At 68.4% G+C, this 57671-nt stretch carries 55 protein-coding genes (1 of these 55 running past the window's edge); 38 read left to right on the top strand and 17 right to left on the bottom strand.

The features are described from left to right. From VFW04_18290 to VFW04_18275, 4 genes are all read right to left on the bottom strand, one after another. On the bottom strand, positions 1-947 hold the 5' portion of the coding sequence (locus tag VFW04_18290; GenBank protein HEX5181286.1) for a histidinol-phosphate transaminase. 130 nt of this gene lie to the left of the window's left edge; 947 of the gene's 1077 nt are visible here — the first part of the coding sequence; its start codon is at positions 945-947; its stop codon lies off the left edge, out of view. After that, the gene (gene hisD / locus VFW04_18285; protein HEX5181285.1) at positions 944-2254 is read right to left on the bottom strand and encodes a histidinol dehydrogenase; all 1311 of its coding nucleotides are present in this window, start codon (positions 2252-2254) and stop codon (positions 944-946) included. Before hisD ends, VFW04_18290 begins: the two co-directional genes overlap by 4 nt. After that, positions 2251-3111 carry an ATP phosphoribosyltransferase gene (hisG, locus tag VFW04_18280; protein ID HEX5181284.1) on the bottom strand — a complete coding sequence of 287 codons (861 nt, stop codon included), beginning with the start codon at positions 3109-3111 and terminating at the stop codon, positions 2251-2253. The genes hisD and hisG overlap by 4 nt, the downstream gene beginning before the upstream one ends. Before the next feature lie 238 nt (positions 3112-3349). Continuing rightward, positions 3350-3799, bottom strand: a complete 450-nt coding sequence (locus tag VFW04_18275; GenBank protein ID HEX5181283.1) for a VOC family protein — start codon at positions 3797-3799, stop codon at positions 3350-3352. Between the two features lie 204 nt (positions 3800-4003). Here VFW04_18275 and VFW04_18270 point away from each other — a divergent pair, with 204 nt between their 5' ends. Next, positions 4004-4756 carry a hypothetical protein gene (locus VFW04_18270; GenBank protein HEX5181282.1) on the top strand — a complete coding sequence of 251 codons (753 nt, stop codon included), beginning with the start codon at positions 4004-4006 and terminating at the stop codon, positions 4754-4756. A gap of 9 nt (positions 4757-4765) precedes the next feature. Here VFW04_18270 and VFW04_18265 read toward each other — a convergent pair whose 3' ends face one another. Then, on the bottom strand, positions 4766-7495 hold the full coding sequence (locus tag VFW04_18265; GenBank protein ID HEX5181281.1) for an ABC transporter permease: 2730 nt from the start codon (positions 7493-7495) through the stop codon (positions 4766-4768). Continuing rightward, the gene (locus tag VFW04_18260; protein ID HEX5181280.1) at positions 7492-7830 is read right to left on the bottom strand and encodes a PadR family transcriptional regulator; all 339 of its coding nucleotides are present in this window, start codon (positions 7828-7830) and stop codon (positions 7492-7494) included. Before VFW04_18260 ends, VFW04_18265 begins: the two co-directional genes overlap by 4 nt. A 297-nt stretch (positions 7831-8127) precedes the next feature. Between VFW04_18260 and VFW04_18255 the strand changes: the two genes are divergently transcribed. Beyond that, positions 8128-9504, top strand: coding sequence for a retropepsin-like aspartic protease (locus tag VFW04_18255; protein ID HEX5181279.1), 1377 nt, complete (start codon positions 8128-8130; stop codon positions 9502-9504). Between the two features lie 184 nt (positions 9505-9688). Here the strand turns inward: VFW04_18255 and VFW04_18250 are convergent, their stop codons facing one another. Further along, positions 9689-10063, bottom strand: coding sequence for a hypothetical protein (locus VFW04_18250; protein HEX5181278.1), 375 nt, complete (start codon positions 10061-10063; stop codon positions 9689-9691). Positions 10064-10314: 251 nt separating this feature from the next. Between VFW04_18250 and VFW04_18245 the strand changes: the two genes are divergently transcribed. The 3 genes from VFW04_18245 to VFW04_18235 all read left to right on the top strand — a co-directional run bounded on the left by VFW04_18245 (position 10315) and on the right by VFW04_18235 (position 16184). Beyond that, entirely contained in the window at positions 10315-10650 is a 336-nt protein-coding gene (locus VFW04_18245) for a PadR family transcriptional regulator (protein HEX5181277.1), read from the top strand. Between the two features lie 3 nt (positions 10651-10653). Next, a complete protein-coding gene (locus tag VFW04_18240; GenBank protein ID HEX5181276.1) occupies positions 10654-13314 on the top strand; it encodes an ABC transporter permease in 2661 nt (886 codons plus the stop codon). 182 nt (positions 13315-13496) lie between these two features. Continuing rightward, positions 13497-16184 carry a TonB-dependent receptor plug domain-containing protein gene (locus VFW04_18235; GenBank protein HEX5181275.1) on the top strand — a complete coding sequence of 896 codons (2688 nt, stop codon included), beginning with the start codon at positions 13497-13499 and terminating at the stop codon, positions 16182-16184. An 80-nt stretch (positions 16185-16264) separates the two neighbouring features. On the opposite strand, the gene VFW04_18230 is transcribed toward VFW04_18235, so the two are convergent. Next, positions 16265-16837, bottom strand: a complete 573-nt coding sequence (locus VFW04_18230) for an outer membrane beta-barrel protein (protein HEX5181274.1) — start codon at positions 16835-16837, stop codon at positions 16265-16267. 300 nt (positions 16838-17137) lie between these two features. Here VFW04_18230 and VFW04_18225 point away from each other — a divergent pair, with 300 nt between their 5' ends. Beyond that, positions 17138-17398: a GlsB/YeaQ/YmgE family stress response membrane protein gene (locus tag VFW04_18225; protein HEX5181273.1), complete on the top strand. Its 261-nt coding sequence runs from the start codon at positions 17138-17140 to the stop codon at positions 17396-17398. Positions 17399-17522: 124 nt separating this feature from the next. On the opposite strand, the gene VFW04_18220 is transcribed toward VFW04_18225, so the two are convergent. Continuing rightward, positions 17523-17885 (bottom strand): hypothetical protein, encoded by a 363-nt coding sequence (locus VFW04_18220; protein ID HEX5181272.1) that lies wholly within the window; start codon positions 17883-17885, stop codon positions 17523-17525. A gap of 482 nt (positions 17886-18367) precedes the next feature. Here VFW04_18220 and VFW04_18215 point away from each other — a divergent pair, with 482 nt between their 5' ends. After that, complete coding sequence (locus VFW04_18215) at positions 18368-19180, top strand: class I SAM-dependent methyltransferase (GenBank protein HEX5181271.1); 813 nt, start codon at positions 18368-18370, stop codon at positions 19178-19180. Positions 19181-19257: 77 nt separating this feature from the next. Here the strand turns inward: VFW04_18215 and VFW04_18210 are convergent, their stop codons facing one another. Further along, entirely contained in the window at positions 19258-19758 is a 501-nt protein-coding gene (locus VFW04_18210) for a hypothetical protein (protein HEX5181270.1), read from the bottom strand. Positions 19759-20417: 659 nt separating this feature from the next. Between VFW04_18210 and pyrR the strand changes: the two genes are divergently transcribed. From pyrR to VFW04_18185, 5 genes are read left to right on the top strand one after another with little or no spacing between them, the layout of a single operon-like run. Next, entirely contained in the window at positions 20418-20966 is a 549-nt protein-coding gene (gene pyrR / locus VFW04_18205) for a bifunctional pyr operon transcriptional regulator/uracil phosphoribosyltransferase PyrR (protein ID HEX5181269.1), read from the top strand. Further along, the gene (locus VFW04_18200; GenBank protein ID HEX5181268.1) at positions 20963-21919 is read left to right on the top strand and encodes an aspartate carbamoyltransferase catalytic subunit; all 957 of its coding nucleotides are present in this window, start codon (positions 20963-20965) and stop codon (positions 21917-21919) included. Before pyrR ends, VFW04_18200 begins: the two co-directional genes overlap by 4 nt. After that, positions 21920-23209: a dihydroorotase gene (locus tag VFW04_18195; protein ID HEX5181267.1), complete on the top strand. Its 1290-nt coding sequence runs from the start codon at positions 21920-21922 to the stop codon at positions 23207-23209. Beyond that, complete coding sequence (locus VFW04_18190; protein HEX5181266.1) at positions 23206-23649, top strand: class II aldolase/adducin family protein; 444 nt, start codon at positions 23206-23208, stop codon at positions 23647-23649. Before VFW04_18195 ends, VFW04_18190 begins: the two co-directional genes overlap by 4 nt. Beyond that, positions 23646-24647, top strand: coding sequence for a hypothetical protein (locus VFW04_18185; GenBank protein ID HEX5181265.1), 1002 nt, complete (start codon positions 23646-23648; stop codon positions 24645-24647). Before VFW04_18190 ends, VFW04_18185 begins: the two co-directional genes overlap by 4 nt. 156 nt (positions 24648-24803) lie before the next feature. On the opposite strand, the gene rpsT is transcribed toward VFW04_18185, so the two are convergent. Beyond that, complete coding sequence (gene rpsT / locus VFW04_18180) at positions 24804-25043, bottom strand: 30S ribosomal protein S20 (protein ID HEX5181264.1); 240 nt, start codon at positions 25041-25043, stop codon at positions 24804-24806. 216 nt (positions 25044-25259) lie between these two features. Here rpsT and VFW04_18175 point away from each other — a divergent pair, with 216 nt between their 5' ends. The 20 genes from VFW04_18175 (at position 25260) to groL (ending at position 46633) form a co-directional block, all read left to right on the top strand. Beyond that, entirely contained in the window at positions 25260-25901 is a 642-nt protein-coding gene (locus VFW04_18175; protein HEX5181263.1) for a site-2 protease family protein, read from the top strand. After that, complete coding sequence (locus VFW04_18170; GenBank protein ID HEX5181262.1) at positions 25898-26674, top strand: segregation/condensation protein A; 777 nt, start codon at positions 25898-25900, stop codon at positions 26672-26674. The genes VFW04_18175 and VFW04_18170 overlap by 4 nt, the downstream gene beginning before the upstream one ends. Further along, the gene (gene scpB / locus VFW04_18165; GenBank protein HEX5181261.1) at positions 26649-27191 is read left to right on the top strand and encodes an SMC-Scp complex subunit ScpB; all 543 of its coding nucleotides are present in this window, start codon (positions 26649-26651) and stop codon (positions 27189-27191) included. The genes VFW04_18170 and scpB overlap by 26 nt, the downstream gene beginning before the upstream one ends. 5 nt (positions 27192-27196) lie before the next feature. Next, positions 27197-27916, top strand: coding sequence for a pseudouridine synthase (locus VFW04_18160; protein HEX5181260.1), 720 nt, complete (start codon positions 27197-27199; stop codon positions 27914-27916). 5 nt (positions 27917-27921) lie between these two features. Then, entirely contained in the window at positions 27922-29553 is a 1632-nt protein-coding gene (locus VFW04_18155) for a hypothetical protein (protein HEX5181259.1), read from the top strand. 216 nt (positions 29554-29769) lie between these two features. After that, positions 29770-30744, top strand: a complete 975-nt coding sequence (locus VFW04_18150) for a MoxR family ATPase (GenBank protein ID HEX5181258.1) — start codon at positions 29770-29772, stop codon at positions 30742-30744. Further along, positions 30744-31643 carry a DUF58 domain-containing protein gene (locus tag VFW04_18145; GenBank protein HEX5181257.1) on the top strand — a complete coding sequence of 300 codons (900 nt, stop codon included), beginning with the start codon at positions 30744-30746 and terminating at the stop codon, positions 31641-31643. Before VFW04_18150 ends, VFW04_18145 begins: the two co-directional genes overlap by 1 nt. Then, complete coding sequence (locus VFW04_18140; GenBank protein ID HEX5181256.1) at positions 31640-32590, top strand: hypothetical protein; 951 nt, start codon at positions 31640-31642, stop codon at positions 32588-32590. The genes VFW04_18145 and VFW04_18140 overlap by 4 nt, the downstream gene beginning before the upstream one ends. Continuing rightward, on the top strand, positions 32590-33582 hold the full coding sequence (locus VFW04_18135; protein HEX5181255.1) for a VWA domain-containing protein: 993 nt from the start codon (positions 32590-32592) through the stop codon (positions 33580-33582). Before VFW04_18140 ends, VFW04_18135 begins: the two co-directional genes overlap by 1 nt. Beyond that, positions 33579-35285 carry a VWA domain-containing protein gene (locus VFW04_18130; protein HEX5181254.1) on the top strand — a complete coding sequence of 569 codons (1707 nt, stop codon included), beginning with the start codon at positions 33579-33581 and terminating at the stop codon, positions 35283-35285. Before VFW04_18135 ends, VFW04_18130 begins: the two co-directional genes overlap by 4 nt. Continuing rightward, entirely contained in the window at positions 35285-37405 is a 2121-nt protein-coding gene (locus VFW04_18125; GenBank protein ID HEX5181253.1) for an SH3 domain-containing protein, read from the top strand. Before VFW04_18130 ends, VFW04_18125 begins: the two co-directional genes overlap by 1 nt. A gap of 31 nt (positions 37406-37436) precedes the next feature. Beyond that, positions 37437-39170, top strand: coding sequence for a DNA mismatch repair endonuclease MutL (gene mutL / locus VFW04_18120; protein ID HEX5181252.1), 1734 nt, complete (start codon positions 37437-37439; stop codon positions 39168-39170). Then, a complete protein-coding gene (miaA, locus tag VFW04_18115) occupies positions 39157-40080 on the top strand; it encodes a tRNA (adenosine(37)-N6)-dimethylallyltransferase MiaA (protein ID HEX5181251.1) in 924 nt (307 codons plus the stop codon). The genes mutL and miaA overlap by 14 nt, the downstream gene beginning before the upstream one ends. Next, positions 40077-41210 (top strand): N-acetyl-alpha-D-glucosaminyl L-malate synthase BshA, encoded by a 1134-nt coding sequence (bshA, locus tag VFW04_18110; protein HEX5181250.1) that lies wholly within the window; start codon positions 40077-40079, stop codon positions 41208-41210. The genes miaA and bshA overlap by 4 nt, the downstream gene beginning before the upstream one ends. After that, positions 41191-42000 carry a UbiA family prenyltransferase gene (locus VFW04_18105; GenBank protein ID HEX5181249.1) on the top strand — a complete coding sequence of 270 codons (810 nt, stop codon included), beginning with the start codon at positions 41191-41193 and terminating at the stop codon, positions 41998-42000. Before bshA ends, VFW04_18105 begins: the two co-directional genes overlap by 20 nt. Before the next feature lie 24 nt (positions 42001-42024). Then, on the top strand, positions 42025-42828 hold the full coding sequence (locus VFW04_18100) for an undecaprenyl-diphosphate phosphatase (GenBank protein HEX5181248.1): 804 nt from the start codon (positions 42025-42027) through the stop codon (positions 42826-42828). Continuing rightward, a complete protein-coding gene (locus tag VFW04_18095; protein HEX5181247.1) occupies positions 42821-43567 on the top strand; it encodes a biotin--[acetyl-CoA-carboxylase] ligase in 747 nt (248 codons plus the stop codon). The genes VFW04_18100 and VFW04_18095 overlap by 8 nt, the downstream gene beginning before the upstream one ends. Beyond that, positions 43564-44349, top strand: coding sequence for a type III pantothenate kinase (locus VFW04_18090; protein ID HEX5181246.1), 786 nt, complete (start codon positions 43564-43566; stop codon positions 44347-44349). Before VFW04_18095 ends, VFW04_18090 begins: the two co-directional genes overlap by 4 nt. A 296-nt stretch (positions 44350-44645) precedes the next feature. Continuing rightward, on the top strand, positions 44646-44930 hold the full coding sequence (gene groES, locus VFW04_18085; protein ID HEX5181245.1) for a co-chaperone GroES: 285 nt from the start codon (positions 44646-44648) through the stop codon (positions 44928-44930). Positions 44931-45001: 71 nt separating this feature from the next. Further along, positions 45002-46633: a chaperonin GroEL gene (groL, locus tag VFW04_18080; GenBank protein ID HEX5181244.1), complete on the top strand. Its 1632-nt coding sequence runs from the start codon at positions 45002-45004 to the stop codon at positions 46631-46633. 85 nt (positions 46634-46718) lie between these two features. On the opposite strand, the gene VFW04_18075 is transcribed toward groL, so the two are convergent. After that, on the bottom strand, positions 46719-47081 hold the full coding sequence (locus VFW04_18075; GenBank protein ID HEX5181243.1) for a hypothetical protein: 363 nt from the start codon (positions 47079-47081) through the stop codon (positions 46719-46721). Positions 47082-47317: 236 nt separating this feature from the next. Here VFW04_18075 and VFW04_18070 point away from each other — a divergent pair, with 236 nt between their 5' ends. Together VFW04_18070 and VFW04_18065 are read left to right on the top strand one after the other, a co-directional pair. Then, on the top strand, positions 47318-48517 hold the full coding sequence (locus tag VFW04_18070; protein ID HEX5181242.1) for a hypothetical protein: 1200 nt from the start codon (positions 47318-47320) through the stop codon (positions 48515-48517). After that, on the top strand, positions 48504-49367 hold the full coding sequence (locus VFW04_18065; protein ID HEX5181241.1) for a transglycosylase SLT domain-containing protein: 864 nt from the start codon (positions 48504-48506) through the stop codon (positions 49365-49367). The genes VFW04_18070 and VFW04_18065 overlap by 14 nt, the downstream gene beginning before the upstream one ends. 226 nt (positions 49368-49593) lie before the next feature. On the opposite strand, the gene VFW04_18060 is transcribed toward VFW04_18065, so the two are convergent. From VFW04_18060 to VFW04_18040, 5 genes are read right to left on the bottom strand one after another with little or no spacing between them, the layout of a single operon-like run. Further along, positions 49594-50391 carry an MBL fold metallo-hydrolase gene (locus VFW04_18060; GenBank protein HEX5181240.1) on the bottom strand — a complete coding sequence of 266 codons (798 nt, stop codon included), beginning with the start codon at positions 50389-50391 and terminating at the stop codon, positions 49594-49596. After that, the gene (locus tag VFW04_18055) at positions 50388-51593 is read right to left on the bottom strand and encodes a putative sugar nucleotidyl transferase (protein HEX5181239.1); all 1206 of its coding nucleotides are present in this window, start codon (positions 51591-51593) and stop codon (positions 50388-50390) included. The genes VFW04_18060 and VFW04_18055 overlap by 4 nt, the downstream gene beginning before the upstream one ends. Next, positions 51590-52624: a sugar phosphate nucleotidyltransferase gene (locus VFW04_18050; GenBank protein ID HEX5181238.1), complete on the bottom strand. Its 1035-nt coding sequence runs from the start codon at positions 52622-52624 to the stop codon at positions 51590-51592. The genes VFW04_18055 and VFW04_18050 overlap by 4 nt, the downstream gene beginning before the upstream one ends. Continuing rightward, on the bottom strand, positions 52621-53052 hold the full coding sequence (locus VFW04_18045; GenBank protein HEX5181237.1) for a response regulator transcription factor: 432 nt from the start codon (positions 53050-53052) through the stop codon (positions 52621-52623). Before VFW04_18045 ends, VFW04_18050 begins: the two co-directional genes overlap by 4 nt. 1 nt (position 53053) lies before the next feature. Further along, complete coding sequence (locus tag VFW04_18040; protein HEX5181236.1) at positions 53054-53407, bottom strand: roadblock/LC7 domain-containing protein; 354 nt, start codon at positions 53405-53407, stop codon at positions 53054-53056. Positions 53408-53547: 140 nt separating this feature from the next. Here VFW04_18040 and VFW04_18035 point away from each other — a divergent pair, with 140 nt between their 5' ends. From VFW04_18035 to VFW04_18020, 4 genes are all read left to right on the top strand, one after another. Beyond that, the gene (locus tag VFW04_18035) at positions 53548-54156 is read left to right on the top strand and encodes a hypothetical protein (GenBank protein HEX5181235.1); all 609 of its coding nucleotides are present in this window, start codon (positions 53548-53550) and stop codon (positions 54154-54156) included. A 1-nt stretch (position 54157) separates the two neighbouring features. Beyond that, complete coding sequence (gene serS, locus VFW04_18030) at positions 54158-55429, top strand: serine--tRNA ligase (protein HEX5181234.1); 1272 nt, start codon at positions 54158-54160, stop codon at positions 55427-55429. 5 nt (positions 55430-55434) lie between these two features. Next, positions 55435-56580, top strand: coding sequence for a HAMP domain-containing sensor histidine kinase (locus VFW04_18025; protein ID HEX5181233.1), 1146 nt, complete (start codon positions 55435-55437; stop codon positions 56578-56580). Further along, positions 56577-57671: UvrD-helicase domain-containing protein (locus tag VFW04_18020; protein HEX5181232.1), on the top strand; the 1095-nt coding region annotated here is incomplete at its 3' end. The genes VFW04_18025 and VFW04_18020, both read left to right, overlap by 4 nt.

Genomic DNA, 57671 nt, shown 5'->3' with positions numbered 1-57671 from the left:
GGACGCACGGCAATCCCTCGCGCGCGGAGCGCGGCGGCGACGGAGGCCGCGTGCGCGACCGGCACGAGCACGAAGTTGGCGTGCGAGGGCAGGGGGCTGCGCCCGAGGTCTTGCAACGCACGAACGAGCGCGCCGCGCATTTCGATGGCCGCGTGGACGCGGGTCTGGACCCAGTCGAGGTCCGTGCCTAACACAGCCAGCGCCGCCCGCTCGGCGAGCGCGTTCGTCTTGTATGGACCGCGGGACTTCTCCACTTCGGCGACGAGCCCGGGATGGCCGATCGCGTACCCGATGCGGAGCCCGGCGAGCCCGAACGCCTTCGACATCGTCCGTACGATGAGGACACGACCGCTGCCCATCGCCAGGTCGACCATGCTGCAGCCCGCGAACTCGGCGTAGGCTTCGTCGATGATCACGACGCCGCGTGCGCGCGCCGCGATGCGCTCGATCGCCGAGCGCGAGAGCGCCGTGCCGGTGGGATTGTTAGGCGAACACAGGTAGACGATGGCCGCATTGGTTGCGGTCATGGCGTCCGCGTCGACGTCGTAGTCGCCGGTCAGGGGCACGAGCACCGGCGCCAGCGCGTTCATGCGCGCGAACGCCGGCATCATGGCGAATGACGGATCCGGAATCGCGATGCGGTCGCCGGGTTCGGCGAAGGCTCGGATCGCGGAATCGAGCACATCGTCCGAGCCGCAGCCGGTCACGATCGACGCAGGCTCCACGCCGGCGTAGCCGGCGAGCGCGCACTTGAGCGACTGCGCATAGACCTCCGGATATCGGGTCACGGTCGACGAGGCAGCGTCGCGAATCGCGCGCTCCGCGGCTGGCGGCATGCCCCACAGGTTGGTATTGTCGCTCAGGTCGATGGCACACGGGCGGCGATCGGGCGTGTAGAGCGCGAGGTCCGCGTAGCTCGTGCGCGTGCGCAGCGGCGGCGGGGTCACGTTAGGCCTCCGGCGGACCGGGCGGCGATCGCGTGTCCCGGCAGGCCTTCGCCTACCGCGAACGCCGCCACGTCCGGCGCGAGCGCCGCGGCGGCGCGCGCGCTGACGCGCTGATACGTCGTCCAACGGACGAAGTCGAGCGGCGACAGGCCGGAGTAGGACCGGGCAAGACCGCCTGTCGGCAGGACGTGATTGGCGCCCGTCATGTAGTCGCCGAACGCCACGGACGCCGTGGCGCCGACGAACACGGTGCCGGCGTTGCGGACCCGGTCGAGTGCGCTGTCGGCGTCCGCGACGGCGAGCAGCAAGTGCTCGGGCGCGTAGTCGGCGGCAAAGGCGATCGCCTCGCCAAGCGACTCGGCCACGAGCACGCCGCCGTTGTTCGCGAACGCCCGGGCGATCACATCGCGCCGCGGTTGGGCGGCGAGCGCGGCGCCGATGGCGGCCGTTAGGCTCCGCGCCGTGCCGTCGCCGATCACGACGGCGACGACGCACGCGCGCGCATCGTGCTCGGCCTGCGCCAGCATCTCCAGCGCGACGTGCCGAGGGTCGCACGACTCGTCGGCGATCACGAGCAACTCGCTCGGCCCCGCCGGCGAGTCGATCGCGACCGCTCCCGTCACCTGGAGCTTCGCTTCGGCGACGTATGCGTTGCCGGGCCCAACGATGCGATCCACGGGCGGAATGGTGTCCGTGCCATACGCCATTGCCGCGATGGCGCCGGCGCCGCCGACGGCGAACACCCGATCGACGTTCGCGATCGCCGCGGCCGCCAGGACGAGTGGTGAGGGCTCGCACCCGCGAGGCGGCGAACACAACACCACCTCGCCGACGCCGGCGGCGCGCGCCGGTATGGCACCCATGAGGACGCTGCTCGGGTAGGCGGCGTCGCCGCCCGGCGCGTAGACGCCGACTCGCGCGAGCGGGTCCGGCCTTCGCCCAACGACGATGCCGGGCTCCGTCTCGCAGAGGAACGTCTGCGGGCGCATGGCATCGTGCGCATGGAAGATGTTGCGCGCCGCACGGTGGATGGCGCGGCGCAGCCCCGCGTCCAGCGCATCCAGCGCCCGGTTCCACTGCGTTCGCGGCACCTCGAGCGACTCGAGCGACACGCCATCGTAGCGTTGGGCGAGCTCGCGCAGCGCCGTGTCACCCCGGGCGCGCACGTCGGCGATCAGCGATGCCACGCTCGCGCGGACGCCGGGATCGCTGGACGTGGAGCGATCGCACAACCATCGGTACACGGCCGGCGTGAGATCGCGAACGCGTCCGGTGTACCGCGTGGGGACCGCGACGGCGACACTCATGGCATGAGCCTCTCGATGCGCGTGACGAGAATGCCCTCGGCGTCCAGGGCCTTGAGCTCGGCGACGATGCGGTAGACGCCCGACGCCGGCACAACGGCGTGCACCGCGACGTGTTCGCCGCTGTTCATGATGTCGACCACCGTTGGGCCGTTGAGCCCCGGGAGCACGCGCTTGACTTGCGTTAGGCGGGCGCGCGGCACGTTGGCCATGAGGTAGCGCTGGCCGCGCGCCCGCAGCACGGACTCGAGGGCGCCGACGAGGTCGTCGAGCACGCGCCCGCAGTCCGGGCGTCGCGGGGCGCTCGCCGTCACCATGCGCGCCGACGATTCGAGAATCGTGGCGACTTCGTGCAGTCCGTTCACGCGCAGCGTGGAGCCGGTGGCAACGAGATCGACGATCACGTCCGCGATGCCAATGTGGGGCGCGATCTCGGATGCGCCGGACACCGGTACGATTTCCACCGTGCGGCGCGCGGCCGCGAAGAAGCGCGCGGCGACACGCGGGAAGCTGGTCGCGACACGCGCTCCGTGCGGAATCGCTTCGACCGCGCGAATGTCGCTGGCGTCGGTGGCCGCCACGACGAGGCGGCAGCGACCGAACTCGAGATCGGCGAGCGTGTTCAGAGCGCGATCGGACTCGGCGATGAGGTCGGCTCCGGTGACGCCGGCATCCGCGGCGCCATCGGCGACGAACTCGGGAATGTCCTGGGCGCGGACGAAGATGGCCTCGAACAGGTCGCCGAGGGTGGAGGTGAGTGCGCGTTCATCGCGCGCGCGCACGTCGACGCCGGCGTCGCGGAACAGCTCGCGGGCGTCGTCGGCCAGTCGGCCTTTGTTGGGCAGGGCGATTCGTAGCACGGTCGTTGGGCAAACAGAAAAGGCCCGTCCAGAAGTGGACGGGCCTCGAGCGGAGCGTGAATGGTGGATGCTTACCGAGTCATCCGCATGCGCGCTCCGCCGCGACCCGTCGGGCCGTGGTGGTGAAGCGCGTGATGGTGGGTGACGCGGTGAGCGTGCATGGCAACAACATATGCGATGGACGTGCGGGTGTCAAAGTGCGGAGACAAAGAACAAAGACTCGTTGGCCGTAATCCATTCAATCCGTTCTCGCGGCCCTTGCCTGCACCTCTTGCGGCGAGAGATCCTCGATCCAGGCGAGCACCACCCACACGTGCCCGAACGGATCGCGCACACTCGCCGAGCGCGCGCCGTAGAACATGGGCGTCGGCGGCTGAATCAGCTCGCAGCCGGCGCGCACCGCGCGCTCGATCAGCGCGGCGTCGTCATCAGTCATGATGTGCAGGCCCGCGGTACATGCGCCAAGCGTCCGAGGTTCCTCGTACAGCCGATGATCCGGATCGCCGAGCATGATCACCGATCCCGCGATGTCGAGCTCGGCGTGAACGATCTTGCCGTTAGGCGCGGCGATGCGGAAGAGCTCGACGGCGCCGAACGCGCGCACGTAGAAGGCGATGGCCCGGTCGGCGCCATCGATGTAGATGTGCGGGACGATCGCGTTTCGGTAGCGCTCGGGGCGGCGGGTCATGGCGTCTGATGGCTCCTGCGATGAGACGACGGTCAGATGAGTGGGGGCGGCGAAAAGCGGGCACAGCTGTTCCTACTATTATTATAGCGCACCCGCCGTATATTTGTCCGGACATTTCGCCGGCCGGCCCCAGCGGTCCGGACAACCTGCCATCCGCCGTCGCGCACGCGCCTTTGCCGCCGACCGCACCGAGGGAGATCCACCATGGATGAGAAACTCCGCAAGGAAGTGCGCATCCTGAAGGCGTACGCCATCCTCTCGTCGCTCTTGTTCGCCGTGCTGCTCTTCACCGCGTTCCGCTCGCCGAAAACCGTGGACTTCGACCAGATCAACGCGCACCGCATCAACATCCGCGAGACCAACGGCACGATCCGCCTCGCCATTTCCAACACCGACGAATTTCCCGGCGGCACCATCGGCGGCGTCGAGCTCAAGTATCGCAACGGACACCGCGGGGCAGGACTGCTCTTCTTCAACGACGATGGCGACGAGAACGGCGGCCTTACGTACGAGACGCACATGGTGAACGGCGTGCCCGAGGCGAGCAGCACCATTCGCTTCGACCACTTCCGCCAGCAGGAAGCCGTGGGCCTCGACTACGAGCAGCATGGGACGACGAAACAATCCGGTCTGCTGGTGTGGGATCAGCCGAACGAACCGCTCACCGGCGACATGGCGCGCGCGCTCAACGACATTCAGGCCATGAAGGACACCGCGGCCCAGCGCGCGGCGTTCAAGTCGTTCCAGCAGAAGTACGACAAGGCGTTCGGCCACTTCACGCAGCGCGTGTTCGTTGGGCGGACGAAGAACGATGACGCCGCGGTGCTGCTCATGGACAAGAAGGGGAAGGCGCGCGTCAAGCTGGCGGTGGACAGCGCGAACAACGCGTCCCTCGAGTTCCTGGACGACAGCGGGAAGGTCGTGTACCGCTTGCCTAACGACTCGACCGGAAAGTAGCTGCTGCCGTCAGTCGGCGGACAGGGCACGGGCGGGGTCCGCGTGCGCGGCTCGGCGCGCGGGCACCCAGCTCGCACAGGTCGTGATGCAGATCAGCGCGATCGGCGCGGCGACGATCGTCGCCACCGCGGGGCCCGTGAGGCCGGACTGCATGGACTCGATGTCGCGCGCCAGCACGAGAAACGCCGCGGCGCCGATCACCACGCCAATGCCCGCCATCGCCATGCCCTGCCGCGTCACGAACGCGGCCACCGTCGATGGCAGCGCACCCATCGCCATGCGAATGCTCATCTCTTTCGCCCTCGCGTTGACGAGATACGAGAGCACGCCGTACAGCCCGATCGCCGCGAGCAGCAGGGCAATGGTTCCCGTCGTGGCGAGAATGGTGACCATGAACCAGAGTCGCGCCGTCGACTCGCGCAGCACGTCCGTCATCGGCTTCACGCGGAACGGCGGCACGGACCCATCGACATCCGTGATCGCGCGCTCGACGAGGGTACGCATCGCGTGCGGATCGCCGGATGATTTGACGGCGAGCGCCAGCACGCGCATCACCACCGAGCGGTTGGTGTCCGGCGAGACGACGTTGGGCAGATAGACGACGCCGACGCGAGGGCCGGCGAGCGACGTGTCGGCCACCGACCCGACGACGCCGACGACCGTGTACCACGAATCGCTCCTCGGATCTTGCGTAAGGCGGATGCGGCGCCCGATGGCGCGCGCACCCGTCGAGTCGCCCCAGTAGCGATGGGCGAGCGAGCGGTCGATGATCGCCTCGTACGGCGACTGCCTGCCGCCGGGATAGAAATCCCGACCGGCAACGATCGGGATGCCGAGCGCCGGGAAGAATCCGTCGCCGGCCGTGAGCGCGAGATCGGAGGGGGGCAGCGTCGTCGACGTTCCCGGATCCGCGTCGCTCCACACGGGGGTGTACGTCGAGCCTAACTGGAACATCGGAAGTTTGGAGCTCACGCCGGCGGCGCTGACGCCCGGCAGCTTGCGAACCCGCGTCACGAGCCGCTGCGCATAGCGCACCGCGTCGCTGTCGTGTGGATACGCCACGAGCGGCAGCGAGATCCACGCGGTGAGCGTGTGACTGGCATCGAAGCCGGGATCCGCGCGCCGCAGGCGATATGCGTTCTGCAGGAGAAACGCGGCGCCCGTCACGAGCAGCGTTGCGAACGCGACTTGCGTCACGACTAACGTGCGGCGCGCGCGCTGGCGATCGCGTCCCGTCGTCCCGCCGCGCGATCCATCGCGCAGACGGTTGCCCAGGTTCCGCACGTCGAGGCGCAGCCACGCGATCGAGCTGCAGGCGAAGGCCATGGCGATGGTGATGCCGACGGCGAATCCGATGACCGCCGGATGCAAAGCAATTTCCGACAACCGCGGAATGCCCTGCGGCGCGGCATCCACGAGCGCGCGGATGCCGATGCGCGCGATGGCCACACCGGCCACGCCGCCCAACGCGCCTAACAGCAGCGACTCGGCCACGAACTGCGCCAGCACGCGCCGAGTGCCGGCGCCCAACACCACCCGCAGCGCCAGCTCGCGCTGCCGGCCTTCGGCGCGCGTGAGCAGCAGGCTCGCCGCATTCGCAAGGGCAATCGCGAACAGCAGCACACCGGCCGCCGCCGCGATGATCGCGACGGTGCCGAATCCGCCGACCACGTCGTCCCGCATCGGGTGCACGACGACGCCCGCGTGGGCCTGCCGCAGAAACTCGGCCAACGCCATCGACGGCGCGATGTCGGGATAGAGCTCGCCCATGCGCGGCATCAACCGCGCGATTTCGCGCCGAGCGTCATCGATCGTGACGCCCGGACGCAGGCGCGCGAATGCCTGGTGCGCGAACGGACCGCCGTACGCCGTCGCGGAATCCAGCTCGATCGGCGTCCAGAGCTGCGTCCCCTCGTCGGGAAAATGGAACCCGGAGGCAGTGACCCCGACGATGGTGCGCGATTGTCCATCGACGATCAGCTGCTTGCCGATGACGGTGCGGTCGCCGCCGTAATGCCGTCGCCAGAAGCCTTCGCTGATGACCACCACGGGTGTTGCGTTAGGCACGTCCTCGGCGGCCGTGTACGGGCGCCCGGCGATGAACCGGGGGCCCAGCAGCGAAAAGAGGTTCGCGCTGGCCGCGGCGCCGTTGAGACGCTCGGCGTGTTCGTCGCCGGCGCGCGTGACCACGTTCACCGCCGTCCGATCGACCACGCCGATGCCATCGAAGGACGTCGCAAGACGCTTGATGGCGAAGTACGTGCTCACGGACTGCGGCGCCAGCGGGAAGCCCATGCCGGGCAGGGACCACCAGACGCCTACCAGACGGTTAGCATTCGGATAGGGCAGAGGACGGAGAACGACCGAGTCCAGCACCGCGAATATGGCGGTGGTCCCGCCGATGCCAATTGCGAGCGTCGCGGCAATGCTCGCCGTGAACGCCGGCGTCCGGCGAAGTTGGCGAAACGCAAAGCGGATGTCCCGCACGAGATTGTCGATGATGCTGAACCCGCGGGCATCGCCCACCTGCTCACGCACGGTCTCCACGCCGCCGATCGCGATCCTGGCCGCGCGGGCCGCGTCTGCGGGCGGCATGCCGCGGGTCATGTTGTAGGCCGTTTCCATCTCGAGATGCGTGCGCAGCTCGTCATCGAGATCCATCATGATCCGGTGGCGGTGCAGCGACTCGCGCCCACGAGTCAGGAACATCTTCATGCGGTCCCACACCGTGACCCTCACGTAGCCTCCACGACGAGCGTGACTGCGGCGACGAATCGCTTCCAGCTTGCGAGCTCCTGCCCCATGGCGCGCCGGCCGGCAACGGTAACCGTGTAGTACTTCGCCCGCCGATTGTTCTCGGTCGTACGCCAGGACGTGGATACCCAGCCGCGCTGTTCGAGGCGCACGACGGCCGGGTAGATCGAGCCTTGCCCAACCTGGAGGAGATCGCGCGACAGCTCCTGAATTCGGTGCGCGAGACCCCAGCCGTGCATCGGCTCGAGCGACAGCGTCTTCAGGATCAGCAGGTCGAGCGTGCCCTGCAGCACCTGCTCGGCGGACTCGGTGCGAACCATGCGCGAACGGGCGCTGTCGTGAAACGACATGGTGGCGTCTTCTCCCGGGTGTCGGGAGAACGTGGGCTCTCTTCTCCCGAATGTCAAGAGGAGCAGCGTTCGGCTCGCGTGCATGGGCGCTCGCGCATCGGCGCGCTCGATCCCGTTGACGCAACGCTGACATTGTCGCCGGCGGCGTGCTCGGGGCGCGTTGACAGCGGGATGACGCCGGCCGATTTTTCTCCTGCCGTCTTGTCCGTCGGGCCGACCAGGGCTCGCCGTTAGGCAGGACGAATCGTTCTCAGTCCGAGGTGTTGCATGGTCACGATGCGTCGGCGACGTGCTGCGTCGGCGGTGGGTGCGGTCGTCGCGCTGCTTGCTGCGCTCCTCGGCGCGCGCCGGCCGAGTGCGCTCCCCGCTCCCATCTGCGACCCGCCGTCCGTTAGTCGCCCGGAGCCGGCGCTCGATGCGCCCGCCAGGCCGGACTGGCTGCTCGCCGAGCACCGGTACATCGCGCTCGCGCGGTGGTTGGCGGCTGCGAGCGCGCGCGCGGGCGCGCCGGCGCCGACGCTCGATTACGTGCGCGGCGTAATCGCCAACAAGGAGAACGAGAACGCGCAGTCGATCCGGGATCTCGAGCCGCTGGTACCGCGTCTCGATCCTGTCGCCGATTCGGCGCGTTTCCGGGTGGCATTGAAGACGCTCGCCGATGATTACATGAAGACGTATCGGTACGGCGACGCCGCCAATGCACTCGAGCGCCTCTATCGGGCGAGCGCCGCGACGATGGCGCCGGCGGATCGCACCGACCTGCGCAGCGAGCTGCTGCTGCGGCGCGCGCTGCGCGACGCGCCCAGGCAGCGCACGGCGGTGTCGTCTCCGTTTGCCATCCCGCTCACGCCTAACGCCATCGGACTGCGCGACGTCACGGTCCACGTCGGGCGCGATTCGTCCAAATGGATTTTCGACACGGGTGCGAACCTCTCGACCATCACCGAAACGGTGGCGCGGCGGCTCCGCCTCCACGTGATCACGAGTGGATCGACGACGAGCGGCATCACTGGGGTCGCTGTCCCGTCTCGGGTGGCGGTGATTCCGGAGTTGCGCATCGGCGCCGCGCGCGTCGAGAACGTCGTCGTGCTCGTGATGCCCGACAGCATGCTCGACATTCCGCAGATCAAGTTCCAGATCACCGCCATCCTCGGCTATCCGGTGCTCGAGGCGTTGGGCCGACTCGCCATCGGCACCGACAGTCTGCGCGTCGATCCGGCGGCGGGCGAGGCGCCGAGTGATTCATCGAACCTGTTCCTGGACGATCTGTCGCCCGTCGTGTCGGCAACAGTGGGAGATTCGACGCGTCTCTTTCATTTCGACAGCGGCGCCGACGCGACCCTGCTCACGGTGCGTTTCTGCCGCGCGTACTCGACGCTCCTCAGCGGTCTCGATCCGACCCACACGCACATCGGTGGCGCGGGCGGCGACAAGACGTACGCAGGATACGAGCTCGCCCGGCTCCCGCTCGCGATTGGTGGACACCAGGCTGTCCTCGACAGCGTCTTCGTGATGCGCGAGGAGGCAAAGACGCCGTTCGACGCGTACTACGGCAACTTGTCGGGGACCATGGCCGCCCGGTACGGCGGGTACACGATCGATTTTCGCGCGATGACCTTTCGGTTGGGCGCCGGCGCGCGTTAGGAAGGCGGATCGAACGGATGCCGCGACTTCGCGCAGAAGCCGGGCGCGCACCATCGACGGTGCCCGCCAACTGGAGTGTGTACTGCGATACTACCGAAGGCGACGGCGAGGGCGAGAAGACATCCGATGTCGCACGTCACCGCCGTTCAGCACAATGTCTGTTGTCGAGGGGCGTCTCGCGCGCTCACGGGTAAGTCGCCCGCGTGGCTTGGGCCGGCGCGTGGTGCATGAGGCTTGCCGTGAGCGCGGCCGCCCCACCGACGAACGCGATGCCGAGCGCGGTGCGCAGCAGCGAGAAGTGTCCCTGGCGTGCGGCGGCGACGCCGGTGCGCGGAATCGACACCGCGCCGCCTCCCCACTGCATGCTCGGCGCGAAATGGTAATCGATGTTCCGTGTGGACGTGGTGTTCGACACCTGAAGCAGTAAGGCGAGCGAATCGACCTCGTGCAGTTTGCCCTGGACGCGGAACACGCCCGGGCCGAGGCGCGGAGCCAAGGCAGGAATCGCGGAATCGGTGAGCGTCAGCTGGACGCTGTTCCCGGGGCGCAATTCATTCACCGGCGTGACGGGCTAGGTCATGCACGCGAAGCCCGTGAGGCAGAGCAGGGCGGGGGCGAAGCGGCGCAGCCTGCCAAAGATGGTCGTCATGGCGCGGTCCGGTTAGACGTTCTCCGTTGCACAACATGGCGCAGAAGACGCGGCGCCTGCAACCCCCGGCGTCCGGGTGGCTGGCCCTGTTGGCGATCAACCCTTGACAATCAAGATGAGAGCGCGCATCCTGGGTACAGCCTCGTCACCCGGAGCGCGCGTTGGTCGAGCCCAATACGGATGTGATCCAGGGCACGCTGGATCTGCTCATCCTCAAGACACTGAGCCTCGAGCCGATGCACGGGTTCGGCATCGCGCGGCGCATCGAGCAGATCTCGCGCGGCGTGTTCCGCATCAACCCGGGTTCGCTGCTCACGGCGCTGCAGCGACTCGAGCGGGCGGGGTGGCTGGACGCGGAGTGGCGGCAGACGGAGAACGCGCGGCGGGCGCGGTACTACGCGCTGACGCGGGCAGGGCGCAAGCAGCTCGAGGTGGAAACGTCCACGTGGAACCAGCGCGCGACGGCTATCGCGCGGCTGCTCAAAGCCGAGGCCTAACGCGTGTCGCTCTGGCGGCAGGTAGCGCGGGGGTTGCGCGTGCTCGTGCACCGGGGCGCCTCGGATCGCGATGTGGACGACGAGGTCGCGCATTATCTCGATCAGGCCACCGCGGCGCACATCGGGCGCGGTCTCACGGAGGCGGCGGCTCGGCGCGCGGCGGCGATCGAGATCGGGAATCCGGTGGTCGTGCGGGAGCAGGTGCGGGATTCTGGTTGGGAGAACATCGCCGCGTCCACGGCCGGCGATCTCAGGGTCGCGGTGCGACGCCTGCGCACCCACCCCGGCTTCGCGGTGGTGGCCGTGCTCACGCTTGCGTTAGGCATCGGCGCCGCCACCGCCATCTTCGGCGCGGTGAACCCGATTCTGTTCGAGCCGCTCGCCTACCCGCACGCGGATCGTGTGGTGATGATCTCGGACGTGCGCGCCGACGGATCCCGCCTCGCGACCACGTACGGGACCTACGTCGAGATTGCCCAACGCAGCCGCGTATTTCAAGCGCTCGCCGCGATCGACGCGTGGCAGCCGGCCCTGTCGGGCGACGGCGAGCCCGAGCGTCTCGCGGGGCAGCAGGTGAGCGCGAGTTATTTTCGCGTGTTGGGCATCTCGCCGGCGCTCGGCCGCAACTTCGCCGACGCCGACGACCGGCCGGGCGGGCCCCGCGTCGCCATCCTGAGCGCGCGTCTGGTCGCGCGGCGGTTCGGCGGCGATCGCAATGTCGTCGGCCGCGTCATCGACCTCGATGGCAATCCGTTCACCGTGATCGGCGTGATGCCGGCGGGCTTCGACAACGTGCTCGAAGCCGCCGCCGACGTCTGGACGCCGCTGCAGATGCGGCCGCGTGCCGCCTTCGAGAGCCGCGAGTGGGGCCACCATCAGGCGATGATCGGCCGTCTCGAGCCGGGGGTGAGCCTCGACGAGGCGCGCCGCGAGCTGAATGCCATTGCCCACTCGCCCCAAGCGGACTTCCCACGGCCGGCCTGGGCATCGCTCAACGACGGCCTGATGGTGCACGCGCTCCAGTACGATGTGACGAGCGGCGTGAGGCCGGCGCTGCTCGCGGTGCTGGGGGCGGTGGTGCTGCTGCTGGCCATCGCCTGCGTCAACGTGGCCAACCTGCTGCTGGCGCGCGGGGCCCAGCGCGCGGACGAGTTCGCGATGCGCGTCGCGTTGGGCGCGGGCCGCGGCCGCCTCGTGCGCCAGCTGCTGACCGAGAGCCTGGTGCTCGCCGCGTGCGGCGGCGTTCTTGCGTTAGGCGTGGCCGAGGCGGGGGTGCGCGGGCTCATCGCGCTCACGCCGGAGGGAGTGCCGCGCGCTGGCGCCATCGGACTCGACGGCCGCGCGTTCGCCTTCGCGCTCCTTGTGACGGCAATCATCGGCATCGCCGTCGGCATTGCACCGGCGCTGCGCGCGTCCAGGAACGCCGCCGGCCCCGGGCTCGCGCGCGCATCCTCGCGCGTTGCCGGGGGACACGCTGCCAGCCGCCGCGTGCTCGTGGTCGCCGAAGTGGCGCTCGCGCTCGTGCTGCTCGTGGGCGCGGGGCTGTTGCTGCGCAGTCTTGCGCAGCTGTTCGCGGTTGCGCCGGGCTTCGACGCGACCAACGTGCTCACGATGCAGATCGATGCGGCCGGTCACCGCTACGCGTCGGACAGCGCGCGGCTCGAGTTCTTCGCGCAGGCGCTCGACGCGGTGCGCGCGGTGCCCGGCGTAGCGTCGGCGGCGTTCACGAGTCAACTGCCGTTGAGCGGCGATGTCGACGCCTACGGCATTGCGTTCGAGAACGACGCCGTGAAGAGCGGCGACGAGGGATCGGCGCTCCGCTACGCCGTCACGCCGGACTACTTCAAGACGATGGGCATTCCGCTGCGCGCGGGCCGTCTCGTCGACGCGCACGACCTGCCCGGGGCGCCGGAAGCGCTCGTGATCAACGAGTCGTTCGCGAAGCGGCGGTTCCCGGGTCAGAATCCGATCGGCCAGCGCGTGCGTGTCGGTCCGGAGCTCGGCGATGCGAAGCGGCCGTGGGACTACGTCGTGGGCGTGGTGGGCGACGTGAAGCAGACGTCGCTGGCCGTGGCCCAAGAGGATCAGTTCTACGTCGCGTCCGGGCAGTGGGACTGGGTAGACAACGTACAAACGCTGGTCGTGCGCGCGCGCGTCCAGCCGGTGTCGCTGATTCCGTTAGTCAAGCGGGCCATCTGGTCGGTGGATCGCGACCAGCCGGTCACGCGGGTGGCGACGATGGCGGCGCTGGTGCGGCAGTCGGCGGCCGAGCGGCGGTTCGTCCTCATCGTCTTCGAGATTTTCGCGGCGGCGGCCTTGGCGTTGGCGGCGATCGGTCTGTACGGCGTGCTCTCGGGCAGCGTGGCCGAGCGCACGCGGGAAATCGGCGTGCGCTCTGCGTTAGGCGCGACGCAGTCGCAGATTCTAGCGCTCGTCGTGCGCGAGGGCATGGGCTTGACGGTGGTGGGCGTCGCGATCGGCCTGGCGGGCGCGGTGGCGGCGAGCCGGGCGCTGGTGACGCTGTTGTTCGGCGTGTCGCGCCTCGATCCCGTGACCTACGCGGGCGTCGTGGTGCTGCTCGCCGTCGTGTCGGCGCTGGCCTGTTGGATTCCGGCGTCCCGCGCGGCGCGGGTGGATCCCTCGATCACGCTGCGGTCGGAGTAGGCGCGCCGGCAGTTCGTGCCGCTTGGCCGGCACCGGGTGGCGCGGCCGGCCTTGCGGCGGCGGGCGCAGCCGCCTAACGTTACTCCCTCCCTAACGGACGCGGCCCGCGCGCGATGCCGCACGCGCCGGCGCCGGCTCGGCCACTCCGGCCGCCCGGCCGCGTTCCTCTCGCGCTCGATCCCATGTCCCATTGTGCCTGCCGTCTCGCCGCCGCCTTGAGCGCGGCGCTGGTAGCCGCCGCGCCAATGCTCGCTGCCCAACACACTGTGCCGGCGACGGTGCTCCCGGGCGTTCCGGCCGATTCGTCGCACCGCGCCGTCACGGCGCTGGGCATCGAGCGCGATCGCGGATCGCTCGGCGCTGCCCAACAGACCGTGTCCGGCGACGGGCTTACCGCGGCGGGCGAGACCAACATCGTGAGGGCGCTCGCCGGGCGCGTCACCGGCGCGGACGTCAGCGGCACCGGCGCGTCCGGCAGCTCGGTGAGCCTGTTGCTCCGCGGCGCGCGCACGGCAGGCGGCAACGACCAGCCGCTGTTCGTCGTCGACGGCGTACCGGTGGCCAACCAGAGCGTCACCGGCCGGAACGGCAACATCGATTTCGGCAGCTTGTTGGGCGACATCGACCCGAACGACGTCGCCTCGATCACCGTGCTCAATGGGCCTAACGCGGCCGCGCTGTACGGCAGCCGCGCGCAGAACGGCGCCGTGCTCATCACGACCACGCGGGCCGCGCGCTCGAGCGGCTTTGCCGTCACCGCGCGCCAGGATTACACGTTCGAGTCGCCACAGCGGCTCCCGCAGTTCCAGAGTCGCTTTGCGTTGGGCAGCGACGGCGTCTACTCGCCGGGCGGCTTCGGCACCTGGGGGCCCGCGGTCTACGGCACCGAGCAGGTGCAGTGGTGGAGCAGCGGCCAGCCGGCGCCGCTGGTGGCGCAGCCGAACGATCTGCGAGACTATCTCGTGCAGGGGCACACGTCGACCACGACGGCCGCGGTGTCGGCCGCGTCGGCGCGCGGCGACGTACGGTTAGGCATCTCGCGCGTCGGCCAGGCCGGCGTGTCGCCGAACAGCGGCTCCGATCGCCTGGGGACGTCGTTGTCGGCCGGCATGGATGTGCTGCCGCGGCTGCGCGTGCGCATCGATGGCGCGTACACGCACTTCGACGCAAAACAGCAGCCGGTGCAGGGACTGGATGGCGACAATCCCTTTCAGGTGTTCCTCTTCGAGGGGAGCGCGCTCGATCCGAGCCGCATGCGCTCCGACGCCCTGACGACGCGCCAGAACTCGTTCGCCACTGCCTTCGGCATCAACAACCCGTACTGGGATGCGTTCGTCAATACCAACGGCGACAACCGGGATCACGCGCTCGGTGTGATCAGCGCCGACTACGCATTTGCGCCGTGGCTGCGTGCGTCCATCCGCAGCGGCATCGACTGGTGGCACGATCGCGAGTTCGCCCAAGACGTCCTGGCGACCGAGCCGCTGTTCACCGAGGTGACCGGTTCCGCGGGCGCCACGACCTATCGCGAACAGAATTCCGATCTGCTGGTGAGCGTCGCACGCCCGTTGACCGCGGCCCTCGCCATGAGCCTCGACGCCGGCCTGGCGACCCGCGGCGGCCTGACGACGCAAGCAACCACCATCAGGGATCAGTTAGGCGGCCTGGTCTCACTGGCCCGCAGTTCGCGCCGCGCCCAGACGAACAGCGTCTACGGGCGGCTTGGCGCGTCGGTCGACAGCATGCTCTTTCTCGACGCTACCGGACGCAAGGATTGGTTGGCAACGGGACCTCAATTCTACCCGTCTGTCTCCGTCGCCTACGATTTCGCGCGCCCAACGAGTCGCGGCATGTTGGGCGGCCTGGTCTCTGCCGGGAAGCTGCGGGCCAGTTGGGCGCAGGTCGGCGGCGAAACTCAGTTCTTGCTGCTCGATCGCACGATCTCCCAGGAAGAAGGGATCGATCTCGGATTCCTGCACGATCGCGCGTCGCTCAGCGCCACATACTATGATGAACGCACGGTGTCGCGATTCCTCGTCTTCGAGATCCCGTCTCCGACGGAGCGCTCGCTGGCCGTTACCGATCGCGGCATCGAGCTCGCGCTGAACGGCGCCGCGGTCAAGGGCGCAAACGGTCTCGAATGGGACCTCGGCCTTCGCTTTGCGAAGAACCACAGCCACGTGCAGGGACCGCCGTCGCTGATCGGGATCAACGGCATCGGCAGCGCGTCGATCCTGACCGGCCATCCGTACGGCAGCATCGTTGCCTATGCGCCGGTACGCGACTCGTTAGGCCGAATGATCATCGAGGACGGCACGCCGGAGGACCAACTGCAGGCGCTCGGCTCGGAGCTGCCGTCGTGGGTGGGCGGCCTCGAGAGCGACCTGCGATATCGCCAGCTTTCGCTGGTGCTCCTGGTCGGCAGTCGGCACGGCGGCCGCGTGTACAGCCGGACGAACATGTGGGGAACGATGGCCGGCACGCTCTCGTCCACGCTCGGCCTGCGGCAACAGGGCGGAACGATCATTCTGCCGGGCGTGAACCCGGACGGGACGCCGAATACGACGGCCATCTCTCCGCAGGAGTACTACGAGTTCATCGCAGGCGATGCGAACATCGCGGCCTTCGACGGGAGCGCCATCGAGCTGCGGGAAGTCCGGCTCGCGTACACGGTGCAGCCGCGTGTGGCGGCGCGACTGCATCTGAGAACGCTCGAGGTCGCCGCAATCGGTCGCAATCTTCTGGTTCACAGCGCCGCGCCCAACTTCGATCCCCAAAGCGTGTTCGACACCGGGCCCGATCAGGGTCAGGAGGTGCCCGGCCTTCCGAGCACGCGCAGCATCGGCCTCACGCTCAGCCTCGTGCCGTAGCGAAACCGGACGGCGGCCGATTGCCGTCGCCCGGTTTCACGTTAGGCGCGCCGCGCTGGCCGCGGCGCGCGAGTCCCGCGTCAGTTGCCGAAACTGATCCCGAACGTAACGGGGATCATCTGCAGCCGCTGGTGCGGTGTGAACACGTAGTGATACCGGCCCTCGGCGAAGAGACTCGAGCTGCCGAGCGCGATGCGGAGACCCGCGCCGGCATTGATGCCGAAGTCATTCTCGCTGGTGTTGCCCGACAGGACGACCGTGCTGCCGATGGTTTGCGCCCGGTACTTGTCGTTGTACCAGCCGATGCCGGCGATGAGGTACGGCACCACCGGCGGCTTGGTCTGCTGGTTCACCAGGTTCGCCACCAGGTTTGCGTTCACGGTCCAGACCTGGAGCGTCCGGGCATCCGTGATCTTGGTGGGCAGCGAATTGAACATTCCGTCGACCCGGAAGCCTAACGGAAACGAATCCGAGCGGAACGACAGGTCCGCCAGGACGTTATACCCGGTCTTGTTCGTGGTGCTCAGCGAGCTCACCGGGAACGTGAAACCGCCGCCAACGCCGAGCCCGACTTGCGCGCGGGCCTGAGACGGGGCGGCCGCGGCGGCGCCCAGGGCGAGCATGAGACTGGGAACGACTATGGACACACGCATAGCTGCAGACTCCGCTGAAGACGCGTACACGAAGCGTGAAGGCAGGCACAACGTCCGATGCCGCCTCCCTGCATTGGACAGAGCGCGTGACGGGCAAGAGCGGGACCATGGCTCGCCCGATGTGTGAGCGACAGCGCCGGGGCGTATTTCAGCCAGCGGACCGCCGGTCTTGCCCATTGTTGTGTGCGCGGCTTGCGAGCCGGTTCGGTCCGGCTCAACTTGTGCGAGAGTAGCCCCGCGGAGGCCGGCTACCTGGGCCGGATCCGCGTACGCTCGTTTCCCTCAACCGAGGACACTGCAATGGCAATCGTGTGGTGGATCATCGTGGGGTTGATCGCGGGCTACCTCACCGGCAAGCTGATGAAAGGATCCGGGTACGGCGCATTGATGGACATCGTGGTCGGCATCATCGGCGCGATCATCGGTGGATTCATCATGCGCTCGCTGGGATTCCGGGGAAGCGGCGGGGTTATCTACACGATCCTGATCGCGATTTTGGGCGCGGTCATTCTCACTTGGATCGTGCGGCTGGTGACGGGTGGTCGGCGGGCGCAGCTCTAGCGCAGAACTGCTCGCCGTCTAACGGATGACAGAATGAAACTGGGGCTAACGAACGTTGGCCCCAGTTTCATTTTGTCGGCCTTTCCGTCGTGCGCGGAGATCGGTCACCCGCCTGCGCATTCGCTCACACGCGGCCGTGTATCGCATCCTCGAGCAGGGAGACGGCGGCGGCGGGATCGGCAACCTCGACGACCAACCGCCGGTAGTGCTCGTGGTCCAACTCGATCACGATCGTGTGCTCCGGGTCGTGCACATCGTAGAACACCGCGCCGTCGTGCTGGTAGAAGGTGCCCGCGGTGAGCACACCCGGAATCTGCGTGCCGGGCATCCGGAATCCGTGCCACCAGCCGCGGGCGGGCTCGGGATCCACGCGCACCGACGTGATGTGCTCGAGCGGAATCTCCAGCCGGCTTTTCAGCGCCCACATCTTGTCCCATCCGTCTACGTCGAAACGGACGCGATCTCCCTCGACCGAGACGTCAACCATGTGCGCTCTCCTGCGGGCTTCGAGCCGCTCGAGTGGAACTCGACAACAATGACAGGCGAGAGACGATAGGCCGTCTCGTGTCAGCGTCAAGCATGCGCTGCTCACGGTAGAGGTACAGTTTGGTCCGGTATCCCGATGAGACTCGTTGCAGGCCGGAGTGGCAGAGTGCTACGCTCATGAAGATGCGGACAAGCAGGACACAACGGACAATGCACTGACAAAAAAATCAACGCTTGGTGTTGCTCGTGTCGTGTCGGTTGTGTCCTGCCTTGTCGGCGTCTTCATGAACGTAGATGCAAGCCATGGGAACCGTGCGCCACATTGAACCCGTACCCTGCGCACGAGATGCGTGCAGGTGCCGCGCTCGCTTCTTCTTCGGATCTTCACGTCTTCGCGCGCGGGGGCGCATGTCTTGCGCGTTTTCGGTTCACTGGCAGCGTATCTGGCGCATCGCGCGCCGCAGGTGACACCGAGAGGTCTCAATGGACGGTCGCGCCGACGTTCGCGCTTTCTATAATGAGTTTCTCGAATCGCGCATGGTGCAATATCGCCTGTTCGGCAACCAGCGCATCGAGCAAGCGGCGCGACGGATCGAGCCCTACGTGCACGAGAACGACCGTGTGCTCGACGTCGGGTGTGGCATCGGCATCGTGACCGAGCGGATCGCGGCGCGGGCGCGCGCCGGACGGGTGTGGGGGATCGACCTGAGCCCGCGCAACGTCTGGTACGCGTCGCACACGGTGCGGAAATCGAACGTGACGTTCTTCGCCGCCGACATCCTGGACGACACGGCGCAGATCGCAGCGCGTACAGGCGGCGCGCTCGATGTGATCACCATGGTGGACGTGGTCGAGCACATTCCCGACGCCGAGCGTCCGGGGCTTTTCGTTAGGCTCAAGGCGCTGGCGGCGCCCAACGCGGTGTTGATCCTCACCTATCCGAGTCCGCAGTACCAGCGCTTTCTCGAGCGCGACCGGCCGGAGGAGCTGCAGATCATCGACAACGTCATCGAGCTGCCGGCGCTGCTCGCGGAGGCGGGCGCGGCGGGATTCACGCTGCGGCACTACTCGCTCGAGGACGTCTGGATGCGCAACCAGTACGTGCACTGCGTGCTGCAGACGAACGACATGTTGGTCGAGCCGCCGCGGCCGCATCCGACGTTGGGCCGGGAGATCGGCCGGCGCGTGCAGCGCGCGACGCGGCAGGCGATCGTGCTGCCGTGGCGACGCTGGCGGTTCGTGACGCGCATTCTCAAGGAAGAGCGGAAGGAAAGTCCACGTGCCGTCGATTCGTGATCGCTCCGGGGGAGAGCGCGACACGAACCGGCGGCGCGTGAACCCAACCGAGCCGCCGTTAGGCGGCGGAATGCGACCTACTGCGCGGCGCTCGGATCGACGAAGGCCATCGTCGCCTTCGCGCCCGCACCGCCACCCACGTTCACTTCCACTTCCTGTCCGGCACGATAGCCGCTCGTGATCACACCGTGCAGCAGCATCTTGCCGTTCGCCGTGCCGCTTCCGAACAGCTCGGCGGTGAACGACTTGGACGGATCTCGGCCCTCGTACTCCCAGCGCACGAGCACCGGCCACGCCGGATCGATGGCGCTCTCCGGCACACCAATGCGCTCGAGCGTCAGTGTTACCGTGCCCTTGAACCTGCCGTCCGCGTGACCGCGCCACGACGGGTGGGTCTCGCGCGCGGCGCGATCGGCGTCGCTGCGGATCGGCGTCGGCGCGAGAGTGGCGACTTCCAGGCTGTCGGGCACGTTGGAAGCGAGTTGCTGCGCCGCGGCGGCGGCGGGAAGGGCAGCCAGCAGGGTCGCGGCAGCGACCAGCGCGAAAGCGCGCGGCGATTCGATTGTTGGGCGACGCATGTCTCCTCCCGGTCGTATGGCGGGCCTGCCGCTCGCCGGTCAGCGTGGTCGGCGGCCTCGGTACTCACACTACGATCGGCCCGCCCAGTGGAGGTTGAGACCCCGTTAGGGTTTCGAGCGGACTCTGTCACACGGCGTCAAGGTCGGGTCAAAATCGAAAGCGAATGGTGAATCTTGTCGCGAACGGGAAACCTTTTCGCGAGATCGGTCGTCGGAGGCGTCGTCCATGCGCTAGCCGAGTCCTTACGACGAACGGTTCAAAGGAAAACGAAAAGGATGTTAGGGATGGGGAAAATCGCAGCCATGGAGGTCCAAACATCATCGTTCACGTTCCTGGTGTAGGCCACGCGCGCGAACAACGCACCTTCCCTCGCGTGGCAGCGATCCTCCCCATCACGTGCATCCTGTTTGTTATCCTTCGGACCCTTCGTCGAGGAGACCTGGTCCTCGCGCGATCAACTCTCCGAACGCCCCGCCGGAGTATCTGCCCGGAGGGGCATTGCGTTTTGTCGACCGCTCAGTCCGCGTCTCCAAAGCGAGGAACCCACGATGCGCGGGTTGCTTCGACCCCGCGTCCCCGTTAACGTCCGTCCGGTCCCGACGTCGCATGTGGCGCAGGGTCTAAGCAGGCCGCTGTCCAAGTCCCCGCTTCGGACGACATGCCCAGTCCAACCACGATTCTCGACGCGCGCGCGATGGATCGCACGCTGCGTCGCATGGCAGATGAAATCGTCGAGCTGAACGACGGCACGGACAACCTCATCATCGTCGGCATTCAGCGCCGCGGCGTGCAGCTCGCCGAGCGGATCGCCGCCACGATCAAAGCCCGCGACGATGTCGACATCCCGCGCGGCGCCCTCGACATCACGCTGTATCGCGACGATCTCCAGACCGTGGGACCGCGACCCGTCGTCGGAGCGACCAAGCTGCCCTGGGATCTCGAGGACAAATTCGTCGTCATCGTCGACGACGTGCTCTACACGGGACGGACGGTGCGCGCCGCCCTCGATGAGCTGGCGGACTTCGGCCGACCGGCCCGCATCGCCCTCGCCGTGTTAGTCGATCGCGGCGGACGCGAGCTGCCGATCCACGCCGATGTCGTCGGCAAGAAGATCAACGTGGCGCCGCGCGACCGGGTGGATGTCCTCGTCGAAGAGCTGGATGGGAAGGACGGCGTCGTCATCGCGCGACGGGACGGCGACGAGTGACGAGCGCCCTCGGCAAGGATCTCCTGGGGCTCGAGCCGCTCACGACGGAGCAAATCCAACTCGTCCTCGACACCGCCGAACCGTTCAAGGAAATCTCGGAACGCGCAATCAAGAAGGTGCCGGCGCTGCGCGGTCAAACGATCGTCAATCTGTTCTTCGAGGCGTCCACCCGGACGCGCATCTCGTTCGAGTTCGCCGAAAAGCGGTTGTCCGCCGACACGGTGAACGTCGCGTCGTCGGGGTCGAGCGTGCAGAAGGGCGAGACGCTCGTCGACACCGCGCGAAACCTCGAGGCCATGCGCATCGACATGGTCGTGATCCGGCACGGCGCCTCGGGCGCGGCGCGGTTTCTGGCCGATCGCATCGAGAGCAGCGTGATCAACGCGGGCGACGGCACGCACGAGCATCCGACGCAAGGCCTGCTCGATCTCCTCACGCTGCGGGATCACTTCGGCGTGCTGACCGGACGCCGCGTGTGCATCGTCGGCGACGTGCTCCACTCGCGTGTCGCGCGCTCGAACATCTGGGGCCTCAAGAAGATGGGCGCCGAGGTGGCGGTGTGCGGTCCGCGGTCGCTCTTGCCGTGGGCAATCGGCGAGTTCGGAGTGACGGTGTTTTCGCGCGTCGAGGAAGCCATCGAGTGGGCGGAAGCGCTCAACATTCTACGATTGCAATTGGAGCGGATGACCGCAGGCTACATTCCGTCGCTGCGCGAATACAACCGCGTGTTCGGGGTGACGCGCGAGCGACTGGCGCGCGCGCCGCGCGACGTGCTCATTCTGCACCCGGGTCCGATGAACCGCGGCGTGGAAATCGATTCCGACGTCGCGGACGGGCCGCACAGTGTGATCCTCAACCAGGTGACTAACGGAGTCGCGATCCGGATGGCGGTGCTCTATCTGCTGGCCGGCGGCCGGCCGGAGCTGGCAGAAGCGGCGAAGGGAGGAGCATAGGTGCCGCGCCGGCTCCTCCTGACAGGCGGCACGCTCCTGGATCCGTCGCGCCGACTCGACGCGCGGGGCGATCTCCTGATCGCCGAGGGCACGGTGGCTCAGTTAGGCGGGTCGATCGATGCCGGCGACTCGACCGAGATACTGGACTGCGCCGGCTGCTATGTGTCGCCGGGGTTCATCGACGTGCACTGCCATCTGCGCGAGCCGGGCCGCGAGGATGTCGAGACGATCGCAACCGGCGCCCGCGCGGCGGCGGCCGGCGGCTTCACGGCGGTGTGCGCGATGCCGAACACCGAGCCGGTCACCGACAACCAGGCGGCGGTGGGGTTCATCATTCGCCAGGCGCTCCGCGCCGGCGCGGCGCGGGTGTATCCGATCGGCGCGATCTCCGTTGGGCAGCGCGGCGAGGCGTTGGCTGAATTCGGCGAGATGGTCGGCGCGGGCGCGGTGGCGGTGAGCGACGACGGCCGGCCCGTCGCGAGCGCGCACCTCATGCGCACCGCGCTCGAGTATGCGCAGGCGTTCACCATCCCGGTGATCGATCACTGCGAGGAACCGACGCTGGCCAAGGGCGGCGCCATGAACGAGGGCGTGGTGAGCGCGCGGTTAGGCCTTCCCGGCATTCCGACGGAGGCCGAAGAGATCATGGTGATCCGCGACATCCTCCTGGCGCGCCGCACGGGCGGCCACGTGCACCTGGCGCACATGAGCACCAGGGGCAGCGTGGAGCTGATCCGCTGGGGCAAGGAGCGGGGGATTCGCGTGACCGCCGAAGTGACGCCGCACCACCTGACCCTCACCGAAGACGCGTGCGAGGGCTACGACACGCACGCCAAGATGAACCCGCCGCTGCGCACGGCCGAGGACGTGGCAGCGTTAGGCGAAGCGTTGCGCGATGGGACGATCGATCTCGTGGCCACCGATCACGCGCCGCACCACTATGATGCGAAGGAGCGCGAATTCACCGATGCGCCGTTCGGCATCATCGGGCTCGAGACCGCGCTCGCGCTCGTCGTGACGGAGCTCGTCGGTCCGGGCATCATCGACTTCGCGACGCTGGTCGATCGCATGTCGTGCCGGCCGGCCTCGCTGTTCCATTTACCGGGCGGGACGCTGGCCGAGGGCTCGGTGGCCGACGTCACCGTGTTCGATCCGGCGCGAACCTGGAAGGTCGACCCATCGGCGTTCCTCTCCAAGGGCCGCAACACCCCGTACGCCGGACGCACGCTCACGGGACGAGCGATTTACACGATCGTCGGCGGCCACGTGGTGTACCGGTTGGATCGATGACGCGCGGGGTGTTGGTGACGCCCGCGCCCATGTCGAAGGCGGACGTCCGACCGTCGGAGCTGCTCGAGGTGGCACTTGATGGGAGCCGTCGAACCTCGCGCGGGACACGAAGTTGCGGTGAACCATCGTCGGAAGTCTTTTTAGACCTTAGAATGTACTCACGACGGCCGGCCGTCATGGCGGTTGTGCACGCGCATCCTTCGGCGGCGACGGGATCGTTTCTGTTGGCTAATCACGGCGCGGTCGCCTTGGGTCCGTCGCCCGAGACCGCGCACGAACGCATGGAACACGCGGCGCGCACCGTGCCGGCGGCGCGTGTGGTCGGTCGAGTGAACGAGCTCACGGCGGAGCAGATGGCTGCGTTAGTCGCTGCCCGCGCGCGACGCTCAGATGTCCAATCGCGCAGCACGGCTCGCACGAGCCGGCGGGGGAAGGCATGACGGAGCCAGCGGTAAACACGGAGCAGGTGACGGCGTTGTTCGAAGAGCGGCAACGCTACGAGTCGTGGCTTGCGATGCTCGAAGCAAAGCGCGCGAGCACGCCGTCGCACATCTTCGAGCGCGTGCACGAGGACTATGCGTCCCGTCTCGCCCGCGTGGTCGAAGAGCTCGGCTCGCATCGCGCTGCACTGCAGAACCTCGAGCGCTCGTTCATGGAACGCCTGACGACGCTCGATGCCGACGACGCGAAGAATCGCGACGAGGCGCTCGAGGCGGAGCTGCGGTCGACGGTCGGCGAGTTGAGCGCCGAGGATCACGAGGAGATCCGCTCGCGCACGGAGACCGCCCTGGCCGCAGTCGCCGATGAACGGTCTCACGTCGCGGAAGAGCTGGCGAAGTTGCGTGCGATGCTCGAGGCGAGCGGCGGGACGCCGGCATCGGCGCCTGCGGTGGCGCCGGCGAGTCAAGCACCGGACAGCCAGCGGCGTCCTGCGGCCCTTCCGCAGCCGGCGACGAAACGCGACGACTGGCAGCAAGTGTCGTTCGAGCGCGGTGTGCAGACTCCCGCGCGCCCGGCCGCCGCGGCGCCCGCGGCGCCCGCCTCCGACGTGCTTCCCGGTTCCGCAGCGCCGCGCCGCAACAGCGGACCGGACGTTCGCCCAACGGGCGGTCCGTTCGACGATCTCGAGTTCCTCAAGACGATGATCGAGCCGCGCACTAGCGGCGAAGGCGTCGCGGTAGGAAGCGGCGCCGGCACGCAGGGCAGTGGATCGCGGTCCGCGGCGTCGGGCGCAATCGGATCGCACACGCCGCCGCAGGTGTCGAGCACCACCGGTGCGTCACTGCCGACCGTTGGGCGAGCGGTCGAGGAGAACACGCTGCCCAAGGAAGGGGGACAGGATCAGGTGAAGACGCTCAAGTGCCAGGAGTGCGGCACGCTCAATTATCCCACGGAATGGTATTGCGAGCGCTGCGGGGCAGAGCTCGCCGCCCTTTAAGGCGGACAAAACGGGACAGGGACGGACAAAGGCTGAAAGGCGGACAACGCGGACAAAGCCGGACAAAACGCTGATCGCTCGGCTGTACGGGGACGTCGCGTCCCTTACAGCCGAGCGATCAGCGTTTTGTCGGGCTTTGTCGGCGTTGTCCGCCTTTCAGCCTTGTGCGCCTTTAGACAGGTGACTTTTGCGGCGCGCTGCGGCGTTGCGGTGAATCAGGCCTTTGCGTGCTGCGCGGTCGAGCAGTTGGACCGCGCGCTTCTTGTGCGCATCGGTGGCGTCTGATGCACTCGCCTTCTTGACTGCGGTGCGAAGCTCGGAGCGCTGGGCGCGGTTCCGGACCGCTGCCGCGCGCGACTTGCGCATGTTCTTTTTTGCTGAATCGATCCGTGGCACTCGGGTCTCCAACGCGCTCGATGAAATGGTCCCGCGAAGCGCGTAGTCTAGAAGTGCACGTAATCGATGTCAAGGCGCGACAAATCTTTGACTTAGGCAGAGTGGCCCGCTACCTTTCGCGCCGACGAGTCAGGCAGACTCGCTTCTCACCTTGGCCGGCGATACTTGGGGTCATTTCAGACTTTTCTCCTGGCATTTCCGCCGCTGCTCTTCGCGATGATCGCGCATGAGTACGCGCATGGGTACGCTGCCCTCAAGCAGGGCGATCCAACAGCGTATCAGCTCGGCCGTCTCACCTGGAATCCAATCAAGCACATCGACCCGTTCATGAGCATTCTGTTGCCGCTCGTGATGTGGTTGGCGCACGGTCCGATCATCGGCGGCGCAAGGCCGGTTCCGGTGAATCCGCGGAACTACAGGAAGTTCAAGCGGGGCGACATCATCGTGTCGTTGGCCGGCATTGCCACGAACATTTTCATCGCAATCGTGAGCGTGCCGGTGTTAGTCATCCTGGGACTCATCGCGCGCGGCGTTCCGGCGACAGCGGGCGTGATTGCGATCCTGCAGGCCATGGTGATCTACGGGATCTTGATCAACCTGTTTCTGGCGATGTTCAACCTGTTGCCGCTGCCGCCGCTCGACGGCTCGCACGTGCTCAAGTATTTCCTGCCGCCGGCGTGGTCGCTCGAGTATCAGAAGCTCGGGCGCTACGGGATCATCATTCTCATCGTGTTGCTCTACGTCGGCGTGGGCTTTCTCGATATCTGGATGAAGCCCGCGTTCGTCGGCTACGCGTACCTCGTCCAACCGGTGGTGCAGTTCATCGTACCGAGTCAGTTTCTCGCGGGCATTCTGTGAGCGCCGTCGCCATCGAGCCCATGCCGAGCGTGCCGTTCACCGCCGAGGCCGAGCCTAACGACGAGTCGCCGTTCGTCGTCGAGCTGGACCAGTTCTCGGGACCGCTCGACCTCTTGCTCACCCTGATCCGGGAAGAGCAGGTCGAGATCACCGACATCCCGATCGCGCGCATCTGCGAGCAGTTTCTGGCGCGCATTCATACGTTAGGCCTGGGCCAGGCGGCCGACTATCTCGAGATGGCGGCGCGGCTCTTACGCATCAAGGTGCAGATGCTGCTGCCGCGCCACGGCGACGACGACGCCTGGGACGATCCGCGCGCCGAGCTCGTTAGGCGGCTGCTCGAGTACCAGCAGGTGCGTGAGGTGGTGGACGTGCTCGAGCATCGCGGCGAGGAGCGCCGGCGGCGGTTCGCGCGCGGCTACCTCGTCGCCGAGCCGGTGGCCCCGCCCGCGTCGCCGCTCTCGCTGTCGCTGCCCGAGCTGCTGGCGGCCGTCGACCGCGTGCTCCGCCTGCTGCGCGAGCCCGACGTGCACGACATCGTGCCGCGCGCGCTCGACGTGGAGGGCGCGATCGCCACCATTCGCGCGGTGCTCGCCTTACGGGCGAGCGCGCGCTGGCGCGACGTCGTGGCGCTCGATGCCGAGCCCTGGGAAGTGCTGTCGGCGCTGCTCGGCTTGCTCGAGCTGGCGCGCCGCGGGGAGTTGCGGCTCCGCCAGCCGCGTCCGTTCGCCGATGTGGAGATTTCTCGTGACGCCGCTAGCGAAGCTGCTTGAGGCCGCGTTGTTCGCGAGCGACCGCCCGGTGCTGCTCGACGAGCTCTACGCGCTCGACCCCGAATCGTCGCCCGCCGCGTTCGCCATGGCGCTGGACGAGATCCGCGAGTGCTACGACAACCAGGGACACGGCGTCGAGTTGGTCGAGTTAGGCGGCGGCTGGCAGGTGCTCACGCGCCCGGAATTCACCGAGACCATCGAGCGGGCGCAGTTGGCGTCGCGGCCGCAGCGGCTGTCGTCGGCGGCGCTCGAGACGCTGGCGATCGTCGCCTACCGGCAGCCCATCGGGCGCGCCGACATCGAAGAGATCCGCGGCGTGTCGGTGGGCGGGATGCTCAAGACGCTCCTCGAGCGCGGGTTGATCGACGTGGTGGGCCGCGGCGAAGGGTTAGGCCGACCGCTGCGCTACGGCACCACGCCTGCGTTCCTCGAACAGTTCGCGCTGCGGCATCTGGGCGAGCTGCCGCGCGCCGACGAGCTGGCCGTAGCGCTGCGCGCGGAGCCACGTCCGCTCTGATCGCCATGCCGATGCGCATTCAGCGCGCGCTCGCGCGTGCGGGTGTCGCATCCCGTCGCAAAGCCGAGGCCCTCGTCGAATCGGGCCGCGTTACCATCAACGGCTCGACGGCTGCGATCGGCCAGGTGGTCGACCCGGATCGCGACGCGATCGTCGTCGATGGCAAGCGCATCGGCGGCCCCGTCGCCGAGCGGTGGCTCGTCCTCAACAAGCCCGCCGGCGTGATGACCACGCGGTCGGACCCGCGCGGACGGCGCACGGTGTTCGACTTCGTGCCGGCCATTCCAGGTTTGACGTACGTGGGACGTCTCGACTACCTGACCGAAGGCGTCCTGCTGTTCACGACCGATGGCGCCGCGGCCCACGCGCTCATGCATCCGCGCGGCGAGGTCGAGCGCACGTACGAGGTCACCGTGCAGGGCGATGCGCCGGCGGCCGTACGGGCAGCGCGCCGCGGCGTGGTGTTGCACGACGGCCCGGTCGATCTGCACGATATTGCAGCGACGCCGGTGGACGCGGGCCGATGGATTCTCCGCGTCACGATCGCCGAGGGCCGAAACCGGGAGGTGCGGCGCCTGTGCCGCGAGCTCGAGTTGAGCGTCGAGCGTCTGGTGCGCGTCCAATTCGGCCCCGTGCACCTGGGCCGCCTGGCGCCGGGTGAGACCCGCCCGCCCACGGCGCGCGAGCACGCGGGGCTGCGCGAACTGATCACTCTGAAACGTTAGGCACGATGGAACTGCGGAACTCGACGGTCCTGTTGTTAGGCGGCAGCGGCCTGGTGGGGATGGCCGTGGCGCAGCGCCTGCTGGCGTTCACGCCGCGGCGGCTCATCATCACGGGCCTCACGCGCGAGGAGGCGGAGCCGGCGGTGGCCGAGCTGCGCGCACTGGCCGGCGCCATCGCCATCGACGCCGCGTGGGGCAACATCTTCGCGCCGGCCGACCTCGCGACGCGCTCGCGAGACGAGATTCTCGCCGACCAGTCCGCGCGGCGCCGTCTGGTCGAAGACTACGTCGCGCCCTACGGCCAGAGCCCGCTCGATCAGAATCTGCTCTTCACCTGGTTGGTGGACTATCGCCCCGACCTCGTCGTCGATTGCGTCAACACCGCCACCGCGCTCGCCTACCAGGATGGTCACGCGAGCGCGCTGTCGCTGTTGCGCGCGGCCGACGCCGGCACCGTGACGCGGGAGGGCGTCGAACGACATCTGCTCACGCTGCCGCTGCCGCAGCTCATCCGGCACATCGAAGCCTTGGTCGAGGGCATGCGCCGCGCCGGCACGCAGACCTACGTCAAGATCGGCACGAGCGGCACCGGCGGCATGGGACTCAACATCCCGTACACGCACAGCGAAGAGAAGCCGTCGCGCACGCTCATGTCCAAGAGCGCGGTCGCCGGGGCGCAGAGCCTGCTGCTGTTTCTGTTAGGCAGGACGCCCGGCGCGCCGGCGACGATCGAGATCAAGCCGACCGCCGCGATCGCCTGGCGCCGCTTGGGCTACGGCGCCATCCGCCGCCGCGGCCGCACCATCGAGATCGTCGACTGCGCCGAACCGCTGTCCGTCGATGCGGCGTTCGCGCCGGATGCGGCAGGATGGACGCGCACCGGCGAGCCGCTCGAGAACGTGTTCATCGACGTCGGCGAGAACGGCGTGTTCGCGCGCGACGAATTCGAGACGGTGAGTGCGTTAGGCCAGATGGAGCTCGTGACGCCCGAAGAGATCGCCGAAACGGTGGTCACGGAAGTGCAGGGCCGGCCGACGGGCAAGGATGTCGTGGCGGCGCTCGATGGCGCGACGTTCGGACCCACCTATCGGGCGGGCTATCTGCGCGCGGTGGCGGTCGACGGGCTCGCGCGCCTGGAGGAAGAACACCACGTGCGATCGATTGCGTTCGAGATGCTCGGTCCGCCGCGGCTCACGAAGCTCCTCTACGAGGCATACGCGCTCGGACGGCTGTGCTCGTCGGTGCGGCTGCTCTCGACGGCCGATCCGGCACGTCTCGCGCACGACGCCGAATCGTTGCTCCGCGAACGCGAACACGCGATTCGCCGCCAGATCCTCTCCGTTGGGCTTCCCATTCTGCTGTCCGACGGACAATCTGTCTTGCGCGGCGAATCTGTTGTCGTTCACCCCGACGGCCGTGGCACCGACATCGCGCCGCGCGGCTGGGTCGATTTGCGCCCGTCCAACATGGAGCAATGGGTGCGGCGGGCACGCTCGATCGTCGATACAACAGCCCACGCCGGTAACGGCTCCGGTGCCGACTGGACCGCTGTCGATCCGAATGCGCCGATTGCACCTGCCCAACTCGCCGTCTGGATTTTTGAACACGAGGACGGTGGGTTCCGAGTCAAGCGGTGAAGTACGCAGGGCGGACGGGCAGAGTGCTATGCTCGGGTCGTGTCTGTTGTGTCCGCGCTCTGTCCGCGTCTCGATAGCCGTACATGCCGGCACCGATGCCGCAGGCTCATTGTGCGTGACCGGACACACGATCGCCTCCCGACGCATCGAACCTTCCTGAGCCACGCGTAGTATTACTGAAGGTTTTCGACTCACCCTTCACAGTGTGGAGCTGTCGTGGCGACACGCGCGATGCCGGCCGCCGATACGGCGCTGGTCCAGGGCATTCTCGAACAGGTCGGCCGCCGGATCGTGGGCCAGGATTACATGGTCGAGCGACTCCTCATCGGGTTGCTCACCGGTGGACACGTGCTGCTCGAGGGCGTGCCGGGTCTCGCAAAAACGCTCACGGTCAAAACGCTCGCCGAAGCAATCAACACCTCGTTCCAGCGCATTCAGTTCACGCCTGATCTGTTGCCCGCCGATGTCATCGGCACGCAGATCTTCGACCAACAGACGGGTCAGTTCCGCGCCAAGAAGGGCCCGATCTTCGCCAACATCATACTCGCCGACGAGATCAACCGCGCACCGGCGAAAGTGCAGAGCGCGTTGCTCGAGGCAATGCAGGAGAAACAGGTCACCCTGGGCGGCGTGACGCATCCGCTCGAGGAGCCGTTCCTCGTGCTGGCGACGCAGAATCCGATCGAGCAGGAAGGCACGTATCCACTGCCCGAAGCGCAGGTCGACCGGTTCATGCTCAAGCTGCACGTAGGCTATCCGTCTCGACAGGAAGAGAAGGAGATCATGCGGCGCATGTCGGGCGGACAGGTGATTCCAATCGACGCAGTTGCAAGTCCGAGCGTCATTCTCGAGGCGCGGCGACGCATCGCCGAGTTGTACGTGGACGACCGTGTGGTGGATTACATCGTGGACATCGTCCACGCGACGCGCACGCCCAAAGAGGCGGGACTGTCCGACCTCACGCCGCTCATCGAATACGGCGCCAGTCCGCGCGCGACGATTTTTCTGGCGCAGGGATCGCGCGCGCACGCGTTCCTCCGCGGCCGCACGTTCGTGACGCCCGACGACGTGAAGGCGGTGGCCCCCGACATCCTGCGCCATCGCGTGCTCACCACCTACGAAGCGGAAGCCGAAGAGGTCTCGAGCGACGAGATCATCCGGCGCATTCTGGCGGCCATCGAGAGTCCGTGATGCGGACGTCGCACCTCCCCAGTCCCGACGTGCTCCGGCAGGTGAAGCTGATCGAGCTCAAGACGCGTGGACTCGTGGACTCGCTCTTCACCGGCGAATACCACTCGGTGTTCAAGGGTCAGGGCATGGAGTTCTCGGAGGTGCGCGAGTATCAGCCGGGAGACGAAGTGCGGGCCATCGACTGGAACGTGACGGCACGCATGGGACACCCATACATCAAGCGCTACATCGAGGAGCGTGAGCTCACGGTGATGCTGGCCGTCGATCTGTCCGGATCGGAGCGCTTCGGGACGGTGTCGCGCTTCAAGAGCGAGCTGGCGACGGAGCTGAGCGCCATCCTGGCGATGGCCGCCATTCGCAACAACGATCGCGTCGGCGCGCTGCTGTTCACCGATCGCATCGAGCATCTCGTGCGGCCCGGGAAGGGACGGCGGCACGTGCTGCGATTGGTGCGCGATCTGCTTGCCTGGCAGCCCGAGTCCGCGGGCACCAATATCGGGCGTGCGACCGAATATCTGTCGCGGCTCTTGCCGCACCGCACGATCATCTTCGTGATTTCGGATTTCGTGGCGCCGGCGCTGGAGCGTCCGCTCAAGCAGCTCGCCCAACGACACGATGTGGTCGCGGTGACCATCGAAGATCCGCGCGAGCGCGTGCTGCCCGACGTTGGTCTGGTGCGGTTCACCGATCCGGAGACCGGCGCCACGGTGGACGTGAACACCAGCGATCGCAAGGTGCGCGAGCGCTACGACCGGCAGGTGCGCACCGAGCGCGACGCGCGCACGCAGCTCTTTCGGCGGTTGGCCATCGACGAGATCGCGGTGCGCACCGAGCGCAGCTACGTGGAACCGCTGCTGCGCTTTTTCCGCATGCGCATGGAGCGGGGGATCGGGCGGTGATTGCGGCGCTCGTGGCGATGCTCGTCGTGCCGCACGCGGCGCTCGCCGCCCCGGCGCCGCAGGGCGGGGCGGTGTCGCGCGTCGAGATGGGCATCTCGGTGCGTCCGGCGGTGGTCACGGTCGGCGAACCCTTCGTGGTCACCGTGCGCGTGCGCGCTCCGTTAGGCGCGGACATCGGCATGCCGGTGGGCCCCGACAGCGGACTCTCGGTGGAAGCGGTGGATCCGCGGCAGGAGACCACCGCCACCGATACCGGCTTCGTCGAACGCACCGCGGTCTACCGGCTCGTCGCCTGGGACACGGGCGGCCAATCGGCCAGGTTAGGCAACGTCGCGGTGACGATGAACGGCCGCGTGCTGAGCTACCCCGTCGCCGGCGACACCGTGCACGTGAGCAGCGTCCTCCCGGCCGACTCGGCGCGGCGCGTTCCGAAGGCGGCGCGCGATGTCATGGCCGCCGGGATCGCGTGGTGGGTCTGGGCGCTCGTCGCGCTCGTCCTCCTGTTGCTCGCCTGGGCTGCAATCTGGTGGTGGCGTCGCCGCGGCCGCACGCGTCCCGAAGCGGCGCTCTCGCCGTTCCTCGTGGCGCGACGCGAGTTCGCGCGCCTCGATGCGCTCGCGCTGGCCGAGGCCGGCGAGCGGGGACGATTCGTGACCCTCAACGTCGATGTCGCGCGCGACTACCTCGCGGCGCGCATCCCCGAAGCGCTGCGGTCGCTCACCAGCAGCGAACTGTTAGGCGCGGTGCACGACGTGAACGCGGTGCCGCTCGATCGCGCCGCCGCGCTGCTCGCCGAGACGGATCTCATCAAGTTCGCGCGCCGCCCGGTGACGCGCGAACGCGCGAGCGAGCTGGTGAAAGAGACGCGCGCGATCGTGGTGCATGTCGAGCACGCCCTCGTCGAACAAGCCGCCGCTGCGGCGCAGAAGGCGGAGCAAGCCGCGTGATGGCGTGGCTGGAGAGCGTGCGCTTCGGGGCGCCGTGGGTGCTCCTCGCGCTGCTCGCCCTGCCGGCGTGGTGGGTGTGGCGCCGCGGACGGAGACCGCCCGCCATCGTGTTCTCGCGCACCGACGTGCTGTCGCGCGGCCCGCGGTCGGGCCTTTTCGTGACGCGCTCGCTGTTCACGCTGCGGAACCTGCTGCTCGCCGGCCTCATCGTCGCGCTCGCTCGGCCCCGCACCGGCGCGCACGCCGAGAACGTCACCACCGAAGGCATCAACATCGTGCTGGCGATCGACCTGTCCAGCTCGATGTTGTCGGAAGATTTCCAGCCGCAGAATCGTCTCGAGGTGGCGAAAGACAAGGTGAAGCAGTTCATCGTTGGGCGACGCAACGATCGCATCGGCCTGGTGGCGTTCGCCGCCGAAGCGCTCACGCAGGTGCCGCTCACGGTGGACTACCCGGTGCTGCTCGCCGCGGTCGACAACCTCGAGGCGGGACAGCTCGAGGATGGCACGGCGATCGGGACGGCGATCGCGACGGCGGCCAACCGGCTGCGCACGGCGCCGGGCAAGTCACGCGTGATCATTCTCCTAACGGACGGCGTGAACAATCGCGGGGCGATCGATCCGCGCACCGCCGCGCAGGCCGCGGCCGCGATCGGCGTCAAGATCTACACCATCGGCGTGGGCTCCGAAGGCATGGCGCCGGTTCCCGTTGGGCGCGGACTCATGGGCCTGCGCTACGAGTACCGTCCGGTCGAAATCGACGAGGCGCTGCTGCGCGACATCGCGCGCACGACGGGCGGACGATACTTCCGCGCCGTCGACGCGGCCGCGCTGCAGAACATCTATCAGCAGATCGACCAGCTCGAGCGCGAGCCGCTGCACGCGCGGACCTACGTGCGGTACACGGAGCAATTCCGCTGGCCGTTAGGCGCGGCGCTGCTGGCGCTCGCCTGCGAAGTGCTGCTGCTCGCCTGGCGGGGGCCCCTGCCGTGATCGAGACGCCGTTCTTCGACGATCCGTGGATGCTCGCGGCGACGCCGGCGCTGGTGCTCGTGGTCGTGCTCCTCATCGTCGGCGCGTACAAGCGCCGGCGCACGCGTCTGCGCCGTCTCGGCGCGTCCGTGGCAATCGAACGCTTGCTTCCGCCTGCGCTCGAGCGGTCGCCGTGGCGCCGCGCGACCTTCATCGGTCTCGCCGCCGCATTCGCCGGCGTGGCGTTTGCCGGCCCGCGCTGGGGCACCGAGCGCACCATCGAGCGGGGCAGCGGCGTCGACATCGTGCTGGCCATGGATGCGTCGCTCTCGATGCTCGCGACCGACGAACACCCGAGTCGTCTGGAAAACATGAAGGAGGAGGCACGCCGGCTCCTCGCGCTCTCCGGCGGCGACCGCTTCGGCCTCGTCGCGTTCGCGGGCCGCAGCTACATCTTGACGCCGCTCACCGTCGATCAGGGGGCGCTCGACTTGTATCTCGACAATCTCGATCCGACGGTTGTCGGCGAAGCGGGCACATCGATGTCGCGCGCGATCGCACAGGGCACACAGCTCCTGTTGGCGACGCCGACGACGAGCGACCGGGCGTTGATCGTGATGAGCGATGGCGAGTCGTTCGAGTCGGTGGATGACGTCGTGGCCGCCGCGAAGGCCGCGGCCGACTCCGGGATTGCCGTGGTGACGGTTGGCTTTGGCACGATCGACGGCTCCACCATCCCGATCGCTGGACCGCAAGGTATTACTGAGAAGAAGGATCAAGCGGGCCACATCGTGATCACACACTACACGCCGGAGATGCTGCAAGCCGCCGCACAGGCCGCGCACGGGACGTTCATCGAGGCCAGCGCCACCGACAAGGCGGCGCGGATTCGCCGCGCGCTGGCGGCGCTCCGGCGCGAGGGGCGCGCCACGCCCACGGGTCGCGAGCGGAAACCGCGCTTCCAGCTCTTTCTCATCCCGGCCATTCTGCTCGTGCTGGCCGACACGATGCTTGCCGAGCGGCGCCCGCGCCGCGCGACGGCCGCATCGGGGACGGCGTCGCGCATCGCGGCCGCGCTGCTGCTCGTGCTTGCGTTAGGCATGCCGCGCGTGGCCCGGGCGGAAGGGACGCACGGGCGCGGCTCCGATGGCGACAAGCTCTTCAAGGCCGGCCGCTACAAGGAAGCCGCGGCGGCGTACGAACAGGCGCTCCGCAGCGGCAAAGCCTCGGCGCGGCTCGAGTACAATCTGGGCACGGCGCTCCTCGCCGCCGGCGAGCGCGACGAAGCGCTGGCCGCGCTCGAGCATGCGTCGCAGATCGCCGACGACGCGGACCTCAGGTATCGCGCGCTGTTTAACCTCGGACTCGGCTACCTGCAGCGCGCGCGCTCCTCGGCCGGACAGGGCGCCTCGCAGGCGTACATGTCGGCGCTCGATGCCTACCGTAAGGCGCTTCGGCTCAAGCCGAACGAGCTCGACGCCAAGTGGAACTACGAGCTCGCCAACAAGAACAAGAAAGGCGGCGGCGGCGGCGGAGGAGCGCGCAACCAGGACCGCCCGGAACAGGGCTCCGCGGCCAAGCAGTCCCAACATCCGAACGCGGGCATCGACAAGCGCTCGGCGGAGCAGTTGCTCAACAGCGCCGAGCGCGAGGAGCGCGACGTACAGGCGCGCAAGCAGAAGGAAAACCAGCCGACGCCGCCGCCGGGCGGCAAGGACTGGTGATGCTCGCGCTCCTGGCGATCCTTGCGTTAGGCGTGCAGACGCCCGGCGCGTCGCGCATCGACAGCTCGGGCCGGCCGCCGGCTATCGTCACGCGCGCGCCGCTCGACACCAGCGCCGCCGTCAACGTGCGCGTGCTCGCCGCGCCGGAAACCGTCTACGTGGGACAGCAGTCGACCTACGAGCTGGGCGTCTTCCTCGACACCAACGTGCGCGACCGCATGCGGCGGCTCGAGGCGATCGCCCCCGAGATGCGCGGCCTCATGGCCTATGAACCGCCCGCCACCGCGTCCGGCTTTCCGACGCGCACCGTTGGGCAGCACCGCTACGAAGCGCGCGTCTACGAGCGGGCCGTGTTCCCCCTCACACCAGGACGCATCGCCATTCCGCCGGCGCGACTCGTGTACGCGATGCCGCTGACGTATAGCTTCTTCAGCCACGAAGAGACCTACGAGCTGCGCAGCGACAGCGCCGTCGTCATCGCGATCGAACCGCCCGAAGCTGGCCGCCCGGCGGATTGGAACGGCGCCGTGGGCACGCTGCACATCGCGTCGCACGTCGACAGCACAGGTGGCCGCGTCGGCGATCCGATTCTGCTCACCGTCAGCGTCGCCGGCCGCGGCAACGTGAATCTGTTTCCGCGACCGCAGATCGCCATTCCATGGGCGTCGGCGGTGCCGACGGTGGAGCGCGTCAACCTGGCGCCCGATTCGTTGGACATCCGCGGCGTCAAGGAATTCGATTGGGTGGTGACGCCGCAGCACGACGGGCGCCTCACGATACCCGAGATCCATTACTCGTACTTCGATCCGGATGCGCGCCGCTACGAGACGGCGGTCGCACCGGCTGTCCCCATGACGATCGCGTCGGGGACGCTCGCGAGCAGCGACACCGGCGTCGCGCCGCCACGCTACACGCTGCGCTCGACGTATCGCGGACCGATCGCGCCCGAGCCATACACGCAGGTGCCGTTCTGGTGGCTGGTGGGTCTCGCGCCGCTCCCGGCATTCGCCCTCGCCGCCGCGCGCCGGCCGCGACGCGCGCGCAAGCCGGCGACGCCGGCTCGCGCGCTCCTCGCGCTCACGCGCGCCGCCGACCCACCCTCGACGCGCGAGCTCCGGCGCGCATTTCTGCGCGCCGTCGCCTCGCGCGTCCGCGCCCGCGCCTTCGGCACCGGCCCCGTGCCCGCGACGCTCGCCGAGCCGAGCGTCCTTGCTCGCGCTGCGCGCCGCGCCGGTGTCTCGATCGGCACCGCCGCCGCGGCCGCTGCGTTAGTCGACGAGCTCGATACCGCCGCGTTCTCCAACGACGGCTCCGACGCCGCGCGCGCGACGCCGGAGCTCGCCAAGCGCGTCGAGCGCACGTATCGCGCAATCGATCGCGAAGCATGCCGCCCGCGCACCGTGCCCGTCACTGCCGCGGTCCTCGCCCTGCTCGTGTTCGCCGCCGGAGTGCACGCCGCGACGCCCGATGCCGACACCGCGCTCTTCGAGCGCGGCGTCGTCGCCTATCAGTCGCATCATTTCGCCGCGGCGGAGCGCGTGTTCGGCGACATCACGGCGCGCGTCCCGCGCGCCGCGGACGCGTGGGCCAATTTCGGCACCGCCGCATTCAGCGCTGGTGATACGGCCGGAGCGGCGCTTGGCTGGCAGCGCGCGCTGCGCATCGAACCGCTTGCCTCCGACGTGCGGGATCGTCTCGAAATCCTGGGAGCGGCGAGCGGACTCGGCGCGGTGCCGGCGGTCCCGCCGGCACCGATCGCGCTCGTCGCCGCGGCGCTCTGGATCGCGGCCTGGGTCGCCATGGGCTGGTATCTCGCTCGTCGCCGAAAATTGGCGGGCGCGCGTCCGCTCATCGTCGGCGCGCTGACGGTCGCCATTGTGCTCGGTGCGCTCGCCGCGGCTGTCGATGCGCGACTCGCCGGCCGCGACCTCGTTGTCGTGACGGAGGACGCGCCGCTGCACGACCTGCCGGCCCTCGCCTCCGATCGCTCGACAACGCTGCGTCCCGGTGAAATCGCGCGCGTCGTCGAACGCGAAGGCCCCTGGGCGCGCGTCACCACCGATGGTGGACGCCACGGTTGGGCCGAGTCGGACGACCTCACCTCGCTCGCGCGCAATTGACGCTGTTCCCGCGGCACTCATAGCTTTCTGCATGCCGCGCATCACCATCCTCGACAACACGGTGGTCGATCAGATCGCTGCCGGCGAGGTGGTGGAGCGGCCGGCATCGGTGGTGAAGGAGCTGGTCGAGAACGCGCTCGATGCCGGCGCGCATTCCATCGACGTCACGTGCGAAGACGGCGGCCGCGTGAAAATCCGCGTGGCCGATGACGGCTGCGGGATGGAGCGCGACGATGCGTTGCTCGCGCTGGCGCGTCACGCGACGTCGAAGATCCGCCAGTCGGAGGACCTGGTGGGCGTCGCGAGCTTCGGCTTTCGCGGTGAGGCGTTGCCGGCCATCGCGTCGGTATCGCAGCTCGAGATCGACACGGCTGCCGTCGACGGTGCGGGGACGCGCATCACGATGTCGGGCGGGTCGTTGCCGGATGTGAGCGACGCGGCGCGCCGCCGCGGGACGTCGGTCACGGTCGAGCGGCTTTTCTACAACGCCCCGGCGCGCCAACGTTTTTTGCGTTCGGCGCGCTCGGAGTGGCGGGGCATCGTGGACGTGCTCACGATGCTGGCGCTGACGCGTCGCGACGTGCGCGTCACCGTGATCCACGATGGCCGCAATGTGTTAGGCTTGCCGCCGGCGCCGACGCTGCGCGCGCGCGTCGGCGCGCTGTGGGGCGCATCGTTCGCCGAGCGTCTGGTGGATGTGGACGACGTGAGCGGCGAGGTGCGCGTCGCCGGACTGGTCGAGCGTCCGGCCGATGTCGGCACGGCGAGCCGCCGGCTCTTCGTCTCGGTGAACGGCCGCGCGATCCGCGATGCGGGCCTGGTGCGCGCCGCGGAGGCCGCCTACCGCTCCACCATTCCCGCGGGGTTGCGGCCGACGCTGCTGCTCGAGCTCACGGTGCCTAACGACGGCCTCGACGTCAACGTGCACCCGGCCAAGGCGGAAGTGCGGTTTCGGGACCGCTGGCCCACCGAACGCGTCGTGGAGCACGCCGTTCGGCGCGCGCTCGGCACCGGATCGAGCGCGGCGACGTTCGGCGGCCGGGGCGGCGCCTGGCCGCCGGCCTTCGCGCCGGGCGTGCCGGTCGATCGGGACGTGCTGCGGGCGCCGGCCTTCGCGCCGGCCGCCGAGCCGCCCATGCCTAACGGAGCCATGCCGACGGCCGACGCGCCGGCCGAGCCGCGCGCCGACCCGGTGCCCGTGCCGCCGCTCCTGCAGGTGCGCCGCACGTACATCACCTTCGAGCACGACGACGGCATCGTGTTCATCGATCAGCATTCGGCGCACGAGCGCGTGCTGTACGAGCGCTTCGTGCGGACGCTGGAGCGAGGCGAAGCGCCGTCGCAGCGCTTGCTCTTCCCGATCACGCTGCACCTCGGCCCTGCCGAGGGCGACGCGTTCGATGAGCATCGCGCCCTGTTCGAGCGCCTCGGATTCGAGATCGAGGGCTTCGGCGGACACACGCTCATCGTGAGCGCCGTCCCGATGCCGCACCCGCGCTTCGATGCGCCGCGCTGCTTGCGTGATACGCTCGCCGCGCTCACCGGCGACCGCTCGCCCTCGGCCGCATCGCGCCACGATCATCTCGCCGCGACGCTCGCGTGCAAGGCGGCGATCAAGGCCGGGGACCCGCTCTCGCCCGACGAAATGCGCGCGCTCTACACGGCGCTCGCCCGCACGACACTCCCGGCGCACGACGTGCACGGCCGATCGACCATCGTGCAGCTGTCCTGGGACGAGCTCGAGCGGCGCTTTGGCCGCCGGTAGGCTCCGCGTCGTCACCGGCCCCACGGGCGCGGGCAAGAGCGCGCTCGTGCTGGCGCTCGCCGCCCGCGCGCCGTTAGGCATCGTGAGCGCCGATTCGCGGCAGGTCTACCGCGGTTTCGACATCGGCACTGCCAAGCCGACCGCCGCCGAGCGCGCGTGCGTGCCGCATTTCGGCATCGACGTCGCCGACCCCCACACACGCTATTCGGCCGCCGCATGGGCGAACGGTGCGACCGCGTGGATCGACGACATCAGACACGCCGGTCGCGAACCCGTGGTCGTGGGCGGCACGGGCTTCTATGTGCGCGCGCTCACATCGCCGCTCTTCCTGGAACCGGAGCTCGATGTCCGTCGGCGCCAGGACATCGCGAAGCATCTGCGCACGCTTCGCCTGCAGGAATTGCAGCGATGGTGCACCGCGCTCGACCCCGCGCGTGCCGGCCTCGGCCGTGCGCAGCTCGAGCGCGCCATCGAAGTCGCGTTGCTCACGGGGATTCCGCTTTCGGAGTGGCATCGTACCGCGCCGGGGGCGAAGCCGCTGCGCGCGCGATATCTTGTAGTCGATCCAGGCCCCGCGTTGGGGCCGATGCTCGCAGCGCGGCTGGATGCGATGCTCGCCGGAGGGTGGCCCGACGAGGCCCGCGCGCTGGATGCAGGCGTCTCGGCCGCCGCGCCGGCGTGGAACGCCACCGGTTACGCGGCCGTACGTTCGCTCGCGCGCGGAGAGTTAGGCATGGCCGCCGCTCGCGAGCAGATTCTGATCGCGACGCGCCAGTACGCCAAGCGTCAACGCACGTGGATTCGCAATCAGCTGTCGCCGGACGACGTCACGCGTATCGATCCGCGTGATCCCGATGCGCTCGACCGCGCGCTGGCCTGGTGGCACGACGCTCGTGAGGGGATGGGATGAAGATCGGCATTACCTGTTATCCGACGTACGGCGGATCCGGTGCGGTGGCCACCGATCTCGGCATCGCGCTCGCCGAGCGCGGGCACGAAGTGCACTTCATCACGTATCAGCAGCCGTTTCGCCTGCCCGCGTTCCTGCCGCGCATCTTCTTCCACGAAGTCGACGTCGTGCGCTACCCGCTGTTCGAGTATCCGCCTTACGACCTCGCGCTCGCGGTGCGCATGCACCAGGTGGTACAGGAGCACCGCCTCGACATTCTCCATGCGCACTACGCCATCCCGCACGCCACGAGCGCGTGGATCGCCAAGGAAATGCTGGAGAACGATGACGTCGACGTGCGCATCATCACGACGCTGCACGGCACCGACATCACGCTCGTTGGGCAGGACCCGTCGTTCCAGACCATCACCAAGTTTTCGATCGAGCGCTCCGACGGCCTGACGGCCGTGTCGCAGTTTCTCAAGCACGAGACGTACAAGGCGTTCGGCTGCACCGGCTGCGCCGTGGAAGTGATCCACAATTTCGTGGACCCGGTACTGTACAACCGCGCGTCGCATTCGCCGCAGCTCCGCGAGCAGTTAGGCAGCAACGGCGACCGCGCCGTGGTCATGCACGTGTCCAACTTCCGGCCCGTGAAGCGGGTGCGCGACATCGTGCAGATCTTTGCGCGCATCCGCCGCGAGCGGCCCGCCGTGCTGGTGATGGTCGGCGACGGGCCCGAGCGCACGTCCGCCGAGCAGGAAGCGCGCGACCTCAACGTGCAGGACGACACGTATTTCCTGGGGAAGATCGACGTCGTCGCGCCGCTGCTCGCCAGCGCCGATCTCTTTTTGCTGCCCAGCCAGAGCGAATCGTTCGGATTGAGCGCGCTCGAGGCGCTGTCGTGCGGCGTGCCGGTGGTCGCGTCGCGGGTGGGCGGCATTCCCGAGGTCGTGACCGACGGCGTGACGGGCGTCCTGCGCGACGTCGGCGACGTGGACGGCATGGCCGCTGCGTCGCTCGAGCTGCTCGGCGACCGCGTGCGCTGGCAGCAGATGAGCGCGGCCGCGGCGGCAGATGCGCGCCGCCGGTTCGCCCGCGACGACATGGTCGCCCGGTACGAAGCGTTTTATGCGCGCACGATTGGCTAACGCGCTGCTCCGGCTGGCGCGTTGGCCCAACGTCGCGCTCGCGGCGTCGGGCGTGGCCTTCGGCGCATGGTGGGTGGGGTGGGGCCCCGGAGAGCGCATCGCGCTCGCCGCGGTCGGCGCGGCCTGCCTAACCGTGACCGCCAATGTCTGGAACGACATCGCCGACATCGAGATCGACCGCCTCGCGCACCCGGACCGGCCGCTGCCCTCGGGACGCCTGTCCACGCGCGCGGCGCGCGCCATTGCGACGACCGCCGGTGTGTTGGGCGTCGCGCTCGAAGCGGCAGCGTTGCCCGAGCTCGGCGCCCTGAGCGTGGCGGTCGTTGCGCTCATGTACGCGTACAGCCCGTGGATCAAGCGCGCCGGATTGTTGGGCAACGTCGTCGTCGCCGTGCTCGCGTCGCTCCCGTTTCTCTATGGCGCATGGGCCGTGGGCCGGCCGCGCGGCGCCATCAGCCTCGTGATCATCGCCGTCCCGCTGCACCTCGCTCGCGAGGTGGCCAAGGATCTCGAGGACGCGCCCGCCGACGCCGGCTCTCGGCGCACGCTGCCCGTGAGCGCCGGCGTCTCCGTTGCCGTCGCCGTGCTGTCGGTCGCATCGCTCGCGTTTCTGCTCCTCCTGCTCCCGTTCGTCGCCGCCCGACCGTGGTTTGCGGCAGCCGTGCTTCCGGCCGCCGCGCTCGTGCTCTATGCCGTAGGCATCGCGGTTCGTGGCCACCGCGGGAGCCCGCTCGTCTTCAAGCTCGCCATGATCTGCGCCATGGCCGCGTTCCTAACGATCCGTCCCTGACGTCTCCCTCGCAATTCGATCGACATGACGCTCTTCCAGGCAATAGTGCTGGGCATCATCCAGGGTTTGTCCGAGTTTCTGCCCATCAGCAGCTCGGCCCACCTGGCGCTCACACCGTGGTTGCTCCACTGGCCGGAGCCGGGCCTGTCGTTCGACGTCGCCCTGCACACCGGGACGCTCGTGGCCGTGCTCGGCTATTTTCGCGATGAGTGGATCCGGCTCGCCCGGGCCGCATGGGAGATCGTCACCACGCGAACGGTCGCGACCGAGTCGCAGCGGCGGGTGGTGTTGCTCGTCATCGCGACGATTCCCGGTGGCATCGCCGGTCTCGCGCTCGACAAGTACGCGGAGACCACGTTCCGCGCGCCGGCGCTCATCGCGTGGGCCATGATCATCCTCGGCGTTCTGCTCTGGCTCGCCGATCGCGGCGCGCGCGAGGTTCGCACGTTGCACGACATGAACTGGCGCGACGCGCTGCTCATCGGGATCGCGCAGATCTTCGCGCTCATTCCCGGCGTATCGCGCTCCGGCTCCACGATTACCGCCGGGCTCGCCGATCGGTTCGACCGGGAGAGCGCGGCGGTGTTCAGCTTTCTCATGAGCATGCCGATCATTGCCGCTGCCGCGATCCTCAAAGTGCCGCACGTGCTGCACGAGCAGGGACTGAGCGCGCCGCTCGTCGCGGGGGTGCTGGCGTCGGCGATCAGCGGCTGGCTCGCCATCGCCGCGCTGCTCCGCTATGTGACGCGCCGGAGCTATGGCATCTTTGCCTTGTATCGCGTGCTGGCCGGTGTGGCCGTACTCCTCATCGTGCACTATCGTGGCTGAAGCAACCTTCGACGGCTGTGGAGCGGACGAGCTGCGGGCGCTGCTCGATCTGCCGCGCGTCGAGGTGCACGACAGTGTGACGTCGACGTTGGACGTCGCGCATGCGTTAGGCGAATCGGGCGCGCCGGCGGGCTCGCTGGTGATCGCCGAGCGCCAGACGGCGGGCCGCGGACGCGAGGGGCGGCGCTGGACGTCGGTCGCCGGCAGCGGCATCTGGCTCGCGATGCTCGAACGGCCAACGGACGCCGCGGCGACCGACGTGCTGGCGATTCGGTTAGGCATCGGCGCCGCGCGGGCGCTCGACCGCTTTGCCGAATCGCCGGTGCGGCTCAAGTGGCCGAACGATCTGTTCGTCGCCGCGGGGAAGGTGTGCGGCATTCTGGTCGAGTCGCGCTGGCGCGACCAGCGCATCGAATGGGTGGCGGTGGGCATCGGCATCAACGTGCGCCTCCCGCCCGATGTGGCGCACGCCGGCGCGCTCCGCGCGGGTGCATCGCGCGTGCCGGTGCTCGAGGCCGTGGTGCCCGCCATCCGCGGCGCCGCGGCGGCGCACGGCGCGCTCAAGGAGGCCGAGTTGGGCGAATACGCGCAACGCGACATGGCGCGCGGCCGCGCCTGCCGCCTGCCGGCGCCGGGAGTGGTGCAGGGCATCGATGCGCGCGGCTCGCTCCTCGTCGCCACCGCCGTCGGCGACGTCACGTGCCGGTCCGGCTCTCTCGTCTTCGAGGAGGACGCGTGATACTCGCCTTCGACGTGGGCAACACCGAGACGACCATCGGCCTGTTCGACGGCCGCACGCTCGTCGCGCACTGGCGCGTGATGACCGACGCATCGCGCACGCCGGACGAGATCGGGCTCGAGCTGTCGGGCCTGCTGCGGTCGCGGGACGTCGCGGCCTCCGCGGTCACGGGCGCGGCGATCGGATCCGTCGTGCCGCCCGTCACCGGTCCGCTCGCCGAGGCGTGCCTAACCTGGTTGGGCGTAACGGCGGTCGTCATCGATGGCCGCTCGGCCCTGCCCATCGCGCTGGATGTCGACGAGCCGCTCACCGTCGGCGCCGACCGCATCATCAACACGCTCGCCGCGAGCCGCATCCACCACACCGACACCATCGTCGTCGATCTGGGCACCGCCACGACCTACGACTGCATCACAGCCGACGGGGTGTTCCTGGGCGGCGTCATCGCGCCCGGCGTGCGCACGTCGTTGGACACGCTGGTGCGCCGCACGTCGAAGCTCCCCGCCACCGAGCTCGCCGCGCCGGCGCGCGCGATCGGCAAACGCACCGAAGATTGCATTCGCGCCGGCGTGATGTTCGGCTCCGTCGATGCGATCGACGGCATCGTGCGCCGCATCAAAGCCGAGTGGCCATCGCCGCGAGAGCCGATGGTGATTGCCACCGGCGGCCTGGCCGAATTGGTCGCGCCGTTGTGTACGGAGGTCGACCTCGTCGAACCGTACCTCACGCTCGAAGGACTGCGCCTCGCGCACGAGCTGCTCACCGTCGGCAGCGCCGACTAACGCTTCGACCGCCCCGCGCACGGCGCGACGAGCCCGGCTCGCGCACCGTCAGACTGGCCGGGAAACCGTGACGAGCCCGTGTTGTCCGCCGGAATGACAGACATAAGTCATTCATTTTGGCCAACTTAGCGGGCACGACGGCTGCAATTGGCCGGATTGACACTGGAGCAAGAGCCGCTATCTTCCCTTTGTCTGGCACTCGCAGTGCAAGAGTGCTAACACCGCTCAATCGAGCATTTCGTGCAACCCATACTGGAGGAGGGAGGCGACCTATGGCCACCAAGAGTGCCACCGCGGTGAAGGTCAATCCGCTGGCCGATCGCGTCGTCATCAAGGCTCTCGAGGAATCGGAGCAGATGCGCGGCGGTCTCTACATCCCCGACACGGCGAAGGAAAAGCCCCAGCAGGGCGAGATCGTCGCCGTCGGACCGGGCCGCTTCGAAAAGGACAAGCGCGTCCCGATGGATGTCAAAGTCGGTGACAAAGTCCTGTACGGAAAGTACAGCGGCACCGAGGTCACCATCGATGGCGAGCAGTACCTGATTCTCCGCGAATCGGACGTCCTCGCGGTGATCGCCTAACGGTCACTCGGCGCGCCTAACGATAGCGCCGGTAACCACTCACACACAGGATTCTTTCACCCACTGGAACTATGGCTGCCAAAGAACTGCATTTCGATACTGAGGCGCGCGCGGCGCTCAAGCGCGGCGTCGATCAGTTGGCCGAAGCCGTGAAAGTCACGCTCGGCCCCAAGGGACGAAACGTCGTCATCGACAAGAAATTCGGCGCCCCCACCGTGACCAAGGACGGCGTCACGGTCGCCAAGGAAGTCGAGCTCGCCGATCCGCTCGAGAACATGGGCGCGCAGATGGTCAAGGAAGTCGCCACCAAGACGTCCGACCTCGCCGGCGATGGCACCACCACCGCCACCGTGCTCGCGCAGGCGGTCTTCCGCGAAGGCCTCAAGAACGTCACGGCCGGCGCCAACCCGATGGCCATCAAGCGCGGCATCGACCGCGCCGTGTCCGCAATCGTGGAAGAGCTCAAGAAGATTTCCGTTCCCACGAGCGGCAAGAAAGAAATCGCCCAGGTCGGCACGATCTCGGCGAACAACGACAAGGAAATCGGCGACCTGATCGCCGAGGCAATGGAGAAGGTCGGCAAGGACGGCGTCATCACGGTCGAGGAAGCTCGCGGCCTGGAGACGACGCTCGAGACGGTCGACGGCATGCAGTTCGACCGCGGCTATCTCTCGCCGTACTTCGTCACCGATCCGGAGAAGATGGAAGCGGTGCTCGAGGATGCCTACATCCTCATCCACGACAAGAAAATCTCCTCGATGAAGGACCTGCTCCCGGTCCTCGAGAAGGTCGCGCAGATGGGCAAGCCCTTGCTCATCATCGCCGAGGATGTCGAGGGCGAGGCGTTGGCGACGCTGGTCGTCAACAAGCTCCGCGGCACGCTCAAGGTGGCCGGCGTCAAGGCGCCCGGCTTCGGCGACCGCCGCAAGGCGATGCTGCAGGACATCGCGGTATTGACGAACGGACAGGTCGTGAGCGAGGAAGTCGGGTTCAAGCTCGAGAACGCGGTGCTCTCCGACCTCGGTCATGCGAAGCGCATCGTGATCGACAAGGACAACACCACGCTCATCGACGGCGCGGGCGACGAGAAGAAGATCGAGGGCCGGATCAACGAGATCCGCGTCGCGATCGACAAGTCGACGTCGGACTACGACAAGGAGAAGCTGCAGGAGCGCCTGGCCAAGCTGGCGGGCGGCGTTGCGGTGATCAACGTCGGCGCCGCGACCGAGTCCGAGATGAAGGAGAAGAAGGCCCGCGTCGAGGACGCGCTGCACGCCACGCGCGCGGCCGTCGAGGAAGGCATCGTGCCGGGCGGCGGCGTCGCGCTCATTCGTGCGCAGCGTTCGCTCAAGGGCATCAAGCTCGACAGCGATGAGCAGATCGGCGTCGACATCATCCGTCGCGCCGTGGAGGAGCCGCTCCGCATGATCGTGCACAACGCGGGTGGCGAAGGCTCCATCGTGCTCGAGAAGGTGCGCGCGTCGAAGGACGACAAGTTCGGCTACAACGCGCTCACTGACACGTACGAGGATCTGATGAACGCGGGCGTCATCGATCCGACCAAGGTGACGCGCACGGCGCTGCAGAACGCGGCGTCGATCGCGGGACTCCTGCTCACGACGGAAGCGATCGTCGTCGAGAAGAAGGAAGAGAAATCGGCCGCGCCGGCAGCGCCGGGCGGCGGCATGGGCGGCATGTACTGAGCCCAGGCTCTCGGTCTAACGGAAACGGGGATCCGCGCGACGCGGGTCCCCGTTTTTCGCTCCGGTCACCTTTCGCGCCGCTTCCTCAGTGCTGCGATGACGCGGTCGAGTCCGGGGCGGCGCAGGCGAAGTGAATCACCCACGTCGGTGAGGCATCGCGCCCACCGTCGAGCAGCACCGGCCCTTCGTTCTCGATCTTGTACGGACCGTGGCACGCCTGCGTCATCTTCTTGTAGGCATCGGCGCGTCGCTTCGCGATTTGGTTGGGCAAAGCCTCGGTGTCATACTCGACCACACCCGGCAACTGCTGTTGGTTGACCGGTGCGTTCGTGTCTGCCTGCGCCGAGGGACCCGGCGCCTGGGCGAGATACGCAGAATTGCCGGGGAAGCAGGCCGACGAGGCCAGGAGTCCTGCCGCAAGCACCGCAGCGCCATACGTGCGAGTCATAGATTGTCCGCCTGAATGTGCGTGGTCGTCGGCTCGCGACGACAGTTGACTAACGCAAATACCCGATGTGACGAAAATCGGTTCCGTGCGGGTATACCGTTCTGAACGCGAGTGTGGCGCGCACAGTCACCTGCGCGTCATGTGTCAGATTCGTGTCAACTCGCCGCGACGGCCGCACGCAGCGGAACTGTCACGCACGCACGGCGATTTTGCGAGAGATCCCACCGCCGGGAATCATGAGCGATCATGCTGGTCGTCTTCGCGCGGGCGCCGCTGCCCGCCGTGCGTCGTTCGCCGTCGTCGGCGTCCTTGCCCTGTTGGCGGGCGCGGGGTGCAGCGATGCCGCGTCGCCGCATCCGCCGCCACCCCCGCCGCCGCCTCCGCCTAACGAAATCCCGGCGCCGCCCGTGCCGGTGTGCGACGGGCTCCAGACCGTCTGCAACGTCCCGCTGCCCACCTACGATGGTTCGGGCCAGCTCGTGCACCCCGACATCGCGGTCTTTCCGGGCGGCTTCGCGGGCCACGAGTTCTGGCTGACGGCCACGCCGTACCCGAACGGGAACGCCAACCTGGAAAACCCGTCGATCTTCACTGACGACGCGCGCCGCTGGATCGTGCCGCCGCGCGTCACGAATCCGTTGGTGCCCGCGCCGCCATCGCCGGCGCACAACTCGGATCCCGACCTCGTGTTCGATCCGGTGTCCAACGAACTGCGGATGTACTACCGCCTAACGCAGAACAACGCCGACGACATCCGCATGCGGGCGAGCGCGGACGGCGAACACTGGTCGGCGCCGGTGTCGGTGGTGCACGCGACGGGCATCGCCATCGTGTCGCCCGCGGTCGTGCGCCTGCCGAGCGGCGTCTGGGTCATGTGGTCCGTGAATGCGGTGAAGGGCGGCTGTCAGGCGCAGTCGACCGTCGTCGAGCGGCGCACGTCGGCCGATGGCCTGCACTGGTCGCAGCCATCGGCCGTCGATCTCATCCAGCCCGGCTTCGTGCCGTGGCATCTCGACGTGCAGTACATTCCCAGCAAGCACGAATACTGGGCGCTCTTCGCCGCCTATCCCGACGGCGCCGGCTGTGCGGCCGACGATCTGTTTTTTTCCCGCAGTGTCGACGGAGTGACATGGGAGACCTTTCGCACGCCGCTCGTCGCACGCACCGACGTGCAGGCGTACGCCAACGCCGTCTATCGGTCGACGTTTTACTACGACGCCGACAACGATGCCGTCCGCCTGTGGTTGAGCGGCGCCGTGCTGTCGCCCCAGAAAACGTGGATCTGGACGCTGAGCACGTCGCGCTGGCGGTTGACGGATCTGTTGGCGCACGTATCCGCGACGCCGGCGCCGTTCTCGGGCAGCCTGCCGCCGTCGATCGGCCCCGTCGTGTGGGACGCATCGTCGCCGGATGCGGCGCAGAGTGACTTCCCGTGACCGCCGCCGGCGCGTGGTCGAATGGGCGGCCGCCGTCGCGCTGGCCGCGATGTGCCTGGCATCGCCTGCGTGCGCCGCGCAGGTCCACGTGCGCGTACGCGCCGGCGTCACACTCCACGACGTCGCGCCATCGGCGCTCCGGAACGCCAACGGCAGCCCGCGCGTGGCCGACACGGTCCGCTACGAGGCGGTGTGGCGCCGCATCGCGCCCGGCCTCGTGCGATGGTCGCACGACACTCGGTTAGGCATTGATCCCGGGGTCGCCGCCGCGCTCCTGGCCAAGGAGAGCGGCGGCGATTCGCTGGCCGTGAGCGCCGCCGCTGCGTTGGGCATCGCGCAGCTCACTGCCGCGGCGGACACCGACCTGCGCGCCATGGCGACGTCCGACCGCTTCGCCTGGATGCGCCGCGAGATCCATCGCTGGCCGCGGTCGCCGCTCGTGCACGACGCGCCGGCGTCGGCGGCCACGATCGATTCGCTCCTCGCCGCCGGCGTGCTCACCTCGCGCAGCGAATACCTGTTCGATCCTGCGTTAGGCGCGCGCGCCGCCGTGTTCTGGCTGCGCATGCTCGTCGACAAATGGACCACCAACACCTGGCCCGGCGGCTACGGGAGCTTTGCCCGCCGCGCCATTGCCGCAGGCCATCCGCTGGACGACGATCAGCTCGCCAACCTCGTGATCGTGAGCTACAACCGCGGCTACCTCGTCGTGCACGATCTCGTCGCCCGATACGGCGCGCAGTGGACAGCGCATCTCGCCGACCTGGGCCCAGCGGGCATCGAGGCGGCCGATTATCTCGATCGCGTGCGTTCCTATGCGCTGCTGTTCGACGGGGTGCGCCCGCCCTGACGCGGCGGACGCGGCGACCGAGATGCAACGCTTTTCTGCGCCGATCGTACTAATCCAGAGTGCTGCAGCAGCGATCGCGTCTCGTGCAGATGCGATAAGCCGCCGGTCCCGGTGGTACGAGCGTACGCGGTCGACTTCTCCTTGCGCGCGACGTCTCTCTTCCAAACCGCGGGCCGGCGGCTTCTCGTTCGCGCCAATGTACGGCGCTCCAGCGCACGCGTCCAGATCACAAATTGAGCGACATCTGCCGTGCCCGCTCGTCGGTCAGCGCAATCGCGATCGGGCGGTCCTGTTCCGACACGTAGAGTCGCCCTCGAAACGCGGTCCTGCCCAACGCGGCGCGCATCGACGCGTGCGCCAACTCCGGGCTGTTGCATCGCCGGCTCAAGTGCGCCAGCACCACGGTCGTGAGGCCGCGATGCGCGCACGCGGCGGCCACGGCGCCGGCGGCGCGGTTGCTCAGGTGGCCGAACGGACCCGCGATTCGCTCGCACACGCTCGGCGGGTACGGTCCCGCCCGAAGCCATCCTTCATCGTGGTTGGACTCGAGAATGAGCGTATCGAGTCCGGAGAGTGCGTCGACGAGCGAGCGCGTCGCGTGTCCGACATCGTACGCGACGCCCAGGCGCTCGCCGGATTCGCGCGCCGTCGCAACGAGTGCGATGGGCTCGGCGGCATCGTGCGCGATGCGCATCGTGCGCACGGACATCGTGCGGAGATCGAGCGTCGCGCCGCTGACGAACGACGTGCCGGTTCGCGGGCGATGCAGCGACCGCCACGTCCCCGCGCTCGCGTACGTGTGCCAGCGCCATTTCGTCGCGCATGAGGCCGCGGCGCGCGCGTGATCGTGGTGTTCGTGCGTGAGGATGAGCGCTTCGATCGATTCCGGCGCGATGTCGAGCGCGCGAAGCCGGCGTGCCATTTCGCGCGGCGGGAAGCCGGCGTCGATGAGCACGCGGCCGTCGCCCGCCTCGAGGACGAGCGCGTTGCCCGAGCTGCCGGTGCCCAGCGCCCACGCTCTCATACGGCGACGCCGGACGCGACCGCGTACGCGTCGCCGAACAGGCGGCGTCCGCGCTCGCCCAACGACATGCCGCGCCGCCCCATGGCGCGCTCGGCCGTCTCGAGGAACTTGTCGAGGCGGTAATTGCCTAACGCATCCCCCTCGCCCCACGAGAAGGCCGGCACGACCTTGGGCGGCATGGTGCTGCCGTACACGTTGCTGCCGGCGCCGAGTACGGTGCCGGTGGTCAGGCGGAGTCCGATGCCCGTCTTGACGTGGTCGCCGAACATGGTGCCGAGCTTCAGGAGGCCCGTGTCCCGCACTCCGTTAGGCGTCCACATCTGCACCGGGCCGTACGTGTTCTTCAGGTTGCTGGTGATCGTTCCCGCGCCCAGGTTCACCCAGCGCCCCAGGTACGAATGCCCGACGAATCCATCGTGCGACTTGTTGGAGTGGCCGAGCACGATCGTTTCGCTCAGCTCGCCGCGGACGATGGCACCGTCGCCGATGGCGCATCCGTTGATGCGGTCGCCGAGCACGGTAGCGCCGGCGCCGACCACGCAGGGCCCGACGAGGCGCGTGAACGCGCGCACGATTGCGCCGCGCCGCACGAGCACCGGTCCGGCGCTCACATCGAAGACCACGCCCGGCTCGATGACGGCCTCCGGCTCGACGTAAATCGGCCGCGCGCCGATGACGATCGCGCCGGCGGGCTCGGCGCTCGCGGCGAGCGGACCGAGCACCGCGATGTCCTCTGCGAGCTGGGCGACGAGGTCGGCAATGAAGCTCCACACCGCCGTGATCCATCGGCCCGCGACGGGTTCGACGCGCGATCCGGCGGCGCCCAACGATTCCAGCGGCGCCTCGCCGCGATCGAGCTCGGAGACCGGCGTGTCGCGCGCCAGCCGGACGGCGGCGATCGCCCCGGCGCAGGTCCAGACATCGGCGTCGCGCGCCTTCCAGCCTAACGGAGTGACGCAGCGGCTGTTCACCAGCACCGCCCGCGCCGGCAGGACGCCGGTGGCGGCGGCCGGCGCACCGGGTTCGTCGAAGGCGTCGAGGTGGGGCGCGACGACGGCGCCCGCCGCGGAGGTGCCGAACGCCAGCTCCCAGCGGCGGCGCACCAGCTCCGCGCCGGCGCGCATTTCGCCTAACGGACGGGTGAGCGCGAACGGCGCGATGGCGCGCGCCTGGGCGTCGTCGTACAGGTAGAAGGCGGTCACCGGCGGTCCCGCACGTGCGCCGGCAACGCGTCGATGAGGGACTTGAGGTCGGCCGCGCCGTCGGTGGTGGTCACGACCGTGAGACCGTCGCGCGCCACGACCACGAGGTCCGCCACTCCATACAGCACCACGGTTTGCTCTTCGGCGTAGGCGACGCAGTCCCGCGCCCGCACGAGGTGCACATCGCCGCTCACTGCATTGCCCGCAGCGTCGCGCTCGTGCACGCGCCGGAGCGCCGCCCAGGTGCCGACATCGTCCCATCCGAATTCGCCGGGGATCACCAGCACGTTGCGGCTGCGCTCGAGCACGCCTTCGTCCACCGTCACCGGTGTGACCGCGGAATAAAAGGCATTCATGTCGCCCGCGGACGCGTGTCGCAACGCGGACGACATCTCCGGCGTGTGGGAGGCGATCTCGGCCAGAAAATCCTGCGCGCGCCACACGAAGATGCCGGAGTTCCAGAGATAGCCCTCGGACATCATCCGCTCGGCTGTCGCCCGATCGGGCTTCTCGGCGAATCGCGCGACGCGCCGCGCGCCCGTGACGTGCTCGCCGGGCTGAATGTATCCGAACCCCGGATCGGGCCGCTCGGGCACGATGCCGACGGTGACTAACGCACCGTGGCGTTCGGCGACCGCCGCCGCGCGCGACAGCGTCTCGCGAAATCCGTCGTCGTTGCGAATGGACCAGTCGGCGTGGACGCAGATCATCACCGGATCGTCGGCGTCGCGTCGCGCGATGTCCGCCGCAGCCCACGCGAGCGCCGGCCCCGTGCCCGCGGCGCGCGGCTCTCCCACGATGTTCGCGCGGGGCAGGGCAGGCACCACCGCATGAACGGCGTCGGCCAGCGCGGCCGATGTGATGATGAGCGTGCGTTCCCCCGGCACGAGCGGGCCTAACCGGCGGATCGCATCGACCAGCAGCGGTTCGCTCGTCGCGAGCGGGAGCAACTGCTTGGGTCGCTCGGGCGTGCTGAGCGGCCAGAATCGCGTGCCCGAGCCCCCGGCCAGAATGACGGCCCAACGGCTCACGACTCGGGCGTCCTCAGCTCTCCGGAAGGCTCGACGTCGTCTCCCACGCCGAGCAGATCCGCGGCGCGTGCATACAACTTTTTGGGGCTGAACGGCTTCGTGAGGAACTCACTCGCGCCGAGGGCCATTGCTTCTCTGTGATGTTGTTCCTGGCCGGCCGCGGTGAGGATGATGCACGGCAGGCGCTGCCAGCGCGTATCCGAGCGCATGCGCGCCAGCACATCGAGTCCGGACAGATGCGGCATCATGAGATCGAGCATCACGAGTGCGACGTCGCTGTCCTGGGCGAGCGCATCCAAGGCTTCGCGTCCGTCGTACGCGAGCGTGACGGCAAACGGCCCCTGCTCGAGCTTCATCTTGATGATGCGGCCGATGTGCGGCTCGTCGTCCGCCACCAACACGTGAAGCCGCTCGGCTTCGACGGGCATCTCAGACAAGCGCGGCGATGTTCTCGCGGTTGCGCCGCAGTTCGAACAACAGGGGCGCCAGGTTCGCCGTGGCCTTGGCGAGGACGACCAGAATGGCGTCGTTGTTGAGCACCGAGATGATCGCGATGCCTTGCGCGAACTCGAGCACGGCAGTGGTGAGCGAGCCGCGTTCGTCGTGCGAGCCGTATTCGTCGGCAGCGGCGACGATGGACGGGATCAGCGCCGCGACGCGCTCCGCGTCCACGGTTGGCTCCGTTTGGCTGTCGATGAGCAAACCGTCGCGACCCAACACAACGGCTGCCTCGACACCATCGCGTTGGCGCAGTGCGGCCACCAAATCGCGAATCGTAGGCATCATCACTCCGGCTTCGAGTGCTGCGAAGCTAGACCCGGATGTATGTGAAGTCAAGCACGGAGAATAACTTGAAACCGCACCGCCGCGTCGGTATCGTTCCGCCATCCACCACGATGCTTAGTTCACCATTGCACAGCCACATGCCGGCCAGATCGCTGGTCTTGACCTTTGGCGCTCTTGCCGTGCTCGCGACGTCGGCGTGCGGCAATCCGTTCGCCGTACACGCCACGGTTGACGTCATCGCCGACACGCTGGCCGTGTACGGGTTGACGCAGGCGCCGACCAACGCGCCCACCGCACTCAACACGTTCGGACCCCAGCTCGTCACGACGAGCCCGACGACGCACTACGACATCGTGTTCGACATTCGGCCGGACAGCCTCGGGAATCCGCAGGCGTACGCCGAGCCGCCGCGCGCGGTGGCGTCGTTCGGCAACGCGGGCTTCATCGTCGATTCCACGCAGGCGTTCGATGCGATCACGTTCGCGCCCAACGTGACCTACAACGACAGCACGGTCGTGCCGCTCAAGGTTGGTACGATCCTGGTCGTTCAGGCCGCGTCGAGCGCGTGCGCGGTCCAACTGGTGACGTCGCAGACGTTCATTTATTCCAAGATCGTCATCGACAGCATCAACTACACGCCGTTCAACGAGCTCACGAATCCGGCGGGCAACACGATTTATTTCCGCATCGTGGTGGACCCGAATTGCGGATTCCGATCGTTCAAGGAAGGCCTCCCCACATTCTGACGTGCACGACCTGAAGCTCCTGCGCGAGAACATCGCGGCGCTTCGCGACGGGATGCGCCGTCGCGGGAAGCTCGAGATGCTTGGGCCCGTGATCGACCGGGCCGAAGCGCTCGACCGCGAGCGGCGCGCCTTGCTCGGGCAGATCGAGGAGAAGCAGGCGGCGCGCAACGCGGCCAGCCAGGACGTGGCCCGGCGCAAGAAGGCGGGCGAGGATGCGTCGGAGGTCATCGCCCGCACCCGCGCGTTAGGCGATGAGATCGCCGCCCTCCAGCACGCTTACGACGCGCAGTTCGCCGAGCTCGAGCGGCTGCAATACGAGCTGCCGAACATTCCGTTAGGCGACGTGCCGGAGGGCGGCGAGGAGGCCAACCGCGTCCTCCGCACGTGGGGCGAGCCGCGGTCGCACGATGGCGTCCGGCCGCACTGGGAAGTCGGCGAGCAGTTAGGCATCCTGGATCTGCCGCGCGGCGCCAAGATCGCCGGCTCGGGCTTCATCGTCTTTCGCCGCGGCGGCGCGCGGCTCGTGCGCGCGCTCCTCGCGTTCTTCCTCGACCTCGCCACGCGCCAACACGGCTACGAGGAAGTGTGGGTGCCCACGCTGGTCAACCGCCGCTCGATGACCGGCACCGGCCAGCTGCCCAAATTCGAGGAGGATGCGTACGTCACCAGCGACGACTTCTTTCTCATTCCGACCGCCGAAGTTCCGGTCACCAACCTCTATCGCGACGAAGTGCTGGATGCCGGCGACCTGCCCATGGCGCTCACCGCGTACTCGCAATGCTTCCGCCGCGAGGCTGGCGCCCACGGCAAAGACACGCGCGGCCTGATCCGGGTGCACCAGTTCGACAAGGTCGAGCTCGTGCGGTACGTGAGGCCGGAGGACTCGGACGCGCAGCTCGAGCTGCTCACGTCGCACGCCGAAACGGCGCTCAGAAAACTCGAGCTGCCGTATCGCGTGAAGATTCTCGCCGCCGGCGATACCGGATTCTCGAGCGCCAAGACGTACGACCTCGAGGTGTTCGCACCCGGCGTCGGCGCGTGGCTCGAGGTGTCCTCGTGTTCCACGTTCACGGACTTTCAAGCGCGGCGCGCGAACATTCGCTACCGTCCCGGCCCCGGTGAGAAGCCGCGCTTCGTGCACACGCTCAACGGATCGGGGCTCGCCTTTCCGCGCACGATCGTGGCGTTGCTCGAGCACCATCAGCGCGCCGACGGCACCGTCGCCGTGCCGGAAGCGCTGCGTCCCTACCTGGGCGCGGACACGCTCGGCTAACGCCCATGCGGCGCAGCGCGACGGTCGTCGTGCTCGGAGGACTGCTCGCCGTCCTTCTCAGCGCGTACACCGTGTACTCGCGGCGCGTCGTCCGCGAGCTCCGGCGCGACGCCGGACGCTACGGCGCGATGTACGCGCGAGTGTATCAAGCGCTCACCGATCCGACCGAAGAATCGGGCAACACCGCGTTGCTCGCGCTGTCGCAGCAGATCAACGAGCTGGGCGTGCCGGTCGTCATCACCGATACGGCGGGAATGCCCACGGCGGCGGTGAATCTACCGTTTTCGGCGCCGCTCACCGATCCGCGGGTGCGCACCTACGTCGCATCGCTCGACAAACAGAACGCCCCCGTAATCGAGCCCGGCATCGGCAAGGTGCACTTCGGCGACAGCGTGCTCATCACGAGCCTGCGCTTCATTCCGCTCTTGCTGGCATCGCTGCTCGTCCTAACGGGAGCCGCGATCGTGTACGTGATTCGCACGCGAAGCCGCGCCGACCGCGAACGCGTGTGGGCGGGCATGGCGCGCGAATCGGCGCACCAGTTGGCGACGCCGCTCTCGAGCTTGAGCGGATGGATCGAGCTGTTGCGCGATCATGCGGACGATGAGGTCTCGGCATCGGCGGCGCGGCACATGGAGGCGGACCTGGAGCGGCTCGAGCGCGTGTCGCATCGCTTCGAGCGCATCGGCCGGCCGCCGCGCCGCGACAAGCTCGACCTCGGCGACCTGGTGGTGCGCGTCGGCGCGTATTTCCAGGCGCGCGTGCCGACGCTCGCCCACGCGGTCACGCTCGTGGCGTCGCGCGCGAACGAGCCGATCGTGATCGAAGGAGATGAGGTGCTGCTCGAATGGGCGCTCGAAGTGCTCGTCAAGAACGGACTCGATGCGCTCGCGGGCCGCGGCGGCCGACTGTACATGACCACGAAGCGGCTCGATCCCGACCGTGTGCGTGTGCGCGTGGCCGACGATGGTCCCGGCGTGCCGCGCGAGCTGCGCGCGCGCATCTTCGAGCCGGGCTATTCCACCAAGCAGTCGGGGTGGGGGATTGGACTCTCGCTCGCCAAGCGCATCGTGGAAGAGAATCACGGCGGTCGACTCGTGCTCGCGCCGTCCGAGAAAGGCGCGGCGTTCGACATTATACTTCAGGGATGAGTCGCACCGCCATCTCGCCGGACGTGCTGGCCTCGCTCAACGACGCGCAGCGCGAGGCAGTCTTGCATTTCGAGGGACCGATTCTCGTGCTCGCCGGTGCGGGCTCCGGGAAGACGCGCGTGCTCACGACGCGCATCGCGCGGCTCATCGAGCACCACGGCGTGGATCCGCGGCACATTCTTGCGGTCACGTTCACGAACAAGGCGGCAGGCGAGATGCGCGAGCGCGTGGCGCGATTGTTGGGCGAGGAACCGGAAGGTATGTGGGCGGGAACGTTCCACGCGATCGGCGCGCGGATGCTGCGCCGCGAAGCGCCGCTGGTGGGACGCACGGCGAGCTTCACGATCTACGACGAGGACGACAGCCTCGCGCTCGTTAGGCGGATGATGGAGCAGGCGCGCATCTCCACCAAGGAGTGGGCGCCAAAGGCGCTGCGCGCCGAGATCTCCGACGCCAAGAACGCGCTGGTGACGCCGGAGGAGTACGCCGCGCGAGCGCTGCATCCCGTCGAGCGCGCCGCGGCCGTGGTGTATCCGCTGCTCGAGCGGGCGCTGCGCGAAGCGAACGCCGCGGACTTCGATGACCTGCTCGTGCTGCCGGTGCGCCTGCTGGAACAGCATCCGGACCGGTTGGCCGAGTACCGGCGCCGCTTCCAGTTCATCCTGGTGGATGAATACCAGGACACGAATCGCGCGCAGTACCGGCTGATCTCTCTGTTAGGCGGCGAGCACGGCAACGTCCTCGTGGTGGGCGACGACGACCAGAGCATCTACGGCTGGCGCGGCGCCACGATCGAGAACCTGCAGCGGCTGCCCGCGGACTTCCCGTCGCTCAAGGTCATTCCGCTGGAGCAGAACTACCGCTCCACCGAGGCCATCCTGCGCGCGGCCAACGCGGTGATCGCGCTCAACCCGAAGATCTTCCCGAAGAAGCTGTGGAGCGAGCTCGGCGAGGGCGATCCCGTGCGTGTCGTGGAATGCGACGGCGAGGAGCACGAGGCCGAGCGCGTCGTCGCGCGCATCAAGGCGCTGCGCGTGCAGGGCGGCGGGCTCGGCACCGACGGCCGCGCCGCCGATGCGGTCGAGTGGAAG

It is taken from the genome of Gemmatimonadaceae bacterium (assembly GCA_036273715.1).
Classification (GTDB): Bacteria; Gemmatimonadota; Gemmatimonadetes; order Gemmatimonadales; family Gemmatimonadaceae; genus JADGGM01.
The sequence above is the reverse complement of the archived record's forward strand: the minus strand, read 5'-3'. Positions and strand labels throughout refer to the sequence as shown.

Excerpts from the sequence above, each read along its gene's own strand:
- hisD (HEX5181285.1), bottom strand. The coding sequence starts at position 2,254 with ATGAGTGTCGCCGTCGCGGTCCCCACGCGGTACACCGGACGCGTTCGC.
- VFW04_18275 (HEX5181283.1), bottom strand. The coding sequence starts at position 3,799 with ATGACCCGCCGCCCCGAGCGCTACCGAAACGCGATCGTCCCGCACATC.
- VFW04_18270 (HEX5181282.1), top strand. The coding sequence starts at position 4,004 with ATGGATGAGAAACTCCGCAAGGAAGTGCGCATCCTGAAGGCGTACGCC.
- VFW04_18260 (HEX5181280.1), bottom strand. The coding sequence starts at position 7,830 with ATGGTTCGCACCGAGTCCGCCGAGCAGGTGCTGCAGGGCACGCTCGAC.
- VFW04_18255 (HEX5181279.1), top strand. The coding sequence starts at position 8,128 with ATGGTCACGATGCGTCGGCGACGTGCTGCGTCGGCGGTGGGTGCGGTC.
- VFW04_18235 (HEX5181275.1), top strand. The coding sequence starts at position 13,497 with ATGTCCCATTGTGCCTGCCGTCTCGCCGCCGCCTTGAGCGCGGCGCTG.
- VFW04_18230 (HEX5181274.1), bottom strand. The coding sequence starts at position 16,837 with ATGCGTGTGTCCATAGTCGTTCCCAGTCTCATGCTCGCCCTGGGCGCC.
- VFW04_18225 (HEX5181273.1), top strand. The coding sequence starts at position 17,138 with ATGGCAATCGTGTGGTGGATCATCGTGGGGTTGATCGCGGGCTACCTC.
- VFW04_18220 (HEX5181272.1), bottom strand. The coding sequence starts at position 17,885 with ATGGTTGACGTCTCGGTCGAGGGAGATCGCGTCCGTTTCGACGTAGAC.
- VFW04_18215 (HEX5181271.1), top strand. The coding sequence starts at position 18,368 with ATGGACGGTCGCGCCGACGTTCGCGCTTTCTATAATGAGTTTCTCGAA.
- VFW04_18210 (HEX5181270.1), bottom strand. The coding sequence starts at position 19,758 with ATGCGTCGCCCAACAATCGAATCGCCGCGCGCTTTCGCGCTGGTCGCT.
- pyrR (HEX5181269.1), top strand. The coding sequence starts at position 20,418 with ATGCCCAGTCCAACCACGATTCTCGACGCGCGCGCGATGGATCGCACG.
- VFW04_18190 (HEX5181266.1), top strand. The coding sequence starts at position 23,206 with ATGACGCGCGGGGTGTTGGTGACGCCCGCGCCCATGTCGAAGGCGGAC.
- VFW04_18185 (HEX5181265.1), top strand. The coding sequence starts at position 23,646 with ATGACGGAGCCAGCGGTAAACACGGAGCAGGTGACGGCGTTGTTCGAA.
- VFW04_18175 (HEX5181263.1), top strand. The coding sequence starts at position 25,260 with ATGATCGCGCATGAGTACGCGCATGGGTACGCTGCCCTCAAGCAGGGC.
- VFW04_18160 (HEX5181260.1), top strand. The coding sequence starts at position 27,197 with ATGCCGATGCGCATTCAGCGCGCGCTCGCGCGTGCGGGTGTCGCATCC.
- VFW04_18155 (HEX5181259.1), top strand. The coding sequence starts at position 27,922 with ATGGAACTGCGGAACTCGACGGTCCTGTTGTTAGGCGGCAGCGGCCTG.
- VFW04_18145 (HEX5181257.1), top strand. The coding sequence starts at position 30,744 with ATGCGGACGTCGCACCTCCCCAGTCCCGACGTGCTCCGGCAGGTGAAG.
- VFW04_18135 (HEX5181255.1), top strand. The coding sequence starts at position 32,590 with ATGGCGTGGCTGGAGAGCGTGCGCTTCGGGGCGCCGTGGGTGCTCCTC.
- VFW04_18125 (HEX5181253.1), top strand. The coding sequence starts at position 35,285 with ATGCTCGCGCTCCTGGCGATCCTTGCGTTAGGCGTGCAGACGCCCGGC.
- mutL (HEX5181252.1), top strand. The coding sequence starts at position 37,437 with ATGCCGCGCATCACCATCCTCGACAACACGGTGGTCGATCAGATCGCT.
- bshA (HEX5181250.1), top strand. The coding sequence starts at position 40,077 with ATGAAGATCGGCATTACCTGTTATCCGACGTACGGCGGATCCGGTGCG.
- VFW04_18105 (HEX5181249.1), top strand. The coding sequence starts at position 41,191 with ATGCGCGCACGATTGGCTAACGCGCTGCTCCGGCTGGCGCGTTGGCCC.
- VFW04_18100 (HEX5181248.1), top strand. The coding sequence starts at position 42,025 with ATGACGCTCTTCCAGGCAATAGTGCTGGGCATCATCCAGGGTTTGTCC.
- groL (HEX5181244.1), top strand. The coding sequence starts at position 45,002 with ATGGCTGCCAAAGAACTGCATTTCGATACTGAGGCGCGCGCGGCGCTC.
- VFW04_18075 (HEX5181243.1), bottom strand. The coding sequence starts at position 47,081 with ATGACTCGCACGTATGGCGCTGCGGTGCTTGCGGCAGGACTCCTGGCC.
- VFW04_18070 (HEX5181242.1), top strand. The coding sequence starts at position 47,318 with ATGAGCGATCATGCTGGTCGTCTTCGCGCGGGCGCCGCTGCCCGCCGT.
- VFW04_18060 (HEX5181240.1), bottom strand. The coding sequence starts at position 50,391 with ATGAGAGCGTGGGCGCTGGGCACCGGCAGCTCGGGCAACGCGCTCGTC.
- VFW04_18045 (HEX5181237.1), bottom strand. The coding sequence starts at position 53,052 with ATGCCCGTCGAAGCCGAGCGGCTTCACGTGTTGGTGGCGGACGACGAG.
- VFW04_18040 (HEX5181236.1), bottom strand. The coding sequence starts at position 53,407 with ATGCCTACGATTCGCGATTTGGTGGCCGCACTGCGCCAACGCGATGGT.
- VFW04_18035 (HEX5181235.1), top strand. The coding sequence starts at position 53,548 with ATGCCGGCCAGATCGCTGGTCTTGACCTTTGGCGCTCTTGCCGTGCTC.
- VFW04_18025 (HEX5181233.1), top strand. The coding sequence starts at position 55,435 with ATGCGGCGCAGCGCGACGGTCGTCGTGCTCGGAGGACTGCTCGCCGTC.